Below are 57,123 nucleotides of genomic sequence, written 5' to 3'. Positions count from 1 at the left end.
TCGCGTCGATTCACCCGACATCGCGAGCGGCCCTGGAACAGGGCGCGCTCGCCATGTGCACGGCAGTTTCGATCGGACTTGAACGGAACCGAATTGAATATTGGATGGCGCAACTTCTGCCCTTCGGCAAAAAACTTAAAACAACAAATAACCACCGCCTTCTTCAAAAAACAAATAACGCCCTCCCAATAAAACCTCCCCCCCTGAAACAAAAAAATCACTCCCCCCGCCGTTTTTACTTTTACCACCCTCTTTTACGCCCCTCGACCAAAACCCATAAAACTTGAATAGAATTCGCTAAAAAAGCCATCTCCAGACACTTCCACCACCAATAGCAATGAACTAACCATAACTAACAAGGATTATTCTCGACCATCACAAAGATATTTCTGAAAAGTTTCAAAAAAGTTCTCGACCTCTCTCCCCACGTATATTCCCGCCTTCTTCTTTATTAAGTTACCGACCCTCTCGCAACTTTCCGGACAACTTGATCAGCCATTCAGCACTTATGAACAGATCACTCCGGCCGCACTGTTACAGCAGCGGCCCTATTGCACTTCATAGCCCAAAAACTCCGCTCCCGACCAACAAGCGCCTCGCGCTTCCGGGCAGCCATCGAACGCTTTCACCCCTCGGCGCGCGCCGCTGATCCCTAGCGCACTCGAGGCCATTTCCACCCCTCCGACCACACAGGCACCGCCTTGGAAAAGAAGACCATGACACCTCACAGTTTCAGCCCCTCCAGCACCGCGCTCGCCGTCGCACTGGCATTGAGCTCCTTCGCCCCGGCCGTACTCGCCACCACCAACTGGACCGGAGACGCCCATCACATTGCCTATGACCAGGACGGCAATCCCTATCGCGTCGACGACAGCAACGCCTGGGAAAACAGTGGCAACTGGAGCAACGGCGCTCCCGCCAGCAATGAGGAGGTCAACATCGATCGCCCCCTCGCCGGGCGCAACAACCAGGTCGCGCAACTGGACAGTGCGCGAACGGTCGGCAGCCTGAACGTCGGCACCGTCAACAACGGCCTGGGCCAGTTGAATGTCGGCGGCAGCGGCAAGCTGAACGTCGCTGACGGCTTCACCCTGGGCACCGTACAAGGCGCCACGGGCAAGGCCACCTTCAACAACGGCGCGACCTTGGACACCGGCGGCGACCTGATCGTCGGCAAAGGCGGCTCCGCCGACCTGAACCTCAAAGGCGGCGCCAAGGCCCGCTCCCAGGGCGACACCTTGATCGGTGTGGACCGCGGCGCATCCGGCACCCTCAGTGTCGACAGCAGCTCAACGCTGACCAGCGACAAGCGACTGGTGGTCGGCGGTGCAGGCAATGGCACCCTGCTGGTCAAGAATGGCGGCCAGGTCAACAGCCAGGACAGCCTCATCGCCGCCGACCTCGGTTCCAATGGCAGCGCCAGCCTCGATGGCGCGGACAGCCTGTGGAAAACCCTCGGCGATATGATCGTGGGCCAGGCCGGCAATGGCTCGCTGTCGCTCACCAACGGTGCCAAGGTGCAGACCGCTGGCAACACCGTCCTCGGCGCACAAAAAGGCTCAAGCGGTACGGTCAGCCTCGACAACGGCACCCTGTCCACCGACAAGACCCTGATCGTCGGCGGCGCCGGCAACGGCACCCTGGAGATCAAGAACGGCGGTCAGGTGGAGAGTCAGGACGGCATCATCGGTGCCAAGCAGGGCGCCAGTGGCAGCGCCAGCCTCGATGGCGCGGGCAGCCTCTGGGAAACCCTCGGCGACATGACCCTGGGCCAGGGCGGCAACGCCAGCCTGGCACTCGCCAACCAGGGCGCGGCCAAAGTCGGCGGTGGCACCTTGCGGATCGCCGCCGACAGCAGCTCCAACGCGGCACTTTATGTGGGAGCCACCAGCGACAAGGCCGCCGACGCCAAGGGCGCGGGCCGGCTGGAAGCCAAACGCGTGGTCTTCGGCGAAGGCCAGGGCCTGGTCCAGTTCAACCACAGCGACCGCAATTACCAGTTCGATGCCGGTTTCGAAGGTCAGGGCCGCATCAATCACATCGCCGGGCAGACCCTGTTCAACGGTGACTCCAGCGGCTTCACCGGTCAGTTGAACGTCAAGGGCGGCGAACTGCTGCTGAACAACCGCATGGCCGGGCAAGTGCAGGTCGACCAGAACGCCAGCCTGCACATCGGTGCCTTCAACGGCAGCCAAGGCGAAGTGCTCAGCGATATCGGCAACGATGGCCAGGTGGTGTTCGATCGCAACAACCAGTACCAGTACGACCACGTCATCCACGGCAGCGGCTCGGTCGAGCAGCGCGGCACAGGCACGACCCTGCTCAGCGGCGAAAACACCTACAAGGGCGGCACGCTGGTCAGCAACGGCACCCTGCAACTGGGTGCCGGCGCGAACGGCGGCAACAGCGGCTCGATCCTCGGCGACGTGCAGATCGACGCACCCGGCAGCCTGGTGTTCAACCGTGCCAACGACTACCGCTTCGGCGGCGCCCTCTCCGGTACCGGTACCCTCTATAAGCGCGGCGCCGGGCGCACCGAGCTGAGCGGCGACAGTTCCGCTTTCCACGGCCGCAGTCATGTCGATTCGGGCATCCTCGCCGTCAACGGCAAGCTCGGCGGCTCGACCGAGGTGCATGACGGCGCAACCCTGGCCGGCAACGGCCAGGTCGGCAACGTCACCCTGCACAAAGGCGCGACCATCGCCCCTGGTAACTCCATCGGCACCCTGAGCCTGACCGGCGATCTCGACCAGCGCAGCGGTTCGACTTTCCATGCCGAACTGCTGAGCACCGGGGCCAACGACCGGCTGCTGGTGAACGGCGCGGCGCGACTCGAAGACGGCAGCATCATCAACGCCGACAAACTCGACAGCACACGCTACGAGCTGGACCGTCGCTACCTGGCGCTCGCCACCCAGCAGGGCCTGAGCGGTCGTTACCAGTTGACGGGCGATACCTGGGTATCGACCTTCTATGACCTGGTGGACAACTACGACAGCCACAACGCCTACCTGGATGTGCAGCAGACGCGCCTGTTCCAGGAAGCCGCCCTCACCCGTAACCAGCGGGCCACTGCCACCGCGGCACAAAGCCTGAAAGGTTCCGCCGTGCCGGCGCTGACGCCACCGGTGCACAACAAACTGTTCGAGGCCATCGCCTATCTGCCCGATGACCACCAGGCACGCGACGCCTTCGATCAACTGTCCGGCGAGTTCCACAACTCCAGCCGTTCGGCGCTGATCCAGGACAGCCGCCTGGTGCGCGACGCGGCGAACAGCCGCCTGCGCTCGGCGACTGTCGCCCAGGCCCGTGACACCGCGAGCGACGCGCACTCCGGCCTGACGCCGTGGATCACCACGCTGGGCAACTGGGGCGAGGTCAAGGGCGACAGCAATACCGCCACCCTGCGCAGCGACACCAAGGGCTTGCTCACCGGTGTCGATACCGCGGTCGGTGACAGCGGCCATATCGGCGCGCTGACCGGCTACAGCCGTACCGAGCTCAAGAGTTCGTCACGCGACTCGTCGAGCGACAACGACAATATCCACCTGGGTGTCTATGGCGGGGCACAGGTCGGCGGCTTCGACCTGCGTGGCGGCATGGCCTACACCTGGAGCCGGATCGACGCCAAGCGTTCGGTGAACTTCGCCGGCTACAGCGACCACCTGAAGTCCAAGCATGACGCCAATACCCTGCAAGCCTTCGGCGAACTGGGCCGGCGCTTCGACCTCAGCCCTTCGGTACAGCTGGAACCTTTCGCCAACCTGGCCTATGTGCAGGTCAAGAGCGAAGGCTTCAAGGAGCGCGGCGGCCCGGCGGCCCTGCGCGCCAAGCACGCGTCGGACGAGCAGACATTCTCCACCCTGGGCCTGCGCGCCAGCGCCGACAAGCAGCTGGAGAATGGCAAGCTGCTCACTGTGTTCGGTAGCGCCGGCTGGAAACACGCCCTGGGCAGCAACACGCCGTCCAACACCTACCGTTTCGACGGCAGCGATGCGTTCCGCACCGAAGGCGCGGCTTACTCGCGCAATAGCGCGGTCGTCGAAGCTGGGGTGGAAACCCGGGTGACTCCCGAGCTGAGCCTGGGCGCTGCCTACAGCGGGCAACTGGGCAACGGTGCCAGCGAACACGGCCTGCGCCTGAACGCCAGCTACCGCTTCTGACCCCACCCTGATCACGTAGCGGCGGCCCCGCTGCTGCGTGTTGTGGATTGACCGGCAAGGTGCACTTGCCGGTCTTTTTTTTGCCCTTGGCCAGGGCATGCCTCCAGCAGCAACGGATGCATCCGTGACTGCCATTCAATACCCGGCGCTCTGGCGCCGGGCATTGGCCTATACCTGGGTCATGGCGACGTCAGGGTAATCAGGTAGGTCCCCGAGTTCACCGGTTTGCCCGCTCCATCGACCAGCGCATATTGCTGATCGTAGTAGCGCCCTTCCTTGCCACTGTCCGTCACCAGCTTGACGTTGACCGGCGACTGGCCGACGGCCGTCACCGTGCTCGACGGACCGACACCCTGCACCCGGATGTCGTTGCCCCGCGACAGTTGCGGGCACTGGCGCAGGCTCAATACGGCCCCGCCATGGGCAGTCGAGCTTGGCGTGCAAGGCTCCTCGACGATGCTGCCGTGAAAATAGATCGTTCCCTGAATGCTTTGAGGGGCTGCGGAACAGATTCCACTCAAGCCTAGAAACATGCCGACACCTGCCAAAACCAGCTTGGTACTCATTCTGACTTTCTCCATTGGGCCTGAAGAGTATGTCGTCAGTGTAGAAGCAATCTTTAATTTTTAAGGTTTTTCCTATTCCCAAAGACGCAATAAATAGGGTAAAAGCGAATGCATTTTAGTGGCCATGAGCCATCACTATTATCGGCCAGTCCCAGCCAATCTGAAGGGTCCGCCCCAGGCAAAAAAAAGCGCAGCCCTCGCTCAAGCCGAAAGCTGCGCCCAACACCCATCAATCAGCTGTTTTTGCGGAACACGAACACCAGCCCGACGATGATCAACAGCATGCCGAGCACGCTCAGCAGCGCCAGCCGGTTACCGAAGAACAGGTAGTCCATCACGGCCGTCACCGCCGGCACCAGGTAGAACAGGCTGGTGACATTCACCAGATTGCCGCGAGCGATCAGCCGGTACAGCAGCAAGGTCGCCAGCACCGAGACCACCAGCCCCATCCACAGCGCCGGGACGATAAAGCCGACGCCGTGTTCGAAACGAAACGGCTGGAACGGCACGAACAGCGCGCACAACAACAGCCCGGCCAGGTATTGCACCGGCAGGGTACCCAGCGGGTTGTCGCTGATGCGCTTCTGCATGATCGAACCCAGGGTCATGCTGACCAGGGCCAGCAGGCCGAAGAGCATCCCGGCCAGCGACATGCCGGCCAGGCCGATGCCCTGATAGACCACCATGATCAACCCGGCCAGGCCCAGCGCCAGGCCGAACATCCGGCTCCAGGAACGCTGACGCTCCATGATCACCACGGTGAGGATGGGTTGCACCCCCATGATGGTGGCCATCACCCCGGGGGTGACCTTCAGGTCCAGGGCCAGCAGGTAGAAGATCTGGTAGGCCCCCAGCAACACCAGCCCGGTGGCCACCGCGTACAGCATCGGCTTGCGCCCGCGGGGCAACCGCAGCTTGAGCAAGGGAATCAACAGCAGCAGCCCGCACAGGGCGATGGCGAAGCGGAACAACAGGAAGGCAAAGGGCGAGGCATGGGCCAGGCCCCATTTGGAGAAGATCGCGCCACTGCTCCAGAGCAGGACGAACAGGCTCGTGGAAGCCGCCGCAAGCGCGGACTTTTTTGTCATGAGCAACATGAATACCACCTGTAATCAGGCAAATAGCCAACTCAGCCGAGGCTGAAATTCAGTAGTTTTTTCTGGCGGGCACGGGCAACAGCAGAGGTTGCTGATCAGCCCCGTGCGACAACGCCCGGCGGTGATACGACGGCGCACACCGGCGTGCTACTGACAGGTGGGGGGTAATGACTGATCTGCACAGGCTGCTGGTTCCCGCACGGCACGACGCCAGCGTTGACCGCTGAATCGACTACCGCGTTGATGAGGGAATGAGGCATGTGCTGATCTTTCTGAAGAGGAAGGTGAATCTTCTGATACACCGGGCGCCGACTATAACCAGCGCCCGATATTCATTGCAACGGCTTAGCCGAACAGCCAGTAACCCAGGGCGGTCAGGACCACCACCGCCAGCACCGGGCGCATGACGCGGTAGAGCTTCGGATTGCGGCGCTTCCATTGCTTGACCACGCCGCTGATCCGGTCGCTGAAACGCTTGCTCCAGGCATAGGCCTGGTTGATCCCGCCGACGCGCTCGTCGTCGAGGTTCTGCGGCGCGGTGGCACGCCCCAGCCAACCGCTGATCCAGCGGTTGACGCGGGTCATCAGCGAGTTGCTCAGCGGACGCTCGATGTCACAGAACAGGATGACCCGGGTCTTGTCGGTTTCGTTTTTCACCCAGTGCACGTAGGTCTCGTCGAACATCACGTCTTCGCCATCGCGCCAGGCGTAGACCTGGCCGTCGACGAAAATCCGGCAATCGTCGGAGTTCGGCGTGGACAGGCCCAGGTGATAACGCAGGGAACCGGCGAACGGATCGCGGTGCGGGTTCAGGTGGCTGCCACCGGGCAGCAGGGCGAACATCGCGCCCTTGACGTTGGGAATGCGGCTGACCAGTTCAACGGTCTTCGGGCACAGCAACTCGGCCGATGGTAGGGGTTTGTCGTACCACTTGAGGTAGAAACGCTTCCAGCCCTTCTTGAAGAACGAACCGAAACCGGCGTCGTTGTTCTTCTCGGCGGCGCGGATGTAACCCTCGTCGAACAGGTGCATGGCTTCGTCGCGGATCACTTCCCAGTTGTCCTTGAGCACATCCAGCTCGGGGAACTTGCTGCGGTCCAGGTAAGGCTTGGAAGGCACGCCGGAAAACAGGTACATCAAGGCGTTATAAGGAGCGAACAGCGCCGAATGGTTGACGAACTGACGCAGCACCGGCAGTCGAGCCTTGCCGCGTAAATGCACGTAGAGAGTGCTGCCGATGAATAGCAGCAACACCGCGGACTTGGCGGCAAACGAAAGGCTCATGCAATATCTCCTTGAAAAAATTACCAGCGGGGCAGCATTCATCCGGCATGGCAGCCGGCCATCATAAACACTCCTGGCCCCTGGAAAAACCCGCACAAACCGACAAACAGTGTTAACAGTCGTGCAACAAAACGCTAATTAACATAAGTCACCTGAACGCCAGCTGATGCATGTCAGCACAATTTCACCGTGCCCTGCACGCAACAGCCGCCGCACCTTCGATCGCCGGCAAGCCGGCTCCGGCGATCCCCTTTCCCTGGGTCTTACTGCTGGTTCTCCTGCTCGGTGAACAGGTCGCTGAACAGCATGCTCGACAGATAACGCTCACCCGAATCCGGCAGCACCACCACTATGGTCTTGCCCTGCATCTCGGGGGTTTCCGCCAGGCGCACCGCCACCGCCATCGCCGCGCCGCAGGAGATGCCACACAGAATCCCCTCCTCCTGCATCAGGCGCAGGGCCATGGCCTTGGACTCCTCGTCGCTCACCAGCTCGACCCGGTCGACCATCGACAGGTCGAGGTTGCTCGGCACAAAACCGGCACCGATGCCCTGGATCTTGTGCGGGCTGGGCTTGATCTCCTCGCCGGCCAGTTTCTGGGTGATCACCGGCGAGACGCTCGGTTCCACCGCCACCGACAGGATAGGTTTGCCCTGGGTTTTCTTGATGTAGCGGGAAACCCCGGTGATGGTGCCGCCGGTGCCGACGCCGGCCACCAGCACGTCCACGGCGCCATCGGTGTCATTCCAGATTTCCGGGCCAGTGGTTTTCTCGTGGATCGCCGGGTTGGCCGGGTTATCGAACTGCTGCGGCATGAAATATTTTTCAGGGTCGCTGGCAAGAATTTCCGCAGCCTTCTCGATCGCCCCTTTCATGCCCTTGGCCGGCTCGGTCAGCACCAGCTCGGCCCCCAGGGCCTTGAGCACCTTGCGCCGCTCGATGCTCATCGATGCCGGCATGGTCAGGACCAGCTTGTAACCACGGGCCGCAGCGACGAACGCCAGGCCGATGCCGGTGTTGCCCGAGGTCGGCTCGATGATGCTCATGCCCGGCTTGAGTTTGCCGCTGCTTTCCGCGTCCCAGATCATGTTCGCGCCGATCCGGCACTTCACCGAATAACCCGGGTTGCGCCCTTCGATCTTGGCCAGGATGGTGACGCCGCGGGGCGCGATGCGGTTGATCTGCACCAGCGGCGTATTGCCAATGGAATGGGCGTTGTCGACGAAAATGCGGCTCATGGCTGGGTCCTTGTACAGCGTGAAAGGAAGTCTCCAAGGGTATGCCTCGCACCCATGAGCGTCCAGTCGGGACGAACGACTGCGCTGCCGGGGAGTCAATCGCTATAAGGCATACGGCTGGAGATTCATGCCCATGAAACGTCGCTACAGTTGGCCCCTGTGGACCCTCGCCGGGGTGCTGGTGCTGCTGGCCGCCCTGCACATCGCCCTGCCCTATCTGGTGCGTGATTACCTCAATGACCGGCTGGCCAACATGGGCGACTACCGCGGCCAGATCACCGACGTCGACCTGGCCCTGTGGCGCGGTGCCTACCGGATCAACGGCCTGAAGATCGTCAAGGTCGACGGCAAGGTGCCAGTACCCTTCGTCAATGCACCGCTGGTCGATCTGTCGGTGAGCTGGCATTCCCTGTGGTACGACCACGCAGTGGTGGCCGAGGTGCAGTTCGTCGGGCCGCAGGTCAACTTCGTCGACGGCGGCGCCAACAAACAGAACTCGCAAACCGGCGAAGGCACCGACTGGCGGGTCCAGCTGAACAAACTGCTGCCCATCACCCTCAACGAAGTACAGGTCAGCGACGGCAAGATCAGCTTCCGCAACTTCAATTCCAAACCGCCGGTGAACATCAGCGCCACCCAGGTCAACGCCAGCGCCTACAACCTGACCAACGTGGTCGATACCCAGGGCAAACGCGACGCCCGCCTCGAAGGCAAGGCCCTGCTGGCGGGCCATGCGCCCCTGGAAACCAACGCCACCTTCGACCCGCTGAGCGACTTCCAGGACTTCGCGTTCCGCCTGCGCGTGCAGGATATCGAACTCAAGCGCTTGAACGACTTCGCCGCCGCCTATGGCAAATTCGACTTCAACGCCGGCCACGGCGACCTGGTGATCGAAGCCGAGGCCAAGAAGGGCCAGCTCACCGGCTACATCAAGCCGCTGCTGCGCGATGTCGATGTGTTCAACTGGCAGCAGGATGTCGAGAACAAGGACAAGGGGATCTTCCGCTCGATCTGGGAAGCCCTGGTGGGGGGCAGCGAAACCGTTCTGAAAAACCAGGGGAAAAACCAGTTCGCCACCCGGGTCGAACTCAAAGGCAGCGTACATCAGCGTGATGTCAGCGCATTCCAGGCTTTTTTGCAGATTTTGCGTAACGGTTTCATCGAAGCCTTCAACGCCCAGTATGAGCGCCCCAAGCCATCCGCTGACTGAGTCACCATGTGACGCCCCATTCAGAGACTGAATGGGGCGTCTGCGTTCACAGTCGACCGGGCGGCGCGCTATAGTCGGCCATCGTGTTTTATTCTTCCGACCTGCTCGATGCACGTCGGCGTTACCGTTCGAGGAATTGCAGATGAAGTTCGAAGGCACCAGCGCGTACGTCGCCACCGATGACCTGAAGCTGGCAGTCAATGCCGCCATCACCCTGGAGCGGCCGCTGCTGGTCAAGGGCGAACCGGGCACCGGCAAGACCATGCTCGCCGAGCAACTGGCCGAGTCCTTCGGTGCCAAGCTGATCACCTGGCACATCAAGTCCACCACCAAGGCCCACCAGGGCCTGTACGAGTACGACGCGGTGAGCCGCCTGCGCGATTCGCAACTGGGCGTGGACAAGGTGCATGACATCCGCAACTACCTGAAAAAGGGCAAGCTGTGGGAGGCCTTCGAATCCGAGGAGCGGGTGATCCTGCTGATCGACGAAATCGACAAGGCCGACATCGAGTTCCCCAACGACCTGTTGCAGGAACTCGACAAGATGGAGTTCTACGTCTACGAAATCGACGAGACCATCAAGGCCAAGCAGCGCCCGATCATCATCATTACCTCCAACAACGAGAAAGAGCTGCCGGACGCCTTCCTGCGCCGCTGCTTCTTCCATTACATCGCCTTCCCCGACCGCACCACCCTGCAGAAGATCGTCGACGTGCACTACCCGGACATCAAGAAGGACCTGGTCAGCGAAGCGCTGGACGTGTTCTTCGACGTGCGCAAAGTGCCGGGCCTGAAGAAGAAGCCTTCGACCTCCGAGCTGGTGGACTGGCTCAAGCTGCTGATGGCCGACAACATCGGCGAAGCGGTGCTGCGCGAACGCGATCCGACCAAGGCCATCCCGCCGTTGGCCGGTGCCCTGGTGAAGAACGAGCAAGATGTGCAGTTGTTGGAACGTCTGGCGTTCATGAGCCGTCGCGGCACCCGCTGAGAGGGCATTGTCATGCTGCTCAACCTGTTCAATGAAATGCGCGCCGCCAAGGTTCCGGTGTCGGTGCGCGAGCTGCTCGACCTGATCAACGCGCTCAAGCAGCGCGTGACCTTCGCCGACATGGACGAGTTCTATTACCTGTCCCGGGCGATCCTGGTGAAGGACGAGCGGCACTTCGACAAGTTCGACCGCGCCTTCGGCGCCTACTTCAACGGCCTGGAAAAACTCGACGACCACCTGCAGGCGCTGATCCCCGAGGATTGGCTGCGCAAGGAGTTCGAACGCTCGCTGACCGATGAGGAACGGGCGCAGATCCAGTCCCTCGGCGGCCTGGACAAGCTGATCGAAGAGTTCAAGAAACGCCTGGAAGAACAGAAGGAACGCCACGCCGGCGGCAACAAGTGGATCGGCACCGGTGGCACCAGCCCCTTCGGCTCCGGCGGCTTCAACCCGGAAGGCATCCGCGTCGGCGACGCCGGCAAGCGCCAGGGCAAGGCGGTCAAGGTCTGGGACCAGCGCGAGTACAAGAACCTCGACGACTCGGTGGAACTGGGCACGCGCAACATCAAGGTGGCCCTGCGCCGCCTGCGCAAGTTCGCCCGCCAGGGCGCGGCGGACGAGCTGGACATCGATGGCACCATCGACCACACCGCCCGCGACGCCGGCCTGCTGAACATCCAGATGCGCCCGGAACGGCGCAACAGCATCAAGCTGCTGTTGCTGTTCGATATCGGCGGCTCGATGGATGCCCACGTGAAGATCTGCGAGGAGCTGTTCTCGGCCTGCAAGACCGAGTTCAAGCACCTGGAGTACTACTACTTCCACAACTTCATCTATGAGTCGGTGTGGAAGAACAACCTGCGCCGCGGCTCGGAACGCACCTCGACCCAGGACGTGCTGCACAAGTACGGTGCCGACTACAAAGTGATCTTCGTCGGCGACGCCGCCATGGCGCCTTACGAAATCACCCAGGCCGGCGGCAGCGTCGAGCACTGGAACGAAGAAGCCGGTTATGTGTGGATGCAGCGCTTCATGGAAAAGTACAAGAAGCTCATCTGGATCAACCCCTACCCGAAAGACACCTGGGGCTACACCGCCTCGACCAACATCGTGCGCGAGCTGATCGAAGACCAGATGTACCCGCTGACCTTGCGTGGGCTGGAAGAGGGGATGCGGTTTCTCTCCAAATGATGGGCGCTGGCCGATCTGACGCTATCGCGGGCAAGCCTCGCTCCTACAGACTCAGGTTGTTCGCCCATCTCGCGAANCCCGCGATGCTTTTTCTGCCCTACACGAACCGCTGCAAAAACTCGATCTGCTGCCGATACGCCGTCTCCTGCACCACCGGCGTCAGGCGTATCTCGCTGCCCGGCAGGCATTGCGCCAGCCGCGCCAGCGCCAGGGGCGTCAAGGCTCCCAGCCGCGGATACCCACCGATGGTCTGCCGGTCGTTGAGCAGCACGATCGGCTGGCCGTCCGGCGGCACCTGGATCGCGCCCAGGGGAATGCCCTCGGAGATCATCGGCGCCCCTTGATAGCGCAATTGCGGCCCCAGCAGGCGCATGCCCATGCGGTCGGCGCGGCTGTCCAGGGTCCAAGCGCTGTTGAAGGCATCGAACAGGCTCTGCCCGCTGAACTGGCCGATCTGCGCCCCGAGAATCACCTCCAGCGGCGCCTTCGATTGCAGGTCCGGCAGTTGCTTGCCCGACAGTTCCCTGAGGTTCATCCCTGCCCCGGAATACTCCAGCCGCGCGCCTTCGGCCAGCGGCCGGCCGAAACCGTCGAGCCCGCCCAGTTCCTCGCGGACCACACTGGCGCAACTGCCCAACACCTTCGGTGCGTTGAAGCCACCGGGCGCCGCCAGATAGGCCCGCGCCCCCAGGTACGGCTGGGTGAAACGCAGCCGCTGGCCTTTTTGCAGGATAAAGCTGCGCCCCGGGCTGAGCGGACGCTCGTCGATACAGGCCCCCAGGTCGGCGCCCGCCAGCGCCAGCAGGCACAGCTCCTCGGCGACCACGCTGAAACCGCCCAGGGTGATCTCGATCACCGGCGCATCCAGGGCATTGCCCAGCAGCCAATTGGCCCAGGACATCGACACCCAGTCCAGCGCACCGCCCTGGGTCACGCCCAGGTGCCGCACGCCAAAGCGACCGGCGTCCTGCAACAGGCACAAAGGCGTGCTGGCTTCGATCGTCAGGCGGCTCATGCCGGCACCTCCAATGGCGTGTCGTCGCCGCCGAGGCGGATGAACTCGGCGTGGTCCACCGCGGCAAAACGCACGCTGTCGCCCGGTTGCATCAGGCTGTAGCCGTCGCGCTCGCGATCGAACAGGCGGCTCGGCGTACGCCCGATCAGGTTCCAGCCCCCCGGCGACACCACCGGATAAGCCGCGGTCTGCCGCTCGGCAATACCGACGCTACCGGCCGCCACGCGTTTGCGCGGCGTATCCAGGCGCGGCGCGGCCAGCACTTCGTCCACCAGCCCCATAAAGGCGAAACCCGGGGCGAAGCCGAGGGCGAACACCTGGTACTCGCGCTCGCTGTGGCAACGGATCACCTCGTTCACCGTCAGGCCGCTGCGCCGCGACAACAGGCTCAGCTCCGGGCCGACGCTGAGGTCGTACCAGACCGGCAGCACATGGCGCTGGCCGCCGGTGCGCGAGTCCGGAGTCAGCTCGGTCAGCGCCATATCGATCAGTTCCCGGGCCTGGGACGGGCTCAGGGCCCGCAGGTCGTAGTGCACCATCAGCGTGGTGTAGGACGGCACCAGGTCGATCAACTGCCCGCCGAAGGCCGCCCGCAGGCGCTCGCTGGCAGCGAGCATCCACGGCATGTTGGCCTCGGCGATCGCGTCGAACAAGCGCACCATCAGGCAGTCGATGGCCACCACTTCCACCCGCGGCTTCATGCCGGGAACTGCTGGTTCAAGGCCTCTCGGATACGCTGCACGGCGGCCACCGAACTGGCGTTGTCACCGTGCACACACAGGGTATTGGCCTGCAGGTGCAGGGCGCTGCCATCGCTGGCCTGCAACACGTCGCCACGGGCGATGGTCAGGGCCTGGGCAATGATTTTTTCCGGGTCGTGATGCACGGCCCCCGGCAGTTGTCGCGAAACCAGATGACCGGCGCTGTCGTAGGCGCGGTCGGCGAAGGCTTCGAACCACAGGGTCACGCCGAACTCGTCGCCCAGGGCCTGGGCCGCGCTGTTGTCACGGGTGGCCATCAGCATCAGCGGCAGCTGCCGGTCGTAGGCGGCCACCGCCTGGATCACCGCGCGCAGCTGCGCCGGGTTGGCCATCATGTCGTTGTACATGGCGCCATGGGGTTTGACGTAGCTCACCCGGCTGCCCTGGGCCCGGCAGATGCCGTCGAGGGCGCCGATCTGGTAGTGCAGCAGGTCCTGCAGTTCCTGGGCGCCGTAGGCCATGGAGCGGCGGCCGAAACCGGCCAGGTCCTGGTACGCCGGATGCGCGCCGATGCGCACGCCATTGGCCAGGGCCAGGCTGACGGTTTTGCGCATGATGCTCGGGTCGCCGGCGTGGAAACCGCAGGCGATGTTGGCGCAATCGATGAACGGCATCACCTCGGCATCCAGGCCCATGGTCCAGTTGCCAAAGCTTTCGCCGATGTCGCAATTCAATAACAGGCGGCTCACGGTCGGTGCTCCTGTAGCGTTTGTCGTTTTGGCTGTGGGGATCCGGTGGGATGCCCACAGATTATCAGTTAGCGGGCTTCGAGTTGCTTGCCACGGGTTTCCGGCAGGCTCAGGGCGGCCAGGACCACGATGCCGTAGGACACCGCGGCGAAGGTGCCGATGGCCGCGCCCAGTGGGATGTGCTGGCTGAGCAGGCCGATCAGCAGCGGGAACAGGGCCGCCAGGGCCCGGCCGCTGTTGTAGCAGAAGCCCTGGCCCGAACCGCGGATCCGCGTGGGGAACAGCTCGGTCAGGAAGGCGCCCATGCCGCTGAAGATCCCCGAGGCGAAGAAGCCCAGGGGGAAGCCCAGCCACAGCATCACCGCGTTGCTCACCGGCATTTGCGTGTACAGCAGGACGATGGTGAAGGAGCCGGCGGCGAACAGGACGAAGTTCTTCTTGCGCCCGAGAATATCGGTCAGATAGGCGCTGATCACATAGCCCACATAGGAGCCGAAGATCACCATGGCCAGGTAGCCGCCGGTGCTCAGCACGCTCAAGCCCCGCTCGGTCTTGAGAAAGGTCGGCAGCCAGAACGTGATGGCGTAGTAGCCGCCCTGGGCGCCGGCCGCGAGCAGCGATGCACGCAGGGTGGTGCTGAGAATTCCGGGGGCGAAAATCTCGTAGAAGCGCGAGGGGTTGTCAGGCACTTCCCGGGCCCGGGTTTCCCGGTAGACCTCCGGGTCCTTGACCAGGCGGCGGACGAAAATCACGAAGATCGCCGGCAGGATGCCCAACAGGAACAAGGCGCGCCAAGCGTCCTCCGGCGGCATCAGGGAATACATCAGCGCATACAGCAGTGCCGTGATGCCCCAGCCCAAGGCCCAGCCGGACTGCACCATGCCCACCGCCTTGCCGCGGTTTTCCGCGCGGATCACTTCGCCGATCAGCACCGCGCCAGCGGTCCACTCGCCGCCGAAACCGAAGCCCATCAGGGTCCGGGCGATCAGCAGTTGCTCGTAGTTCTGCGCCAGGCCACAGAGGAAGGTGAAGAAGGCGAACCAGAGCACGGTGAGTTGCAGGGTGCGCACCCGGCCGATGCGATCGGACAGGATGCCGGCGATCCAGCCGCCCAGGGCGGAGGCCAGCAAGGTGCTGGTGTGGATCAGCCCGGCCTCGGCGGAGCTGATGCCCCACAGGGCAATCAGGGTCGGGATGACGAAGCTGAGCATCTGGGTGTCCATGCCATCCAGGCCGTAACCGGCCTTACAGCTCCAGAACGTGCGGCGTTCCTGCTGGTTGATGTCGCGGTACCAGTCGAAAGGGCCGGCGCGGCCTTTGGCCTTGCTGGCGGCGAGCGTGTCGGGAGCACTCATGGCAAATCTCCACCTTGGTCTTATTGGTATTGTTCTGGGCCCCGACGACGCATATCGTGAGACGCAGCGATTCTTGGCGCCCGCGCCCTGCCCCGTCCAACTAATAAAAACCGCCTCCAGACATAAGAAAAGTTGATCGCATGAACCTCAAGTTTCTCGAAACCTTCGTCTGGGTGGCGCGCCTGAAAAGCTTTCGCCTGACCGCCGACAAACTCTTCACCACCCAGGCGTCGATCTCCAGCCGCATCGCCGTGCTCGAGGGCGAACTCGGGGTGAAGTTGTTCCTGCGCGATTCCCGCGGCGTGACCCTGACCCCGGAAGGCCTCAAGGTGCTCGACTATGCCGAGCAGATGATGGACACCATGCAGGCGCTCAAGCAGTCGATCGAGACCCGTTCGAGCAAGGTCGGGCGGATTCGCATCGGCGTCATGGACACCGTGATCCACACCTGGCTCAGCCCCCTGGTGGCACGGATGATGGACAGCTATCCCCAGGTGGAAATCGAGCTGGTGGCCGACACCTCGCTGAACCTCTGCGACCAGTTGCAGAAAGGCTTTCTCGACCTGGTGCTGCAAACCGACCTGCTGCGCCAGGAATCCATTCGCAGCCTGGAGCTGGCCAGCCACCCGATGGGCTGGATAGTCGCCAGCAATTCGATCTACAACCGCGAGTACGCCAACCTGGCCGAGCTGGCGCGGGAACGCATCATCACCTACTCGAAGAACTCCCTGCCGCACCAGGAAGTGCTGAGCCTGATGCAGGCCAACGGCGTGAGCGCGCCACGGCTCAACTGCGTGAACTCGGTGTCGGCCATCACTCGCCTGTTGCGCGACGGTTTCGGCATCGGCGCCTTGCCGCCGGTGCTGGTCAGCGAAGAACTGGCGCGCGGCGAACTGACCCTGCTGACCATCGACCAGCGCCCGCCGAACCTGCAGGTGGTGGTGTCATGGCGGGTGGGTGTCGAGCTGGTGGAAGAGGTGGTGGTGCTGTGTCAGCAGGTACTGGAGTGTTATGCGCGCAAGGTGGGGCCGGACTATATCGTGCTGGCGAGCTGATTCACCGCGAAGGTCTTTGTAGCCGCTGCCGAGCCTGCGAGGCTGCGAACGGCAACGCAGTTGCCGCAAAACCTGCATCCGCGATCTGCCTGGAAAAATGCGTCGTCTGGTTTACGACGGCTACGCCGTCGATCGCAGCCTGCGGCAGCAGCTACAGGGATCGCGGCGTCCGTGTAGCCGCTGCCGAGCCTGCGAGGCTGCGAACGGCAACGCAGTTGCCGCACAACCTGCATCCGCGATCAGCCTGGAAAAACGCGTCGTCTGGTTTACGACGGCTACGCCGTCGATCGCAGCCTGCGGCAGCGGCTACAGGGATCGCGGCGTCCGTGTAGCCGCTGCCGAGCCTGCGAGGCTGCGAACGGCAACGCAGTTGCCGCACAACCTGCATCCGCGATCTGCCTGGAAAAACGCGTCGGCTGGTTTACGACGGCTACGCCGTCGATCGCAGCCTGCGGCAGCGGCTACGGTCACAACCCCTTCAAGTCACGCTCTTCGATCGGCCGGCTCTGGCGCAGGCGCTTGCCGCCGAGCACCACCCAGTCGATCAGGCGATACAGGCATTCCAGGCCGAACGACAGCAGCAAGGCGCCGCTCATGGCCCAGATCATCGCCTCCGGGGTCAGCAGGATCTGGTAGCTGTAGCCGTTCCAGGTTTCCTTGCGGATATCCGGGTCGGCGGCCAGCACCACTTGCAGCAGGCGGATGTACCAGGGGCCCTGCATGGCCTGGAACTGCTTGTCCAAGGCACGCTGGCGAACGAGCAGGTTGCCCAGGCTGTCGGCGTCGCTGCGGAACACCGGATCGTCACTGGCCCGATAGTGGGCGACCAGCGCCTGCAGATCGCCCTTGAAGAACTGGTTGGCGGTGCCCTGGAACCCTTGAAGGCCGACCTGGGCCTCGATCAGGTGAGCCTCGACGCGCTTGGCGTAATCGCTGATGAAACCCGGCACCTGGACGCCGACCAACAGGCCCGCCGCAAACAACACCAGCCGCAGATAACTGAGCAACATAGGGGATGTCCTTATTCGGTCTGGCCGTGCAGCACGCATTCACCGCGCCGCCACAGGCTCCATTGGCCCGGCTCGTAGCGAGTCCAGGTTTCGTTTTCGGTCAGGGGTTCGGTGGCGATCACCGTCACCACGTCGTTGGGCGTGGTTTCCGCCTGGAAGTCGACGATCACATCGACGTCCTTCAGGCGAGCCGGGCCAAAGGGCGCGCGGCGGGTGATCTGCGCCAGCTTGGTCGAGCAGTAGCAGAACAGCCAGTCGCCGTCGCTGAGCAGGCAGTTGAACACGCCCTTGCTGCGATATTCGGCGCAGGCGGCCACCAGCGACGGCAGCAGCTCCTCGACTTCCACCGGCTCGGGAAAGGCTGCGCGCACCCGGTTGAGCAGATCGCAGAAGGCCGCTTCGCTGTCGGTATCGCCCACCGGACGATAGAAGCTGATGGCCGGCTGGAAGTTCGCCAGCTGGCCGTTGTGGGCGAAACACCAGTTGCGCCCCCACAGCTCGCGCACGAACGGATGGGTATTGGACAGGCAGACCTTGCCGACGTTGGCCTGGCGAATGTGGCCGATCACCACTTCGCTCTTGATCGGGTAGCGCTGCACCAGGTTGGCCACTTCCGACTCGCTGCTCGCCGCCGGGTCCTGGAACAGGCGCAGGCCACGGCCCTCGTAGAACGCGATGCCCCAGCCGTCGCGATGCGGGCCGGTACGCCCGCCGCGCTGCATCAGCCCGGTAAAGCTGAACACGATATCGGTCGGTACATTGGCGCTCATGCCCAATAACTCACACATGCTCGGACTCTCGCTTCAATGCGGGTTACAGACGCGGCTCGATCCGCGAACGCTGGGGGTTGCTGGGCACTGGCGGGCGGCCATAACGATCGTCGCCGGCGCCGCCGAAAGGCTGGTCGTCCGGCTCTTCGGCACGGGCCGCGGCCTTGGCGGCCTCGGCCTGTTCCTTGCGGGCCTTGGAAGCGCGTTCGATCGGCCAGCGGATCAGGACGAACACCAGGTAGATGCCGAAGGCGATCACGCCGTACATGAACAGGTCGGAGACCGCGCGCCAGGCGTTGTTGCCGACCTTGAACAGCATGTCCAGGGCGGTGATGGCCACGGCCGGGGCGAACATCTCCTTGACCGGGTCGACCACGGTCGGGCTGAACAGCAGCACCGCCACCAGTATCCGCAGCGGCTCGCGCAGCCAGCGCCACATCCAGCGGGTCAGGCGCATCCACACCAGCAGGCAGCCCAAGGCGGCGAAGGCGTAAAGCCCCCAAGCGATCAGATAGTCGTTCTCGGTCATGGTGTCCATGGCAAGGCAGGCAAAGAGGCGCTTATGATAACGGCTTTTCGCATGTCAGGCTGCACCGCCGTCTGCCGCGCCCTTAATTGTCACCGCCCCGAGAGCCCTTCATGCCCGTATCCGCCCCCGTCACCAGTGCCCCGATCGCCCACAAGGCCGAAGGCCCGGACCCGTACGCCTGGCTCCAGGAGCGCGACACCGACGCCGTGTTCGATTACCTGAAGGCCGAAAACAGCTACCAGGAAGCCGCCCTCGCCGACCAGGCCGAGCTGCGCGAAACCCTGTTCCAGGAAATCAAGGGACGGATCCTGGAGACCGACCTGTCCCTGCCCTCGCCCTGGGGCCCGTACCTGTATTACACCCGCACCACCGCCGGCGACGAATACGCCCGGCACTACCGTTGCCCGCGTCCGGCCGATGATAGTCTGACTGTCGACGAAAGCCAGGAACAGCTGCTGCTGGACCCGAACGAGCTGGCCAACGGCGGCTTCTTCTCCCTCGGTGCCTTCAGCATCAGCCCCGACCACCAGCGCCTGGCCTACAGCCTCGACACCAGCGGCGAAGAGGTCTACAGCCTGTTCGTCAAGGAACTGTCCAGCGGCAAGGTCAGCGAGCTGGAGTTCGCCGATTGCGACGGCAGCATGACCTGGGCCAACGACAGCCTGACCCTGTTCTTCGGTGTGCTGGACGACACCCATCGCCCGCACAAACTGTTCCGATATCGCCTGGACGGCACCGCCGCCGAGGAAGTGTTCCATGAGCCGGACGGACGGTTCTTCCTCCATTGCTATCGCTCAAGCTCGGAGAAACAGCTGCTGCTGTCCCTGGGCAGCAAGACCACCAGCGAGGTCTGGGTACTCGACGCGACGCAGCCGCAACACGCCTTCACCTGCCTGGCGCCGCGGGTCGAGCACCATGAGTACGACGTCGACCACGGCCTGCTCGACGGCCAGTGGACCTGGTTTATCCGCAGCAACCGCGACGGCATCAACTTCGCCCTCTACCAGGCGCCGGACCAGGGCACGGTGCCAGGTGAAGCCGACTGGCAGAACCTGATCCCCCACAGCGACAGCGTGATGCTCGAAGGCCTGAGCCTGAACGACTCGGCCATGACCCTGAGCCTGCGCGAAGGCGGCCTGCCGATCATCGAGGTGCATCCCGAAGGCCTGCCGGCCTATCGCGTGCAACTGCCGGATGCGGCCTACAGCCTGCATGTGCAGAACAGCCTGGAGTTCGTCAGCCCGCTTATCCGCCTGCGCTACGAGGCGCTGAACCGCCCGGCGCAGATCCGCCAGCTGGAACTGGCCGACGGCGAACAGAAAGTGCTCAAGGAAACCCCGGTACTGGGCGTCTTCGACCCGGATGCCTATGTCAGCCAGCGCCTGTGGGCGACCGCCGCCGATGGCACCCAGGTGCCGATCAGCCTGGTGATCAAGCGCGAAGCCCTGGGCCGGCCGGCACCGCTGTACCTCTACGGCTACGGTGCCTACGGCGAAAGCCTCGACCCCTGGTTCTCCCATGCCCGCCTGAGCCTGCTGGAGCGTGGCGTAGCCTTCGCCATTGCCCATGTGCGGGGCGGCGGCGAGCTGGGCGAAGCCTGGTACCGCGCCGGCAAGCAGGAACACAAGCAGAACACCTTCAGCGACTTCATCGCCTGCGCCGAACACCTGATCGCCCAGGGCCTGACCACTTCCGGACAACTGGCCATCAGCGGCGGCAGCGCCGGCGGCCTGTTGATCGGCGCGGTGCTCAACCAGCGCCCGGAACTGTTCAAGGCAGCGATCGCCGAGGTGCCGTTCGTCGATGTGCTCAACACCATGCTCGACCCCGAGCTGCCGCTGACCGTCACCGAGTACGACGAATGGGGCAACCCCGAGGAGCCCGAGGTCTACGCGCGGATCAAGGCCTACGCGCCCTACGAGAATGTCGAGGCCAAGGCCTATCCGGCGACCCTGGTGATCGCCGGCTACAACGACAGCCGCGTGCAGTACTGGGAAGCGGCCAAGTGGGTGGCCCGGCTGCGCGCCACCAAGACCGACGACAACCTGCTGCTGCTCAAGACCGAGCTGGGCGCCGGACACGGCGGCATGAGCGGGCGTTACCAGGGATTGCGTGACGTAGCGCTCGAATATGCATTTGTTTTCAAGATTCTGGGCATCGCCTGAGGAACTCCGGCCGGCGCTCCTGTCTTAACACGGGACCGCCGATTCCAGGCCATACTGCAAACGCCCGGGACCGCAACAGACACAAGAAAAAGACCGTGACGACATGCCAGAACCTACCTTGTTGAACAACGAAATCCGCGATTGGCTGATGGACTGCGGATTGTTCGATCAACTCTTGCCGGCCGACTTCAACGCCGCCGCCGGTTACTTCAGCATCAGCAGCATCGCCCAGGGCCAGGAAATCTTCCGCGAAGGCGATGCCGGCAGCTTCATGTGCATCATCCATTCCGGCCAGGTGGCGGTGCAGAAGACCAACAGCGAAGGCGTGCGCGTAACCATCGCCACCCTGCGCAGCGGTCGGGCCTTTGGCGAGATGGCGGTGCTCGATGGCGAGCGGCGTTCGGCCAGTTGCGTGGCCGCCAGCGATTGCCGGCTGCTCAACCTGGGCAAGGACTCGCTGGAGAAAATGCTCAACGACGCACCGAAGATCGCCGCCAAGATCATCCGCGCCCTCGCCGTTTCACTGTCCAAGCGCCTGCGCATGGCCGACGGGCAGTTGCTGTCGCAACAGGTCTAGCCACCCGGCGTCTTGGTTTTCGTCTGGTTCTGCTCCAACCCTGGCAGGGGCTGGTCCTTCGGCGGCTTGGGCATGTCGATCGGCGGCAGCAATGGCGCGCCGCCATGGGCCGAGGCCTTGGGGGTGCTGGGCGGCGTGACCTGGGGATAAGGGGTCGGGGTCGCGGTGCCGGGCGAGCCGGCGGCGGGGACCGGCGTCACGGGCACGGCCTGCAGTTCCTCGGCGTGCACGGCGCTCATCGCGAGCGCCGCACTTAGCAAGAGCGCTGTGCGGGCAATGACCGTTAGAATAGTGCGCTTCATCAATGGCTCCATCGCTATTGTCAGCCCTCAGGCTACTCCCAACCGGGCCGGTTTGCCTTCCTCATTGAGACCCTCATGAAACGTTTCGTTCTGCTGGACACCACCCCGATTCCCGAAAATGGCGGTGCCTTGTGCCTGTTCGAATACGGCGAGGATTTTGTCATCAAGATCCAGGGCGGCGACGGCGGGCAACTGATGAACACGCGCATGCACGGTTCCGAAGACGCCCTGGCCGAGATCCCCTGCCGCAAAGTGGCCGGGCGCCCGAATTCGCGGGTACTGATCGGCGGCCTGGGCATGGGCTTCACCCTCGCCTCGGCCCTCAAGCACCTGGGCAAGGGCGCCGAAGTGGTGGTCGCCGAGTTGGTGCCGGGGGTGGTGGAATGGAACCGCGGGCCGCTGGGGGAGAAATCCGGCCGGCCGTTGCTCGACCCGCGCACGGTGATCCGCATGGAAGACGTGGCCAAGGTACTGCAGGCCGAGCCCCAGGGGTTCGACGCGATCATGCTCGACGTCGACAACGGCCCCGAAGGCCTGACCCAGAAGGCCAACAGCTGGCTGTACTCCGCCGCCGGGCTGGCGGCCTGCGCCCGGGCCCTGCGGCCCAAGGGCGTGCTGGCCGTGTGGTCGGCCAGCGCCGACAAGCAGTATTCCGACAAGCTGCGTAAAGCCGGCTTCAAGGCCGAGCAAGTGCAGGTCTTCGCCCACGGCAACAAGGGCACCCGCCACACCATCTGGATTGCCGAGAAGCTCAAGGCCTGAGCTAAACTTGGCTCATTACCGTCATTAGTCTTTGCATAAAGGTGAACCCATGAGTTCGACCAACACCTCCAAGCTCGACCGCATCCTCGCCGACGCCCAGCGCGACCGCGAGATGGGCTACCGCGACAAGGCCCTGAAGATGTACCCGCACGTCTGTGGGCGCTGCGCCCGCGAGTTCTCCGGCAAGCGCCTGAGCGAGCTGACCGTGCACCACCGCGACCACAACCACGACAACAACCCGCAGGACGGTTCCAACTGGGAACTGCTGTGCCTGTACTGCCACGACAACGAACACTCGCGCTACACCGACCAGCAGTACTTCGGCGACGGCTCCCTGAGCACGCCGAAAGTCGCCAAGGCCACCCACAACCCCTTCGCCGCATTGGCGGGGTTGATGAAGAAAGACGACGAGTAACCATCGCTCTCTCCGGTTCGACAGGACCGGCCTCTCGCGGGCAAGCCTCGCTCCTACAGANCCCGCGATGCGTTTGCCGGATCCAACCGCCGGCCGACAATCCCCGTATAATCGCGGTTTTTCTCGAAGGCACCCCGCTCGTGGCAAACAAAAGGTACAGCTGCATTGGTTTGTATAACCCCAAGTCACCGGAGAACGTTGGTTCGGTGATGCGCGCCGCCGGCTGCTATGGCGTCGCGTCGGTGTTCTACACCGGCAAGCGCTATGAACGGGCCCGCGACTTCGTCACCGACACCAAGAAGGTCCACCAGGACATTCCGCTGATCGGCATCGACGACCTGAAGAAGATCCTGCCCCTGGGCTGCGTGCCGGTGGCGGTGGAGCTGGTGGAGGGCGCCCGCTCGCTGCCGGAGTACACCCACCCGGATCGCGCGCTGTACATCTTCGGCCCGGAAGACGGCTCCCTGGACAAGGACATCCGCGACTGGTGCGAAGACGTGGTCTACATCCCGACCACCGGCTGCATGAACCTCGCCGCTACCGTCAATGTGGTGCTCTACGACCGCCTGGCCAAGGGCAACAACACCCGCTCCGGTCCCAAGTTTTAAGCGCTGTTCCGAGTTCGCAGCCCATCCGATGGAACAAGCGACGCGCCAGCGCAGTCAGCTTTATATCCATCCCCTCTGGAGACAGATCATGAGCGACAGCAAACAACTGGAAGCTATTGCAAGCACTCCCTTGCAGAGCCCGCCGGAGCAGAACGTACAGGGCTGGGAGCGCATCGGCTCGCTGGCCGGCGGCGTGGCGATGGTCGGCAAGGGCCTGCGCCGTGGCGGGGTGTTCGGCCTGATCCAGGTGGCCATCGGCGGGGTCGCCCTGGCCCGCGGCATCACCGGCCACAGCTCGGCGAAAAGCCTGCTGGAGAAAAGCCGCCAGGACATGCAGAACGTGCGGGCGAAGATCGAGCGCGCCGGCGCGGAACTCAAGACCCTCAAGGCCAATGCCGAGGCGGCGAAGCGTACTGCGACAGGCAAGGATTCGCTGCAATCGCCCAAGACCGGGGGTTGATAGTCGGACGCGAAACTCGCGTTGAATGACGGGACGCTATCGCGAGCAAGCTTCGCTCCTACAAAANTGTAGGAGCGAAGCTTGCTCGCGATGACCGCAAAGCGGTCGATTGCGCTAGCGCAACAAATCGCTGTCGAGCACCTTCGACGAGCCGTCCAGCACCGTCTCGCTGAGCTGGACGAACTCCTTGGTGCTGACCCGCTCCAGACGCATCACCGCCCGGGTCACGTCATCCAGCGAACGCTTGTTGCGGGTCTTCAGGCGGATCTCCCGATCCAGTTCCTGCAACAGCAGCACGGCCCTGGCCACCACCGGCGCGTCCACCTGCTCGCCGCGCAGGCTGCCGACGCCCTGGCCGCTCTTGGCCAACCGAGCCTCCAGGGCCTGATAACGCTCGTCGCTCATGCCGCCGGCGCGGCGCATCAATTCGATGGCGTAGTACTCCGCCAGCCCCTCGCCGATCCAGTCGCTGCGCTCGCTGTCGTTGATCCGGGCAAAGGCCTGGATCACCTCGCGCAGCAGCGGGCTGGTGCCGCTCTCGCTGACCAGCGGCAGGCGGCTGTGCAGGAACAGCGAATCGTGCCCGGCCAGGCTGCCGCGCCACATCGGGTCGGCCGCGCCGACGATCAGCAACTTGTTGGGATGACGAGGAAAGGTCGCCTGGATCTGCGGCCAGACGAAGGTCAGCAGGGTCAGCACATCCATGCGCCGCATGCCCTGCCCTTGCGGCGAGGCCACCGTGACTTCGGTTTCCCCCAGCCGGGTGCGGCGACTGCCCAGGGCGCCGGCCAGCATCCAGCCGGTGGGGCGGTCGAACAGGCGCGCGGGGTTATCGATACGGAAGCGGTTCTTGCCGATCCGCGGCCAGGCGGTTTCCACGCTTTTCCAACCCGCAGGCAACTCGAACTCCAGGCGCGACACCAGCTCGATGCCGTCCTGCTGGTCGAGCTTCGCCGCCGGTACCAGCGCATCGCCACGCAACAAGGCCCAGTGCGGGGTCATGCGGCTGTCGAAGCTGTCTTTCTTCAGGCTGTGGCTGATCCGCACCCGGTAGCTCAGGCTGGCCTTGCCGCTGGCCGGACGCCATACGCCACGCTGTACCGCGGGGGCCTTGGCTGCGCCGGGCTGCCATTGGCCATCGGCCTTGAAGTCGCTGTAGTCGCCATGGGTGCCCAGGTCGAAATCCAGGCTGCGCACCGCCGCGCCGTCCGCCAGGGTCAGGCGCACTTCCGCCTGGTCGCTCTGCGGCAACAGACGCACGTGGTAATCCAGATCGACTTTTTTCGCCGCCCACCCCGGCGCACTGAGCACCAGCAGCCAACCAGCCAGCGCCAGCCTTGCCCCCACAGCCATACACACTCCTTCGTGAAACAACCTTGAACGCGAGCGCGGCGTAGCTTCAGCCGGCGCGGAAAATCAGATGATCTTCCCAGTCCTCTTCGGCCACGCTGCCTTCGGCGAGCATGCGTCCGGATTGGGAAATACGCTCGTGGTGCACCGCATCGCGGTCACCGCACACCAGATGGTGCCAGAGCGGCAGGTCCTTGCCCTCGCTGACCAGGCGATAACCGCAGGTCGGCGGCAGCCATTTGAACTCATCGGCCTTGCCCGGGGTGAGCTGGATGCAGTCCGGCACCGAGGCGCGGCGGTTGGCGTAGTCGCTGCACTGGCAGGTCTTCAGGTCCAGCAGTTTGCAGGCGATGCGGGTGTAGTAGACGCTGTTGTCGTCTTCATCCTCGAGCTTCTGCAGGCAGCACAGGCCACAACCATCGCACAACGACTCCCACTCCTCCTGATCGAGTTGTTCGAGGGTTTTGCGGATCCAGAAGGGTTCAACTTTGGCGGCCATGGCTCAGGTAATCGGTATCGGACAGGGAAAAGGCCGCCAGTCTAGTGCCAGCAGCCCCTTGGGCCAAGCGCCGGCGACTGTCGGTAAGGCACTACTTGTCAGGCCGCATGCGGCGCAGTAGCTTTGCCTGTCGCAAAGCCCTATGTCCGCGTGCCATTAGCGCTCGACCGCGTCGCACCGGTGAACCGCCCCAGGGTCAGGAAAAAACCCCATTGCCCAGTTCAACTGCGCTCGCCGGTTTATCCACATCTCATTCTCAAACCTAGCCAGGAATCTCTGTCATGAGCGCCAATCCCCGCGTTGCCGAGTACGCCATTCACCCGCAGTTCACCGATCGCTGGTCGCCGCGCGCCTTCACCGGCGAAGCCATCCCCGAGGAAACCCTGCTGAGCTTCTTCGAAGCCGCGCGCTGGGCACCGTCGGCCTATAACTCGCAGCCGTGGCGCTTCCTCTATGCGCGCCGCGACACGCCGAACTGGGAACGTTTCCTCGGCCTGCTCAACGAGTTCAACCGTGGCTGGGCGCAGCACGCCTCGGCGCTGGTGATAGTGATCTCGAAAACCACCTTCGCCGCGCCTGGCGCCAGCGAAGAAACCCCGGCCCTGTGGCACACCTTCGACACCGGTTCGGCCTGGGGCCACCTGGCGCTGCAAGCCAGCATCAGCGGCTGGCACACCCACGGCATGGCCGGGTTCGACCAGGAACTGACCCGCAAGGAGCTGAAGATTCCAGAAGGTTATGCCCTGCATGCCGCCGTGGCCGTCGGCAAGCTGGGCGACAAGGCGAGCCTCGCCGAATACCTGCAGGCCCGTGAAGAGCCAAGCCCGCGTCGCCCGCTGAGCGAAACCGTGGCCGAAGGCGACTTCAGCCTGTAAGCCTGATGCAATCCCTGTAGCCGCTGCCGCAGGCTGCGATAAGTCCGAAGGACTTCAGCGATCTTCAGATCCTGCGCCCACGTTGTGGGCGATCGCAGCCTTCGGCAGCGGCTACAGAGTTCGTGATCCCCCTCAGTAACCCCGCGAGAAATCCACTTCGCCACGCAACGCCGCGTCGGCCTGATAGGCCCGCAGGTTGTCGATGAACAACTGCGCCATCAGGGTCGGCGAAGTCGGCGCCGAGCTGTGGCCGGTCAGCAGCAGGCCCCAGGCGGTCCAGAACGGATGGCGCTGCGGCAGCGGCTCCTGACGGCAGACGTCGATCACCGCCCCCGCCAGATGCCCTTCCTTCAAGGCCTCCACCAGATCCGCATCGACCACCGCGACCCCGCGGCCGGTGTTGATGAACAGGCCGGTCGGCTTGAACTGCTTGAACAGCGCCGCGTTGTACAGATCATGAGTGTGCGGCGTGTTGGGCAGCAGGTTGACCACATAATCCACCTCGCCCACCAGGCGCCCGAGCTCCGACAACGCCGCCACTTCGATAAACGGCGCCTGCTCCCGGGCTTCGCTGGCGATGCCGTACAGCTCGACGCCGAATGGCAGCAGGAACTGCGCCACGCTCTGGCCGATATCGCCCGCGCCGACGATCAGCACCTTGCGTCCGGCCAGGCTCTGGCCCGTGCGGTTATCCCACTTGCGCTCGACCTGGCTGACCAGGCGCGCCAGGACTTCGCGCTCGTGGCCGAGCATATAGGTGAGCACGTATTCGGCCATGACCTGGCCAAAGATCCCCACGGCGCGGGTCAGCCGGTAATGCCGTGGCAGGCCGTCGGCGAGCAGCGGCGTGATGCCGGCCCAGGTCGATTGCAGCCACTGTGGCTGGTGGCCCTGGCGCAACAGGGTGGCCAGCAGGTCCGGCTGGCCGAGCCAGACCGCGCAGTCCGCGGCCAGCTTCGACAATTCGGCGGAGTCGCCGCTGGTGAGCACTTCCAGGTCAGGTGCCAGCTGACGCAACAAACGGGCATAAATAGCGTGATCGTGTTCGGCAATCAGAACGCGCATGGTTCAAACCTTACAAAACGGTGCAGGCGGCCGCCGACGGAGTATCGCTCCATCGATCGCGGCAGCCGCCAGATATAGTCAGTTCCATTTTCAAGGATGCCCCGGACAGGGCATCTACAGGTGTCCGTCAGACCGGATCATTACGGCGCAACAGCTCTTCGGGCAAGTGCTCGATGTACTCGTCCTCGGCCGGTGGCATCTGCAGGTGGTAACCCTGCTTGTCGAGGTTCTCCAGCACCTGGTGAATGTCCTCGCGCGACAGCTTGCGCTCCGGGGTCAGCACCAGGTCGAAGGCGTGCTGCGGCTTGCCGAACGCCAGCAGCAGGTTTTCCGGCACGCGCTCCAGGGCATCGCTCTTGAGCACGTAGAGGTACATCTCGTTCTTGCGCGGGCTTTTGTAGATGGAGCAGATACGTTTCATGGCTGTTCTCCGGCGGTGGCCAGGCTGTCGAGCAGCGCCTGGCCCATCAATTCGCGGCGCCAGCCACGCAGCGAATCGGGCAATTGGTAGGGTCCGTTGGGAAAGCCGCTCTTGAGCAGGCTTTCCAGGGTTTTCTTGCGCAGCATCAGTTCCGGGGCGATGCCCAGGCGCTCGGCTTCGGCCTGGCCGACGGCGCGCAGGCGCTTGAGCAGGGCCGAGGCTTCCATCGGCAACGGCTCGGGGACGGCCGGCGGCCACTGGTCGGGGCCAACGCTGGCGGCACGCTTGATCAGGCCCAGCAGGAACTCGCCGTCCTGACGCACGGTGCGCGGGTGCATGTCTTCGATTTTCGCCAGGGCGCCGAGGCTGTCCGGCTGGCTCTTGGCCAACGGCCACAGCGAGTGTTCGCGCACGATCCGGTTGCGCGGCAGGTCCCGTGCCCGTGCCTCGCTCTCGCGCCAGGCGCAGAGTTCACGCAAGACCGCCAGCTGCGCGCGGGACAGTTTCCAGGCCAGCTTGGCCTCGCGGTAGACCTCGTAGGGATCGACTTCGCGACGCAGGTTGGCCACCAGCTCGGCGCCGTCTTCCAGCACCCAGTTGTATTTGTCCTCGGACAGTTTCGGCCGCAGCTGGGTGAAAACCTCGGCCAGGTGCACGGCGTCTTCGGCGGCGTAGCTGACCTGGGTTTCCGACAGCGGACGCTGCAGCCAGTCGGAGCGGGTCTCGCCCTTGGGCAGCTCGATGCCCAGCACTTCCTGGACCAGTCGCGAGTAGCCCATGGAAAAACCCAGGTTCAGGTAGGCGGCCGCCAGTTGCGTGTCGAACAACGGCGCCGGCAGGCTGCCGGTCAGGCGCAGCAGGACTTCGAGGTCCTCGCTGCAGGCGTGCACCACCTTGACCACCGCGCTGTTCTCCAGCAAGGCCGCCAGCGGCTGCCAGTCGTCGATGGTCAAGGGGTCGATGAGGTAAGCGCGCTGGCCATCGCCGACCTGCAACAGGCCGGCGATCGGATAGAAGGTGTCGACCCGCATGAATTCGGTGTCGAGGGCGACGAATGGCAGCTTCTGCCACTCGGTGCAGAATTGACCGAGGCTATCGTTGTCGCGAATCCAGTGAATATCGATGGCCACACGGCTCTCCCTTGAAGAATGGCGCGCAGTATATATCGCCCTCGGCGATTTCTGAGCATTCACTCGACAAGAGCCTGCGCGAAATCGGCGCCTGGCCACAAGAATAGTCCGCACCCCGTCGGCTAACCCTGTTTGCGCAGTACATAAACCCGCCAGGCGGCACAGCCGGGAATGAAATCCTGATGGCTGAGCACTTCGAACCCCGCGCCCTTGAATTCGGCCTCGACCCGCGCCCGGCTGGTCTGCCCCCATGGCTCAGGCTGCAGCTGCTGGCTGCGGCTGCCCAGCAGCCGGTCCTGCAGCCCCTTGAGGCGACTGTCGATGCGCACCGCGAGGATCACCGCGTCACGACTGACCCGGTGAAACTCGTCCAGCAATGCCAGACGCGCCTCGCTGCTGGCGACATGGGGGAACAGTTGCAGGCAGACGATGCAGTCCACCGCGTTGGCCGACAGGCCGATGCTGAACGACGAACTCTGGAAGGTCCTGACCCGCCTGAGCAGGCTGGCCGGATGGTGGGTCTGGGCGTGGTTGAGCATGTCCTGGGACGGGTCCGCCGCCAGGATCACCCTATTACTGTGTTCGCCCAGCACCGGCCAGAAGCGCCCCGCGCCACAGGCCAGGTCGAGAATCAGCCCCGGCTCGCCCGCCACCTTCAGCGCGCGGCGAACCAGCCACTCGTCGCGCCACAGCGACAGGCGCCGCCCCAGCCCGAGCGGACGCTCGTCGCCACAGACGCGCGCATGCGCCTGGTCATAGCGCCTGGCGAACTCAAGCTCGAGGGGGGATGGAGGGTGCGCGGACATGGATCTGCTGGCTCTTGTAAGTCTTGGATGAAAAACAGGTTACCGCCCCGATCGTGAAAAAAAGGTCGAACGCCGATCAAGGCTTCATTGCCGCGCCAGCACGCCGTCGACCACGCTGCCCCGGCAACCGGCGAACAGGTCCAGGTCGGGCTTGTAGACCTGGCTGTCAACCTCCAGCAGACCGAGCATCGAGTGGAACAGGTTGTCCTGGCTCAGCGGCTTTTCCCGGCTCAGTTGCAGGCAATGGGTGTCCACCGAGAACGCCTTCTGATAGCTGTCCGAGAACCAGGCCAGCATCGCCACGTGTTTCTGCTGCGACGGCGCGAGCATGTAGGGCGTGCCATGCAGGAACAGGTTGTATTCGCCCAGGGACTCGCCGTGGTCCGACAGATAGAGCATGGCGGTATCGACCTTGTCCTGGTTGCTGCGCAGCAGGTCGATCAGGGTCGACAGCACGTGGTCGGTGTACAGCAGGGTATTGTCGTAGCCGTTGACGATGCTCTCGCGGCTGCAATTGTTCAGGGCGTTGCTCTGGCATACCGGGGTGAAGCGCTCGTATTCCTTGGGGTAGCGCTTGAAGTATTCCGGCCCGTGGCTGCCCATCTGGTGCAGGACCAATACGGTGTCCTTGTCCAGGGTATCGATGAAATGCTGCAGGCCCTGGAGCAGGATTTCGTCGCGGCATTCGCTGTTGGCACAGAGCGCCGGATCCTTGAGGTTGCTGACGTCGTCGAGGGTCACCCGGTCGCAGGTGCCCTTGCAGCCGGACTGGTTGTCCCGCCAGATCACCTCGAGCCCGGCGCGCTTGAGCACGTCCAGCAGCCCTTCCTCGTTCTTCGCCTTGCTGGCGTCGTAGTTCTTGCGCCCCATGTTGGAGAACATGCAGGGCACCGAGACCGCGGTCTCGGTGCCACAGGACGACACGTCGGTGAAAGCGATCAGGCCGTTTTCCTGGCTGAGTTTCGGCGTGGTGTCACGCTCGTAGCCCAGCACGCCGAAGTTCTCGGCCCGGGCACTTTCGCCGACCACCAGCACCGTCAGCGACTTGCGCGCATGACCCTGCCAGGTCGGGTTGCGCTGGGCGTCCTCGCCGATCTTGACGAAGGGCTGGCGCGCCGAGACCACTTGCTCGCGCAGGTAACCGATGGAAGCGCCCACGTAGTTGCTCGGCACTAGCATCAGGCGCAATTCATGGTGATTGCGAAACAGCGAGGCCAGCCCCTGATAGTTGGCCAGGGCGACCCCGCCGATGGCCGCCGCACAAATAACGGAAACCAGCAACTTGCTCAATAACTCGCGGTGCCAGCGACGGTAATTAATCGGGGTCTTGAACAATAACCAGGAAGGCAATACACCCAGGAGCAGAATATAACCAAGCAACTTCAGCGAGAGTAAGTCACGCACTTCCGTTGCATTGGTTTCGGCGAAGTTGCGAAACATTCCGGCATCTATCAACACTCCGTACTGGCTCATGAAATAGGCCACGCCGGCACTGACCATAAACAATAGAACCAGCACCGGCTTGAGTACCCGGCGGAACGCCAGCAAGGTCAGGATTATGTTGAAGGCACAGAAGATCATCACCCCGAAGGCCACGCGCATGGCGATGCCGCGGCCGTCCGAGGCGGTAATGCTAAACAGGTGCTGCCAGAGCACAAAGTTGCAGCCCAGTAATAAAAAGGCGCTGGCAATCAGCGTCACCCATTCGGGACGCAGGGGTTTAATGTTCAGCATGACGATCGGCTTGTTCCTTGAAAGAAGTGCGTCGCCGACAAGCCCGTTATTCAATGACTGCCCACGACAGCACGAACTTTAGGTAGCCGACCATCAAGGTTTCGTGAAAAAGAAGCCAACAAATAGTTGGCATGGCCCTTTGCCAAAACTTTTTCGGCGAAAACACTGCGCAACGCACTGGCAGGCGATGCGCCTTGCCCCATTCGAGCCCGGCGCAAATAATGGGCCGCCCTCGGCCACTCCCCTCGTCATCAAGGATCGACCGCATGAAAGCACGCCTTCTGCTCTGCTCGCTGCTGACCCTCAGCGCCCCGGCATTTGCCGCAACAAACGCCTCGCACCTGGATCAGGTCATCGAACGCGGCCACCTGAACGTCTGCACCACCGGCGACTACAAGCCCTACACCTACCTGCGCGCGGACGGTGCCTACGAAGGCATCGACATTTCGATGGCGCAATCCCTGGCGCAAAGCCTGGGGGTCGAGGTGAAGTGGGTGAAGACCACCTGGAAAACCCTGATGCCAGACTTCCTGGCGAACCAGTGCGACATCGCCGTGGGCGGTATTTCCGTGTCCCTGGAGCGGCAGAAGAAAGCCTTCTTCAGCGACACCCTGGGCGTCGACGGGAAAATCCCCCTGGTGCGTTGCGCCGACAAACAGCGCTACCAGACCGTCGAACAGATCAACCAGCCTTCGGTGCGCCTGATCGAGCCGCCGGGAGGCACCAACGAAGTCTTCGCCCGGGCCCACCTGCCCAAGGCCAACCTGACCCTGTTTCCCGACAACGTGACCATCTTCGAGCAACTGCTACAGAACAAGGCCGACGTGATGATCACCGACGCTTCCGAAGCGCGCTTCCAGCAAAAGCTCAAGCCGGGACTGTGCGCGGTGAACCCCGAGCAGTACCTGCAATACAGTGAAAAAGCCTTCCTGCTGCCACGGGACGACATCGCCTGGAAAAGCTACGTCGACCAGTGGCTGCACCTGAGCAAGGCCACCGGCTTCTACACCGGCGTGGTCAATCAGTGGCTGGCGGCGCCCACGCCCTGAGTCGTCAGCAGTTCGCGAAAAGCCTGGCACGCGGCGCTGCGATAGGCGCCCTTGCGCCCCNCACGCTGCGGGGCGCCAGGGCCGGTTGCAGGATCACCGGGCGCAGGCCCGGCTGCTCCTGGGTAATGGCCAGCGGCAGGATGGTCGCCAGTTGCCCACGGCGAACGATCTCGACAATGGCGCCGATGGAGTTGGCTTCGATGGCGATGCGCGGCGTTATGCCCTGCTCGCGACAATAACGATCGATATGCTGGCGGGTGGCGAAATCGCCGCTGAGCAGCACCAGCGGCTGCCGCTCCAGCTCGGCCGCCGACAACTCCCGCGGTAACTCCGGCTGCTGCTCGCGGCTGACCATCAGGCTCAGGCTCTCCTCGAACAACAGCTGGCTGTCGATGTCCGGCAGGTGCTGCCCGGCAAAGGCGATGCCCAGGTCCAGGCGGTCTTCGGCCAGGGCCGCTTCCAGCCGGTCCTGGGTCATTTCTTCGAGGCTCAGGGCGATCCCCGGATAACGCTGGTTGAAACGGGTCAGCAGCGGCCCCGCCAGGTACGTGATGAAGGTTGGGGTCATGCCCAGGCGCAACGAGCCGCGCCGCAGATCCTGCACGTCATGCATGGCCCGCTTGGCCGCCTCCAGGTCCTGCAGGGCCAGCCGCGCATAACGCACATAGGCCTCGCCGGCATCGGTCAGGCGCACGGTGCGCCCCGAGCGGTCGAACAGCGGCGCGCCGAGGCTGTCCTCCAGTTGCTTGATCTGTTGCGACAGCGTCGGCTGGGACACATGCAAGGCTTCGGCGGCGCGGGTGAAGTTGCCGTGCTCGGCGACAGCCAGCAGGTAACGGATATGGCGTAGCAGCATGCTGGGCTTCCAACTATAGGTAGTACTTATGGGAAGCATAACAAGCCAGTCTTGGACGCTATAGCTGAAATTTCCCATCCTTGCGCCATCAGCGATGCAAGGAGAACCACCATGCAGCACATCATCGACGGCTTTCTCAAGTTCCAGCGCGAAGCCTTTCCAAAACGCAGCGAGCTGTTCAAGCAGCTGGCCACCACCCAGAACCCCGGCACCCTGTTCGTCACCTGCTCCGACAGCCGAGTGGTACCGGAACTGCTGACCCAGCAGGAACCGGGTGATCTGTTCGTGATCCGCAACGCCGGCAATATCGTGCCCTCCTACGGGCCGGAACCGGGCGGCGTGTCGGCCACGGTGGAATACGCGGTGGCCGTGCTCGGGGTCAGCGACATCGTGATCTGCGGACATTCGGACTGCGGCGCCATGACCGCCATTTCCACCTGCAAATGCCTGGACCACCTGCCGGCCGTGGCCAACTGGCTGCGCCATGCCGAGTCGGCCAAGGTGGTCAATGCCGCCCGCAGCCACGCCTCGGACGAAGCCCGCCTGAATGCCCTGGTACGGGAAAACGTGATCGCCCAGTTGGCTAACCTGAAGACGCATCCCGCGGTCGCCCTGGCCCTGGAACAGGGCCGGCTGAACCTGCACGGCTGGGTCTATGACATCGCCAGCGGCGACATTGCCGCGCTGGACGGCCCGAGCCAGGGCTTCGTGTCCCTGGCCGAACACCCCGACACCTGCGCCTTGGTCGGCAAACCGCGAGACGCGGCTTAAGCATTGCCTTTTTTAACACCGTTTTTTCAACAACCGTTTCACCATCCCCAAGAGGAACTCGACATGCTGCAATCCCAATTCGCCCAAGCCCCACGCCTGGCCCTGGCCGACACCATCATCGATGCCAAGGCGCGCAAGAACCTGTCGTGGCAACAACTCACCGACGGCACCGGCCTGAGCCTGGCCTTCGTCACCGCCGCCCTGCTCGGCCAGCACGCCTTGCCGGCCGCGGCCGCCGACCTGGTCTGCAGCAAGCTCGACCTGGACCAGGACGCCAGCCGCCTGCTGCAAAGCATCCCATCGCGCGGCAGCATCCCCGGCGGCATCCCCACCGACCCGACGGTGTACCGCTTCTATGAAATGCTCCAGGTCTACGGTTCGACCCTCAAGGCGCTGGTCCACGAGCAGTTCGGCGACGGCATCATCAGCGCCATCAACTTCAAGCTCGACATCAAGAAAGTCGAAGACCCGGAAGGCGGTTCCCGCGCGGTGATCACCCTGGATGGCAAGTACCTGCCGACCAAGCCGTTCTGATCCCCCTGTAGCCGCTGCCGCAGGCTGCGATCCAGGCCGCAGGACTGGCGAACCGGCAACGCGGTACTTCAGACAGACCGCTTGCGCAGGTTTGGGGGCCGCTTCGCAGCCCAGCGCAGCCTGCGGCAGCGGCTACAGGTGTTATTTAATTTTTAGATAGTCCTGCAAACTTTCTGATTTGCCCCGACCACGCCCCTCCCCGCCTAATCAGCGCCTGAATTCTTCAAGGCCTGATCATGGAAAACGTTCGCGCAACAACCCGCCCCGCCTTCTGGCTGATGCTCAGCGTGATTCTGGTGGCCTTGAACCTGCGGCCGTCGATGGCCGCCGTCGGCCCCTTGCTGTCCGGCATCCGTGGCGATATCGCCCTGAGCTTCAGCGGCGCCGCGCTGCTGACCATGCTGCCAGTCATGGCCATGGGCCTGGCGATGTTCTTCGGCGTGCGCATCGCCCAGCGCCTGGGCGAGCACCGCAGCGTGGTGGTTTCGCTGCTGGTCATTGGCCTGGCCACCCTGTCGCGGCTGTTCCTCGATTCGGCCGCCGAGCTGATCCTCAGCGCCGTGCTCGCCGGCCTCGGCATCGCCCTGATCCAGGCGCTGATGCCGGCGCTGATCAAGTCGCGCTTTGCCGACAATGTCGCGCTGTTCATGGGCCTGTACGTCACCTCGATCATGGGCGGCGCGGCGGTCGCGGCGTCCTTCGCCCCGCTGGTGATGAGCCGCACCGGCAGCTGGCGCCTGGGCCTGGCGATCTGGGCGGCGCTGGCGGTTGTGGCGCTGCTGTTCTGGTACGCGCAACGGGCGGCCATGCCGAAACTGCCGGGCGTCGCAACCCGCCACGAAGCCTTTGCCGGCAACCGCCGCGCCTGGCTGCTGGCGGTCTTCTTCGGCCTGGGCACGGCGTCCTACACCTGTGTCCTGGCGTGGCTGGCCCCCTATTACGTGGAGCAGGGCTGGAGCGAACAGAACGCCGGCCTGCTGCTGGGGTTTCTCACCGCCATGGAGGTGGTCTCGGGCCTGGTGACGCCGGCCATCGCCAACCGCAGCCAGGACCGCCGCCTGGTGCTGGTGGCGTTGCTGGTGCTGATCATCGCCGGCTTCTGCGGGCTGATCCTCAGCCCGCAGCACCTGAGCCTGCTCTGGCCGTGCCTGCTCGGCCTAGGCATCGGCGGGTTGTTCCCCATGAGCCTGATCGTGTCCCTCGACCACCTGGACCATCCGCGCCGCGCCGGAGGCCTGACGGCCTTCGTGCAAGGCATCGGCTACCTGATCGCCGGCCTGTCGCCGCTGCTCGCCGGGATCATCCGCGACCGCCTGGGCAGTTTCGAGTGGGCCTGGTGGTCGCTGACCGCGGTCATGGCGCTGATGATCCTGATGGTCCTGCGCTTCGATCCGCGGCATTACCACCGGCACTTCCAATGACCCTGGGAACACGTCCATGAAACCTGCCAGTTTTCTCAACGCCCATCTCGGCATGCTGCTGTGGGCGGTGCTGATCGCCGCCTCGTTCTTCGCCGCGGCCCAGGTCAGCCAGGTCGTCGACCCACTCCTGCTGACCGGCCTGCGCCTGCTGTTGTCGGCCCTGATGTTCGTGCCGTCGCTGTGGCTCAACGGCGCATTCCGGATCACCCGCGCCGGGCTGCGGGCGCATGCAGTGCTGGGCCTGTTGCTGGCGGTGTACTTCGCTTCGCTGTTCGAGGCGCTGCGGCATACCTCGGCGGTCAACACCGGCATCCTGTTTGCCCTGGTGCCGCTGCTGACCCTGCTGTTCGAAGGCGTTCTGCTAAGCGGCAACAACGCGAAAAACCGCCTGTTGCCGATGCTGCTGGCGGCCGCCGGAGCCATGCTGCTGACCTTCAAGGGCGGCGGCGCCGAGGGCATGCCGTCGCTCTACGCGCTCGGCGTGTATGGCGTCGGTTGCCTGGCCATGGCCTGTTATTCGCCATTGAGCCAACGGCTGAAAGCCACCAGCCTGAAAGACCGCAGCCCGGCCGCCATGACCTTCTGGAACATGCTGTTCGGCGCGCTGTTCCTGTTCGCCTTCTGCCTGCCCGGCGGTGGTTGGCGCAGCGCCGTCCTGCTCACTTTCCACGACGGCCTGTGGCTGCTGTACCTGGCCTTGTTCGCCACCCTGGCGACCTTCTGGTTGCTGCACCGGGCCATCGGGGTGATCGCGCCGGCCACAGTCATTTCCTACATCTACCTGAGCACCCTGTTCATCACCCTCTTCCATTGGTTCGGGCTAGGCCGGCAACCCTTGCCGAGCGAGCTGCTCGGCGCGCTGCTGGTGGGCCTGGGCATGCTCGCGCTGATCCTCGGCAGCCGCCGGCCGGTCCCCGTGCCCGGCTGAAGCACCAGGCACAGGGACAAGCCGCCAAGCGCTGCGCCACACTGCGCAGGTCGTGTTATCGGAATTAATTGTCCCCTCGTTATCCGTGAAACCCCGGGGCAAGGATTCAATTAGGACGATCGTTCCGTTAGCATCAGGCGAGTTTGCGCACGACCGCGCGAGGTGCTTAACGAGACGGAACTGATGCTGAACAGTAACTTGCTTAGAAAGCTCGACATGCAGGACCTGATGGTGTTCGTCGCCGTGTACGAGCAAAGCAGCGTGACCGGGGTTTCGGAAACCCTGTGCGTCAGTCAGTCGACCGTCAGTTACTGCCTGAAAAAACTGCGCACCGGCTTCGAGGACGAGCTGTTCATCAACACCCGCACCGGCATGCGTCCGACCTACAAAGCCACCACCATGTACAGCCACGTGCTGAAGGTTCTGGAGAGCATCAACCTGTGCCACTCCGGGGTCCAGGCCTTCGACCCGACCCGCCAGGCCGTCACCTTCAACGTCTGCGCGCCGGAATATTTCGAACTGCTGATCCTGCCCCGCCTGCTCAAGGGCTTCGACTTCGCCGACCTGCCGGTGTCGGTCAATGTGCACAAGCTGGAAACCGATATCCCCGCCGATGAACTGCGCGACGGCAGCCTGGACCTGGTGATCTGCTTCGGCCCGAACTTTCACCACAACCACCCGGACCTCAAGTCGCAGATGCTGCTCGAGGATGACCTGGTGTGTGTCTTCGACAAACGCGCGACGCCGCCGCTGGAGCCGCGTTTCAGCCTGCAGTCGTTCGTCGAGCGCCGGCATGTCTACCCCACGCCCTGGACCTCGACCACCAACATGGTCGACGGCTGGCTGGCCCGCCAGGCCCACCGGCGGCAGATCGTCGCGCGCTCCAACAGCTACAGCGCGGCGCTGAAGATGATCACCGGCACCGACTTCATCCTGACCCTGCCACGGCGCATCCAGGCGCTGCTGACCAACGACGCGGTGTTCAGCCATTGCGAAGCGCCCAACGGCCTGCCGGGTTTTACCCTGGACATGCAATGGAGCGCACACACCGACCAGGACAGCGCCAACACCTGGTTCCGCGAGCAGGTGGTCAAGGTCTGCGCGCAGCAGGGCCTATTGTAGGTTCAGGCCCTGCCGCATTCCGGCTCAGTGACCGATGCTGAGCTTGCCGTAGGACTCACGGTCGATATCCAGGATCTCCACCGCCAGTTGCAACTCGACGCCGGCCGGCCATTCGCAGAGTTCCTGCAGCACCGCCAGCAGGCTTTGCGAAAGCTGCTTCTTGATTTCCGGCGAACGCCCGCTGAGCAGCGACAGCTTCACATGCACGAACCCCCGCTCGCCGAGACCGGTGCCGACGCGAAACGTCTCGACCTTGCGCGCGCGGCTCTTGATGTCGAATTCAGCGAACTGCCCGGACGCCACCAACGCGTGGTTGAACCGCAGCAAGGCCTTGTCGGCATCCAGTTGCGGCAGGTTGGCGGTGTATTCCATATGCAGATGAGGCATGGCAGAGCTCCCTGAAAGGTGAGGAAAAAGGCGCTCCATACTACACGCCCCGCAACCGCCTGCCTGAATCCTCTACCAAGGGCTAAGAAGCTCAATGGGCCTTGGGCGGCGCCACGTCGCGGTCGCTCATGAAGGCCTCCAGCCGCGAACGCAGCCAGCGCTCGGCCGGGTCGGTATCGACATGGCTGAGCCAGACCATGGACAGGTCCAGGGTCGGGGTCTTGAACGGGAACGGTTCCTGGAACAACTGCCCCGACGCGGCCATGGCCGCCGCCGCGTAGTCCGGCAGGCTGGCGATCATGTCGGTCCCCGCCAGCAACGCCGGCAGCGCACTGTACTGCGGCACCGACAACACCACCTGGCGCTGCCGGCCGATCTCGGCCAGCCACTCATCGGCAAAGCCGCTGACATTGGCCGTGTGCGACACCAGCACATGCGGACGGGAACAGTATTCGTCGAGGGTCAGCGGCGTATCGCTGGCATCGGCGCGCAGCACGCTGGGCTGGATATGCCGCAGCAGCTTGCGCTTGGCGTTGGCCGGCAGCCCACGGGTCTGGCTGATGCCCACGGTGATGTCGCCGGCGGCCAGCAGGTCCGGGATCCGCCAGTAGTCGGCGTGCTGCACTACGAACACCACCTTCGGCGCTTCCTGGCGCAAGGTCCGCAACAGTGGCGGCAACAGGCCGAACTCGACGTCGTCGGACAGGCCGATGCGAAAGGTCATGGTGCTGCTGGCCGGATCGAAGTCGTGGGTCAGGCTCAAGGCCGAGGACAAGGCATCCAGCGCCGGCGACAGGTGCTGGATCAGCTCCTCGGCGCGGGCGGTCGGCTCCATCCGGTGGCCCACGCGAATGAACAGCGGATCGTTGAAGATCGCGCGCAGGCGATTGAGCGCCGAGCTGATGGTCGGCTGGCCGAGAAACAGCTTCTCCGCCGCCCGGGTCACATTGCGCTCGAGCATCAGGGTTTCGAACACCACCATCAGGTTGATATCGGCCTTGCGCAGTTCGTTGCGATTCATCCGCGTGCTCCATCCCCAGGTCGGAGCCCAGTGTAGAAAGGCCCCGCAACGGCGTCTATCGCCATCGAAGGGGCCTGGTTCAAGCCTGAATGACTCAAGGGAAGGTAAAGGTGAACTCCGCCGCGCCATCGGCATCGCCGACCTTGAGCTCGGCATCGCTGCCGGTGCGGATGTAGCCGGCACGCAGGGGAATGATCGCGCTGTCGCCCACCCGTTGCATGTCGTAGGGGGTGTCGTCGTACTTGATCCGCTGCTGGTTCAGGTCGTTGATCATGACGATGCCGAAGCCCTTGGCGCTGTTGGGCGAAGCGCTCAGGTTGAGCACCGAGGGGTCGGTGTGGCCGGCGACCTTGTCGGTGAAGGTGATTTGCGGCTTGGCGTTCAATGCGCATTGGCTCAGCTCGATGCGGAACGACACCGGCGACGAGGTGGAGCCCACCTTGGGAAAGTCCGCCAGGGAGAAACGCCCGAGCTTCACCGGGATGGTCTTGTAGGACTCCACCACACAGGTCTTGGGGATGGTGATCCCGCCTCCGCCCATATTGATGATGGCAGGCCCCATCAAGGCATAGGGTGCGCGGCAGATGCCGCGGGGGATGTCGTCGGTCGGGATGGTGACTTCTCCTCCCAGGCTCACGACGCCTTTGAGCAAGTCGACCGCATAGAGCATCAGGCTGGAGCTGCCATCGATGCGATCGACGATCAGTTCGCCACTGGGCAACTGGCTGGGGGGAACCGTCAGGATCAGCGACTGGATATAGTTGGTCACCATAGTCGAGCGCTGACTCTGACCCGCGCTGGAATCAAACTCGACAGAGTCTTTTTCCAGGGCAATGGGTTTGGTGGTCTGGCCGATCTCCCGGGTGGTGCCGTCCGAAGAGCTCGCGGATATCTTGAAACCGATGCCGCTGATATTGGTCGGTGCTATGCCATCGGACAGCGGTGTGCCCTTGGTCCAGTACCCGGCGGATACCAGCTCATGAGCGACGTTTCCGGAAGAGCCGCCATACCGGTAGTTGGTGATCAAAGAGACTGGCCGTTGATGCAGGACCGAGCCGACCGGCGTGGCGCTGGTCAAAGGCGTTATCTCTTTCCACGGCCTGCCGGCACCGTTGCTGAATGTGCACTCGATAGCCTGGCTCTGCACCAGCGCCGCCTGCGCCGTGCCAGCGACCAGGCCAGGAAGCAGCCAGGCCGCTGCCCGCAGGCCAGGGTAAAACCTGCGCCTGAGGCCCGCGGGCCTGAATGCCATTGGAAAGAGCATGGGCCATTCTCCGTGTTCTGGGTTGCCCGGACGTCCGCTGCCGTGCAGTTGGCTGGCACGACCCGGGCCTGGGATGCAACGATGACCCGCCACGCGAATCATCCTGAAAAAGGGGGGGGAGAACCCCGGAAAAACCGCTATGCCATGCATTGGCATGGCGTAGCGGCCATCCGCGACAGCGGATTATCGATGGGTTCTAGTGATCTCCCCGTAGTTGAGACCGGCCAGAGGCACCTGGGCCGCCTCGCCCAAGACCGCGTTATTGTCCATGGTCCCGTAGTTGACGCCGACCAGGCCACCATAGGTCTGCAGCCCATTGTTCGAGAAGTTGATCTTGCCGGAGGCCCTCGATTGATCGACCTGGCCCATGTTCAACCCCACCAGGCCACCCAGCTTCGTGTAGTAGTAGCTACCGCTCAGGGCCCCCAGGGACAAGGCGTTGGAGACCTGTCCATAGTTCTGCCCGATCAGCCCGCCGATGACGCTGTGCTGGTCGCCATAGACAGAGCCCTTGGCCGTCGCGGTTTCGATAACGGAGATCAGGTTGCGACCGTTGGTGCCCACCAGGCCACCCACGAAGCTGTAGGTACCGCCCCGGACATCGCCACTGGCTTCCACCGATGTCAGGTCGCCGTCGTTGTAACCAACCAGCCCGCCGACATGGCTGTTGTTACCGGCCATGACCTTGCCACGGGCCACGGCATGGCTGACATAACCGCCGTAGTTGCTGCCGATCAGCCCACCGGTATTGCTGTTGGCGCCCGCGGTGACATTGGCCTGGACCTCAGCGGTGTCCATTGTGCCGTAGCGGTTCTGACCGACCAGGCCACCCACATGAGTGCCCGAGCCGTCGTAGACCGTACCGCTGGTGTTGACCTCTTTCAGCGTGCTGCTCTGGTTGTAACCGATCAACCCGCCTGCCGATGCACTGCCGAAACCCTTGACCGTACCGCTGAAGCTGGAGTCCCTGACCGTACTGTTGATGTTGAACCCGATCAGGCCGCCAATATTGCTGGCGCCCTTACCCTGCACCGTTGCCGAGGAGCTCGACCGCTCGACCGTACCGGCCTGGTTGTAACCGATCAACCCGCCCATATTCGTGCCGACATAACTGCACGAGTTGCCGCCGACTGAACCGCTGCTGGAGGAGTTCGCGATATAACCGTCCCTGTTGGTCCCGACCAGGCCGCCCGCACCACCTCCAAGGGTGCGCGCCAGATACCCGCCGATGGCGACATTCGCCAGACTGTTGGTAATGCGTGCGAAGCCGCTCACACCCGAAACGTTTTCACCGACCAGGCCACCCAGCGATGTGCTGTAGCTGTTGCCATTCACGGAGGAGTTGCCCCCCACCGACGCACGATCGATGGCACCGCCCGCATTGAACCCGACCAGCCCACCCACGACGTTGGTGTTCGAGGCGTTGGCGTAGACGCGCAAGCCTGTGGCGCTGACGTTGGTCAGAGTGCCGGTGTTTCGCCCCACCAGGCCGCCGATATGGCTGAAACCAGTTCCAGAAGTGGTGCCATTCACCGTCATGTTGGCCAGTTTCAGGTTGCTGATACTGCCCGAGTTACCGGCGAACAGGCCAACCATAGGCCCGGTATTGGTCACGGTGAAACCGCTGATGGTATTGCCCAGGCCATCGAAGACGCCGGCGAAAGCGCCATTGCCGCCAATGGACTTGAAGTTGCCGCTACCCTTGATGTCGGTCCCCAGGACATACAGGCCATTGAGGTTGTTACTGACCGCCTGCAGCCGGGCGGTGTTTTGAATGACATCGTAGAGCGCGCCGTTCGAATCGAACGAAGCCCCGGTACCGGACAGGGTGACCTTCGCGTTCTGCCCCAGGGCATAGCCACTGCCATGGTTCATCCCGAGGCTGGAATTGGCACCACTGAGGGTCAGGTTGCCGTTGAGCTGGATGGCTTTTTCAGCATTCATCTCGACCCGGGCCTTGATGCCGCTGCTGGCCAGCCCGCCATCGACCTTGATATCGCCCTTGGAAGACAGCTTCAGCTGATTGCCGCTGTTCCAGGTGACGGGACCGCCCACCGCCACATCGCCGACACTGCTGGCCAGCTCGATATGGGTAGTCGCCAGGTTGTTCGACAGGGTATCGGCGTAGGCCGTGTCGCTGCCCGATGCCGCCGTCGGATTGACCTTGATCTCGCTCGAGGTGATCTTCCAGCTGCCGGTCTGGCCGTTGCTGGCCTGGGTATTGACCCGGGTCGCCAGTTGCACCTCGGTATTCGCGCCTTTGGTCTCGATCGCACCGCCGTTGCCCACAGTGCCGATGGCGCTGGCGGTCATCGCCCCGCCCACCAGGACCTTGCCCATATCGCCGCCATCGAGGGTGATCTTGCCGGCTGTGCCACGCAGGGTGTTGGCCTCGATGGTGCCCTGGTTGTTGACCACGGTCTGCAACATGGCGCCGGCACTCTTGGCAGTCATCAGCACCTGGCCACCGTCGGCCTTGAGCAGGCCGCCGTTTTTTACCAGGGCATCCACTGCGGCACCCTCGACTTGCAGGTTGAGCAGGTTGTTGCCGTCGAAATTCAGGGTGAACTTGTCCCCCGCGCCCAGCGCCACCCGGCCCATTTGCGCCTGGATCACCCCATTGTTGCGCACGCTGGTCCCCAGCAGCGCCACGTTGCCGCCCTCGTCGGCAATGATGCTGCCGCTGTTGATGATCTCCGCCGGTGAGCTGCCCGAGAAATTGTATTTGCCAGCCTCGAAGTCTTTATTGGCAATGTCCCGGGTCGAAGCCACCAGACCACCCACATTGACCTGGGCGCCCTGGCCGAACACGACGCCATTGGGGTTGACCAGAAACACCTGGCCATTGGCATCGATCCGGCCCTGGATGTTACTGGCATTGGTACCGACGACGCGGTTCAGTGCAACCGAGCTTTTAGTGGGCTGGTGGAAGGAGACCTTCTCGCCCTTTGCGACACTGAAGTCGTTCCAGTTGGTGATCAGCTTGTCACTTTTCTGGTTGATCGACATTTCCTTGCCATCGTTGAAGGTCAGGATATTGGCTTCCCCGGAGACATGGGTGTTTCCCGTCGGCAAAGCGAATGCCGACGACATGGCGCCCACCCCCAGCAGGCTGACAGCCGCCACGACCATGCCCTTGCGCGCACCCGACTTGCGCCGGCGCCGCGCGCCCTCATGAGCCACATTCCAGCATGCCAGGGCCTGGTTCCAAACCAGTGCATACATTTTGTTCACGGTAACGCCCTCTTCACTAAAGAACGCTCTGCAAACCATTTGCAGAGCGACACCACTCCTGCTACGAGCAGGTACTAGAAATATTGCGTCGCGTTCATCCAAACCCGGGGGCGGCGCTCTGGCTTTTCCGGGTTGTTGCCGTTGTCATTCAGAGGCCAGGCGAGCGTCAGGTTGATTTGCTGCGAAGGCCCCGCCCAACTGGCGCCGATACCGGTCGCCGTGATCCGGCGGGTATTGCTCTCTGAGGTCCAGGGTTGGCGGTTGACCTTGACGGTGCCGTTGTCGGCGAAGGCGCTGAGCTGCCAGCGCGGGGCCAGGGCGTAGCGCAGCTCGGCGCTGGCCTGCCAGCCCTGGTCGCCGCTGCCGGCACCCAACGGATAGCCGCGCACACCGTAGGGACCGCCAAGGCCGAGTTTTTCCGAGCTGTCCAGGTTGCTGTTGGCCCATTGCGCACTCAGGCGGGTATAGAGTTGGAAGCGATCGCTCAGGCGTTGCAGGCGCGCGGCATTGAGGTTGAGCTTGGCGAACTCGCCCGAGGTGCCCGCGGTACGACCGTCGCGGACCTCTTCCTCGCGGTCGCCGAAACGCAACCGGCCGCTGCCGTAGGACAGATCGAAGAAGTTCTGCCCCCCCCGGAAAAAACGGTCCTGGCTGTTGCCGTTGAGGCTCAGGGTCCACAGGCCGATCCGTTTACGGCTGCTGATTTCGTGGAGGTCGATATCGTCGCGCAGCCGTTTGTCTTCGTATTGCAATTGCGCGGTGAGGTCGAAGGTGCGGCTGCGCACCAGCGGCTGGGCGACGAAGAGGCTGCGAAAGCTGGCGACGCCGTGGTAGTCGAGGACCTCGAAGTTCCTGCCCACGCGGTAGCTCATTTCCGAGTACGCCGCGCCGATGCGGGTCGACCAGGGACCGACCGGCAACTGGTAGGCCGCGCGGTAGTAGCGCTGCGACTCGTCGCTGCGCATCGCCCGCAGGCTGAGCTGATCCCCCAGGCGCAAGGGGTTGTTGAGGTTGAGGCTGCCGCCCAGGCGGTATTCGCCGGTGTAGTAACCGCCGAAGTTGTCCGCCTCCAGGGTGCCGTTCAACAGCGGCCCGGGCTCGGTATCGATCACCAGGTCGGTGGTTCCGTACTCCTGACCAGGGCGCAAGGTGCCTCGAGCCTGGACCCCGGGCAGGTCGCTCAACAGCAGGAGGCTGCGTTCCAGGTCCGCGTCGTATACCGCCTCGCCACTGTTCAGCGACGACAGCGGCGCCTGGATCACCGGGTCCAGGGCGCGCGAACGGTTCTGCACTTCGATACGCCCGTAACGCCCCTCGACCACGGCGATCCGCACCAGGCCGTTTTCAATGTCCTGGGGCGGCAGGAAAGCCCGGGCCAGTACATAACCCTGTTTCTGGTAGTAGGAGGTAATCCGCTGCGCTGCTGCACGCAAACCGGCCAGGTCCAGCTCTTGCCCCTGCAGGTCGGCCAGCAACCCCTGCAAACGCTCGGTGCTGAAAACCTGGTTGCCCTCGACGGCAAACGTCTCGACCCGCACCCGGATCCCGGAGGTGTCCGGGGCAACCGGCGCGGCAGGTGTCTCGGCCTTGGGCAGCTCCAGCTCCAGTTCCGAAGGGGTTGGCTGGGCCGGCTGGACCGACTCGATGTCACGCATCGCCTGGCCGGCGTTAGGCACCTGCAAGGCCAGGGCGGTATTGGGCACTGCCAATGGCAGCAACGCCACCAAGGCAAAACACCAACCACGCAGGCTCGCGCCCTCGGACGATCGACCACCGCCACGCTGCTGGGCCATTGCCCCGGACCGGCTCATCGCAAAACTACTGTTGTAACCGCGCACTTCCACTCAGCGTCTCCCCGCTGTCTATCGCCACCTGGTAACGAACGACCGTCGCGCTGGCGACGGCTGCCTTTTTTGTTGCGGGCAGGGCGATACGCGTCGTGCCAAAAGGCTCGAGCGTGATTCCCTGCCAACTGATCGATTGAGCCCCGCTGCCCAGCTCCAGCTGCGGGAGGGACACGTAGTAAGGCGCCCGGCTGGTGGCCAGCAGCGCCATCTGCCCGTCCGCTCCGGGGGCCTGGTCGAGGCTCCAGCGCACTTGCCCGATGGCCTCGTCCGCCTTGCCGGCAAGGCCTGAAGGGCGGTACAGCAGCTTCATGCGCATGCGGTAGGCCAGGCGCAGCAGATTGCTGTCGGTGGTCGTGACCTGTGGCACTTCGAGGAAGTTGATCCAGAACACCGACTCGCGATCGGTGGGCAAGGGTTCGCCGGTGTAACGCACCACCAGGGCGCTGCGCTGTTGCGGGTCCAGCCGGGAAATGGGTGGCGACAGTACGAACGGCACCGTCAGACGGCTCGGGTCGGCGCGGGTATCCCCCCGGTCCAGCCAGGATTGCAGGAGGATCGGCGCATCGCCGGTATTGCCGACCCTGACCGTCAACGCCGGGGCATTCGCCGGGTAAATGAAGCGCGTGCCGGTAATGGCCAGCGCCGCCTGGGCGTCGGCGCACAGCAACAGCAGCCAGGCCGACATCAGTCCGCCACAGATCCGCCGAGCCATGGCCGAGGGGCAGCACAAGCCGCATGCCTGCTGCATCAGCCGTTCCTCGCCGGAGCGGGTGCCCCGGCAGTGTCGGGCGGTACCGGGCGGCATGGCAGGTCGAACACCTCATACCCCTTGGCCTCAGCCGCCTTGGCAGAGGCTGCATCGCGCTCGGGCAGGCGGTAATCGATCAGGCACTGCTGCCCGGGCTCATCGCCCCATTCGACACGGATCGAGCCCTGGTCCTTTTCACTGCGCAGCACTAGGCGACTGCCCTGGCCGACCGCGCCCATTTCCACTCCGCTCTCGGCGTCGGTGGCGATCGCGGCAAACGGCAAGAGCGCGCCATTGGGTTGCCGGCTGTTGATCAGGAAAGAGCGGGCCTTGCGGGTCGGGTAGGACAGCATCACCACGGCCCCCGCCACCGGCGCGGTATTGCGCGAACTCGCCTGCAGCTCAACATCGTCGGGCATGCCCTGCGGGTCGATATCCACGGTGTTGAGCTGGAACGGCGTCAGGCTGGGCACTACGGCGTAGCCGCTGCCGTTCACCCGCGCCCCGCTGTAGCCGACCCCCGCGCCCTGGGCATGCGGCGCGTAGACCAGGCCGATGGTTTCGCTCAGGGTCTGGGCGAACGTCAGGCCGCCGGGGTGCAGGATCAGGCCACCGGAAGCGCCGATGGAACCCTGGCGGTAATCGCTGCCCTGGGAAAAACTGGAACTCAAGGCCACCTGGGGCAAGGCATAGTTGAGACTGGCGTTGTGGCTGGTTTCCCGTTGCCGGTCATCGCGGGAAACGGACACGGCATAGGAGGCTTTGCCCGCATCGTCCACTGTCCCGGAAACACCGCTGGTCAGATGAGTTCCCGTACTCTGGTCGTGACTGGCGTAGTTATTGAGCAGCGTTGCGCCCCGGGTCTCGCGGCCCAGCGGGATGGTAAGGGTCAAACTCAAGGTCGTATTGCTACTGACTGCCCGACGCCCTGAATACCGGTTCTGTCCCAACGTGCGCTGTACCGCGAAGGAATAGCTGTTGCCCCGCCACTGATTGCTGTAACCCGTGGAAAAGCTCAGGGCCTTGCCTTGTCTATTCCAGTAATTGAGCGCCGAACCACTGGCATAGAAATGCCCGCCAGTAGCCTTCAGTTGCTGACTGACGTTCACATCCAGCCTGTCACGCATGCGGGAGAAGGCTTCCGCCCGTCCGCCACCCTCGACGAAGTCCTGCAACGCGACCGCGTCATGCAGCCCCAGATAGCCGCTGGTCGAGTAGCGATAAGCCAGCAGCGAGAAGTTGGTACCGCTATTGGGCAGGTTCTTGCTATAGGAAAGACGCAGGCTCGTCCCCTTCAGACGGCCCCTTCTGGGCACGTTGGTTTTGGCCTGGGTCACATCGAAGGCAAAGCCCCCCACATCGGTATTGAGCGCGCTCCCCATCAGTACCGACATGTAACTGCCCGTGACAGCGCTGCCGATGTATCCGGTAATGTCGTTATCCAGACCGTGCTGGGCTGTCCCTTGCAGCACATACTGGTTACTGCCGCGCAGCCCGGGATCGATGATCTGGCCGGCGGTGACGCCATACCGGGAGTTTCCAGGGCGCAGTAACTGCACAGTCGTGGCGAATGGCACGGTGAAGCTGCTGCTCTTCCCGTTGGCCTCGGTCACGGTAACGCTCAGGTCGCCACCGAAGCTGGCGGCCTGCAGATCGCTGATCTCGAACGGCCCAGGCGCCACCGAGGTTTCGGAGATCAGATAACCGCGCTGATAAATCGACACCTTGGCGTTCGAGCTGGCCGTACCGCGCACCACCGGCGCGTAAAAGCGTTCGGTGTCGGGCAGCATCCGGTCGTCGCTGGACAGCTGTACCCCGCGAAACGATACCGAGTCGAACAGATCGGCATCGGTGGCGCTCTCCCCCACCAGCAGTTGCGAGCGCCAGGACGGCAGCTCGGTCTGGGCATAAATTTGCCCGCGCTGATAATGGCCGCCCGATTGCGGCGACCAGGTCAGGGTGCCGTTATGCCGCAAGCGCACCGAGCCGGCATTGAGCCCCATGTTCAGCCCGGCATAACCATTGGTCATGGTGCGGCCGCTGTTTTGCACGCTGAACAGGTTGGTGTTGTAGTTGAGCAGCCCCGCGGAAACGCCATGATCCCAGTTGGCCGGATCGACGTAGGTTTTCGACAGGTTCTTCTGCAGGAAATACTGCGGGACCGAAAGATCGATCGTCAGCTCCTTGAGATCGATCTTCGTGGTGAGGCCAGGAATGTAGCGAGCCAGGTCGGCGCAATAGATGCCCTCCGGCATGCTTTCGGCGGAAGGTTGCGCCGAAACCGCCTTGTCCAGATCGATACCGGCGCGCAGCAGCAACGAACGCTCATAACAAGGCCGGCCCCCTTGCGGCCCGTGAGTGTCGCGAAACTCGATGTTCTGCGTGACACGCCACTGACCATTGACCAACAGGTCGATGCGGTAATTGCCCGGAATGAGAAAGCCCTGGCGCTCGAAGCGGCTGGTATCGATGGGTGCGCCTTCGGTCTGAAACAACATCTGCGAGTCGAACACCACGCCCTGCCCCACAGGCTCGGCAGTGGCAGTTCCAGCCCATGTTTCAGTCGTCATGACAATAGCCGCCGTAGAAAAAAGACATAGAAAGAACCGACCTGGACTCAAACCGTACGAAACTAACGCACAAGCAAAAACAACCAGATAACTACGCTGGACGTTCAACATATTCGATACCGGCATGCAGCCAAGTCATGGAGATGACAAAAAACTGCAGGGTGAGAAAAGTTACAGAGATAACGGTTTTTCAAGTACGCGCCGCCCACCGAAGTCGTTAATGACTTCGTAATGAACAGAGGCTTTGCGATAAGTCTGAGGAGCACGTTCAGGCAATGGAAAAAACCCACTACTGAAAGGCGCGATCATTTCATCTTTAACTGCAACCCGCCGCCCATCCAGAGCAACTTCGATCTTGCCGAAAGAAACGTAATACGCCGTCGGATTGCTTACCTGAACTCCCAGGCGACTCTCCACATTGCCTTTTTCATCCGGATGACTGGCTTGTTTGAATTGCCAATCGAGTTTGTTCGCCACCAAGTCCACATCCGACTTCAGGTTCTTGGGTCGGAAGAACACTTTGATTCGGGTTCTGAAGGTAAACTGCAAGACATTTTCATCGACTTCCTTGCGCGGAGGTGTTTCCAGCACATTGAGCCAGAACAAGGACTCCCGATCTTCTGCAAGCTTTTCACCCGTATAGGAAACACGCAGTGAAGCCGAACTCTCCGGATCCAGACGAATGACCGCAGGGGACAGCAGAAATGGAACCTTTATTTCCTCAGGGCCTTTAGTTGAATCGCCCTCATCAATCCAACTTTGAGCCAACGAAGCAGTTGCACCGGTATTGTTCATTTTTATTGTAACTTCACGAGCATCCGACGGATAAACCAGCCGAGTGCCCTGAATGACTACCGACGCCTGTAGGGTTCCAGAACATACGCCCAAGAACATGACGCCAAGAACGAAAGAAGAAAAAATACGCGCTTTCGGCGTCATGAATCACTCCTCGGGCGCTGGCCTTTACTTATACGACAGGGTGTATCGAACGAAGGAGTTACCCGAACCCGCGCCAACGCTAGCCGCGGTCGCAATGTAGTTCGCCTTGAACTTGAGAGTTGCAGTGTTGCCTGCAACGGTGGCGACCTGTGGCGTGGCTTCCGACTGACCGAGTGGGATTTTCGTGCCAGCAGCAACATCGTCGTTGAACACCTGGATCTGCACGCCGGTGGCAGGCGCCGCGCCGATCAGCTTGAGGTTCCCGGTCACCGAGTCGACGTTGCCCACCTGGTCAAAATCAACGACAACCTTGGTTCCATCGGCACATTGCGCGCCGGAGAGCACCAGTTGGAAGCCTTTGAACGGAGAAGCATCGCCAATGGCCTTGAAGATCGTCGGAGAAATGCGCCCCAGTTCCACGTTGGTGATGTTGTCTTCACCCGGTGCCTTGCCGTTGATGTTGCAAGTCACGTCGGTGATGCTGCCAGAGAAGTTAACCACACCATCAGTGGCATGAGATAACGAAGGAACAAGTGCGGCAAGCATCAAGCTGGAAGTTGCCAGGGATAGTAAAGATGTGCGTTTCATATAGTTTCCTTGTTCACGTTGATCGGCAAAAGAAGTGCAATTCATTTGATCGCCCTCCCGGTCCAGCCATGACCAAAGCATGCCAGCCATGGCAGTCCAAGCCTCTCTCATTCAAAGTCTAAGTCGATTGGTCGACAACAATAGCAAGCGCCTTGGGCACCCTATAAAGGACACCCAAGGGAAGCCGTAGCTTACCGATCAAGCTTCGAATTTGAATTGAGAGACGGCCGAAGTACCCATCAGAAAAATCTTAATAAAACGCCCATTGATTTCGTCTTTACTTATGAGACAAGACTGTGTACTTCTTCAGCGCGTGCGTTTAGCTGAACTCTGCCAAGAGTTCGCATCGCAGCAACCTGAATCAGGCTAACTAGTTACTCAATAAAAAATGAAAGGAGTCTACTCCGCCGGCCTGCCCTGCGAGCACCAACAAAAGGCCCAACCTCAATGAAAAGAATCGAATACAGAGAGTAAAAATATAAACCCACACATGTAACCAGCACAGAGAGAGCGCACTATGGGATCCATAGTAATAGTCGACGACCACCCCCTTATCAGGGTTGCCTTGAAAGTCATACTTGAACGTAACGGACACCATATCGCCGCCGAGGCAGATAATGGTGTCGACGCCATTCAAGTTGTTCGCACACATAAACCGGATCTGGTGATACTTGACCTCGACCTGCCGCAACTGGATGGACTATCCGTACTCACTCACTTCAAGGCCAATAACTTCCTGGTAAAAACGCTGATATTGACGTCCAGCGACTCGAAGAACTTTGCCGTACGCTGTTTGCATGGGGGCGCTGCAGGCTTCATCTGCAAGGATGAAGCGCTGGATGAGGTGGGAGACGCAGTAAAGGCATTATTATCAGGGCATACCTATTTCCCTGAGAGCTCTCTGCTGCTGTTGCAGGAAAGCATTCACACCAATCAGATGCAAAGTATTGCCGCCTCTCAGTTGACCAACAGGGAAATCACCACATTAAGATTATTGGCACAGGGTCTTAACAATAGGGAGATTGCAGCGACCCTGCTTATCAGCCACAAAACGGTCAGTACTTACAAAGTAAGACTCTTGAAGAAATTCAACACCACCAACCTTCTGGCCCTGATTGAAATAGCCAGGCAAAAAGGAATCATATAGGCCTCTTGCGAAACCCAGCAGCGCATGGACATCTGTCCGTTCCAGAATCGGCGCCTTATCGGTTTTGCGGCGGGACATCGAGCACGACTCCCTTAGAGCAGCAGAGGAATCAGCGCTCACGAGGCAGTTCTCTCAGATTGATTGGCCCATCATCCTGTATGGCTACAAGACAGATGTCCTTGAGGTTGAGCAACGCCTGCTCGACCAGCTGCGCCCTTTCCAACAGCACCGGCCAGGCCCCTGCGATACTGACTTCCCTCAGCCGCTGGCAGCTGGAGATCAGCGGCTGGTACTTCAACACACAAGCTGCCCCCGCCATCTTGTGGCACAGCCTGGCAATGGCTTGCCGATCGTTTTGTTCGCAGTACGCCCGCAACAGCTCAAGGTCTTTGATCTGGTAAGTCCTTACATCCTCGATGAGCCGTCGTGCGATTTGCTCATTGTCGCCAGCAAGGTCCATGAGCCTGCCAAGCACCTCCAGCAACGACACCGCAGAACCGCCCCGGATAGCCTGAAGCACCTCGTCACCCGCACTTACGCCTGCGTTGAAGCCTGCCGCCTCCGGCGTTGCACCGGCCTGTACACCCTGCCTATTCATATCCGCCTCCCTGCCTCAGCTGAATATGCCGCGGCCCGCTCGCTGAATAGGGGTCAGGCTAGGCAAAACGCCTTGAAGCGAATATCAGACATTTCTCAAAGCGCTGGGCAGGCAACTTTGTTCAGGGACGCCGCTCCTCAGGGATTGAAATCCGGACAGCATGAAAAAAGCCCGCCAGAAAAATATTCTGCCGGGCTTTTTAACAACTGACGCTGCAGTTTGCGGCTGTCCAGCACTGGCATGACGCAGCCAGGCCATGCCGCATAAGGGTTTCAGCTCATTGAGCCGCACCAGTGTTGGGTGCTTGCGAGCATTTCGCCAAAAACACATCGACATAATATTGACGAATAAATGCCCGCCCGTCGGAATATTGGCACTTCGTACTGTTACTCCCGCTTAACACCTTTACAAGGCCTGACCCCACAACTAAACAACTATCAAACTGATATCAGGAAAGGCCGTATCCCTGAATCAGAACGACCCCAAGACACGGCTTCATCCAGCCATTAATCCAGGAGTCCCTTTCATATGGGTGCTCTCAGGCTATTGCGCACCATGCGCAGCGCAGCCCCAGGCTTGGGCCCATGTTCGCCCGACCGCTCCTGCGATTCGCTTTTCAAGTACGGCGAACTTCTTCACCTGCACGCCACTTGCGTCCCTCTTCCCGCAGGCCCGGACGGCCGACGATGTCCGGGATCAGCTCGCACCGCTCCTTGACACCCTGAGCGGTACAAGCATGGGACTTCGTCCTGTCAGCAGGACCTGGCGATTCTAAAAAAAGCATTCTCGGGAGAAAGACATGGCTACCACCACAACGACCAGCGGCGGCACCACCACTTCGTTTTCCAATACACCGCAGGCGAAGGACGACATTTTCACTACAGGTGTCATTGGCACGAGCAGTGCGGCCATCACTGAAGACCTGCTGGGGGTCGTGTACCTGGACGTCATGTCCAATGACCTGGGTGGCAACGCCAAGACACTCTGGTCACTGGATAACGCGACCAGTCTTTCTACTGCCACCAAGGTTTATGCTCCGGCCGATCTCCTGGTCCAGGACACAAGCAGGGTTGAGGCGACGAGTTCTGACACCAGCTTCAACGGTGCAAAAATCTGGATTACGTCGGATGGAAAAGTTGGCTACGACGCCGCGACCTTATCGACTGCCTTCAAGGCGCAACTTCAGGCGCTTGCTGCCGGAGCGTCCCTGACAGACAGCTTTACGTATGCGATTCGCCTCGGCAATGGCACGCTCAGCTGGGCCACCGCGCAGGTGCAATTTGCCGGTGCGAACGACAGTGTGACGATGAGCCTCGGCGCACAGGCCGGTAGCGTAACCGAAGATGCGCTCACGACTCAGAGCCCGACCGACTCACACAGCGCGACGGGCACGATTGCCTTTAGCGATGTCGATCTGAGCGACACGCATACCGCCTCTTTCGTAGCGGCGGGAGGCAATGCCACAGCGCTGGGCAACTTCGCCCTGGCCTCTGTGGTTGAAGCCGCCAATGCGGCCAACGGCACCGTCAACTGGACTTACACCCTGAATAATGCGGCAGCCCAGTCCCTGGCCCAGGGTCAGACGGTTAGCGAAACTTATGTGGTCACCATCAGTGACGGGCATGGCTCGTCGACCACGCAGAATGTGACCATCACCATCACGGGCACCAACGACCAGGTGCAGATCACCAGTGGCGTGCAGACTGGAGATGCCAAGGAAGACAGCGGCGACTACGCGGCCAGCGGCAACATCACCTTTACCGACGCCGACCTGATCGACACCCACAGCGTTACCGTCACCCCGGGCGCTTCCGGCTACCTGGGCAGCTTCACTACGGCCCCATTGAACGACAGCACCGGCACGGGCAGCGGCTCGCTGGCCTGGCACTTCGCGGTAGACAACGCCGCCCTGCAGTTCCTGGGCGAAGGCCAGACCCTCACCCAGACCTATGACGTGGCAATCGGCGACGGTGCGGTGCAGACCGTGAGCATTACCCTCACCGGCAGCAACGACCGGCCGACGCTGACGATTGCCGACACTACCGGCACGATGAGCGAAGGCAACGGCGCGGCCACCCTGAGCGACAGCAGCGCCCTGAGCTTTGTCGACCTGGACAACATCGACCTGGTGACCGTATCGCACACCGCCAACGGCAACATCGCCTGGAGCGGTGGCACGCTCGATGCCGGCGTGGCTTCGGCCCTGGTCGCCGGCTTCTCGGTCGATCAGAACAGCTGGGACTACAGCAGCAGCCAGAACCTCGACTTCCTCGGCGCCGGTGAAACCATCACCTTCTCGTACACAGTGGTCGCCACCGACAACAGCGACGCGGTAAACGCGGCTTCGGCGACGCAGACTGTCACCATCACCATTACCGGCAGCAACGACGCGCCCGTACTCAGCTTCGCAACGGACAATGATCTCGGAGCCGTGCAGGAAGACACCACCCTTAGCGTCAGCGGCCAGTTCAGCTCGACCGATATCGATCACGATGCCACGGCCACCTGGAGCATCGTCGGGGCAAACACCGGCGCCTTCGGTTCGATCGCCGTGGACGGCACCGGCCAGTGGACCTACACCCTGGCCAACGGCAGCGATGGTGTCGCCAGTGCGGTGCAATCGCTCAAGGCGGGCGAAAGTCACGACGAAGTGTTCAGCGTGCAGGTCAGCGACGGTCTGGGCGGCGTGGATACCCAATTGGTGACCGTGACCGTCACCGGCAGCAACGATGCGCCAGTGCTCAGCTTTACGACGGGCAACGATGCCGGTGCCGTGCAAGAGGACACCACCCTTAGCGTCAGCGGCCAGTTCAGCTCGGCCGACATCGATCACGATGCCACCGCCACCTGGAGCATCACCGGTTCAAATACGGGTGCCTTCGGTTCGATCGCCGTCGACAGCACCGGCCAGTGGACCTACACCCTGGCCAACGGCACCGATGGTGTCGCCAGTGCGGTGCAGTCGTTGAAGGCGGGGGAGAGTCATGATGAAGTGTTCAGCGTTCAGGTCAGCGACGGTCTGGGCGGCGTGGATACCCAGCTGGTGACCGTGACCGTCACCGGCAGCAATGACGCGCCCGTACTCAGCTTCGCCATCGGCAACGATGCCGGTGCCGTGCAAGAGGACACCACCCTTAGCGTCAGCGGCCAATTCAGCTCGGCCGACATCGATCACGATGCCACCGCCACCTGGAGCATCACCGGTTCAAATACGGGCGCCTTCGGTTCGATCGCCGTCGACAGCACCGGCCAATGGACTTACACCCTGGCCAACGGCACCGATGGCGTTGCCAGTGCCGTGCAGTCGTTGAAGGCGGGCGAAAGTCATGATGAGGTGTTCAGCGTGCAGGTCAGTGACGGCCTCGGTGGTGTGGACACTCAACTGGTGACTGTCACTGTCACCGGCACCAATGACCAGCCAACCCTGACGATTGCCGATACCACCGGCGCGATGAACGAAGGTGATGGCACTGCCACTCTGAGCGACAGCGGCGCCCTGAGCTTTGCCGATGTAGACAATACCGACACGGTGATCGTGTCGCAGACCGCCAACGGCGACATCGCCTGGAGTGGCGGCACGCTCAATGCGGGCGTGGCTTCGGCACTGGTCGCCGGCTTCTCGGTCGATCAGGACAGCTGGGACTACAGCAGCAGCCAGAACCTCGACTTCCTCGGCGCCGATGAAACCATCACCTTCTCGTACACGGTGGTTGCCACCGATGACAGTGGCACAGCTAACGCTGCCTCGGCGACACAGACCGTGACCATTACCCTCACCGGCACCAACGATCAACCAACCCTGACGATTGCCGACACCACCGGCGCGATGAACGAAGGTAACGCTGCGGCCACATTGAGCGACAGCGGCGCCCTAAGCTTTGCCGATCTGGACAGCACCGACATGGTGACCGTATCGCACACCGCCAACAGCGACATCGCCTGGAGTGGCGGCACGCTCAATGCGGGCGTGGCTTCGGCACTGGTCGCCGGCTTCTCGGTCGATCAGGAC

49 protein-coding genes and 1 pseudogene are annotated in these 57,123 nt (G+C 62.8%); 20 read left to right on the top strand and 30 right to left on the bottom strand.

The features are described 5' to 3' along the window. Window positions 1-716 precede the first annotated feature (716 nt). Window positions 717-4,163 carry an autotransporter domain-containing protein gene (locus tag ACTJKT_RS21935; protein WP_440788559.1) on the top strand — a complete coding sequence of 1,149 codons (3,447 nt, stop codon included), beginning with the start codon at window positions 717-719 and terminating at the stop codon, window positions 4,161-4,163. Window positions 4,164-4,342: 179 nt separating this feature from the next. Here the strand turns inward: ACTJKT_RS21935 and ACTJKT_RS21930 are convergent, their stop codons facing one another. From ACTJKT_RS21930 to cysK, 4 genes are all read right to left on the bottom strand, one after another. Beyond that, window positions 4,343-4,729 carry a type 1 fimbrial protein gene (locus tag ACTJKT_RS21930; RefSeq protein ID WP_124310558.1) on the bottom strand — a complete coding sequence of 129 codons (387 nt, stop codon included), beginning with the start codon at window positions 4,727-4,729 and terminating at the stop codon, window positions 4,343-4,345. A 233-nt stretch (window positions 4,730-4,962) separates the two neighbouring features. Then, window positions 4,963-5,826 carry a DMT family transporter gene (locus ACTJKT_RS21925; protein ID WP_440788558.1) on the bottom strand — a complete coding sequence of 288 codons (864 nt, stop codon included), beginning with the start codon at window positions 5,824-5,826 and terminating at the stop codon, window positions 4,963-4,965. A 345-nt stretch (window positions 5,827-6,171) separates the two neighbouring features. Continuing rightward, on the bottom strand, window positions 6,172-7,110 hold the full coding sequence (locus ACTJKT_RS21920; protein ID WP_025805076.1) for an aspartyl/asparaginyl beta-hydroxylase domain-containing protein: 939 nt from the start codon (window positions 7,108-7,110) through the stop codon (window positions 6,172-6,174). Between the two features lie 263 nt (window positions 7,111-7,373). Then, window positions 7,374-8,348 carry a cysteine synthase A gene (gene cysK, locus ACTJKT_RS21915; protein ID WP_440788557.1) on the bottom strand — a complete coding sequence of 325 codons (975 nt, stop codon included), beginning with the start codon at window positions 8,346-8,348 and terminating at the stop codon, window positions 7,374-7,376. A 133-nt stretch (window positions 8,349-8,481) separates the two neighbouring features. Here cysK and ACTJKT_RS21910 point away from each other — a divergent pair, with 133 nt between their 5' ends. From ACTJKT_RS21910 to ACTJKT_RS21900, 3 genes are all read left to right on the top strand, one after another. Next, window positions 8,482-9,558, top strand: coding sequence for a DUF748 domain-containing protein (locus tag ACTJKT_RS21910; RefSeq protein WP_440788556.1), 1,077 nt, complete (start codon window positions 8,482-8,484; stop codon window positions 9,556-9,558). Between the two features lie 142 nt (window positions 9,559-9,700). Beyond that, window positions 9,701-10,546, top strand: coding sequence for an AAA family ATPase (locus ACTJKT_RS21905; RefSeq protein WP_016705272.1), 846 nt, complete (start codon window positions 9,701-9,703; stop codon window positions 10,544-10,546). 12 nt (window positions 10,547-10,558) lie between these two features. Further along, window positions 10,559-11,737 carry a vWA domain-containing protein gene (locus ACTJKT_RS21900; RefSeq protein WP_009042629.1) on the top strand — a complete coding sequence of 393 codons (1,179 nt, stop codon included), beginning with the start codon at window positions 10,559-10,561 and terminating at the stop codon, window positions 11,735-11,737. A gap of 97 nt (window positions 11,738-11,834) precedes the next feature. On the opposite strand, the gene ACTJKT_RS21895 is transcribed toward ACTJKT_RS21900, so the two are convergent. From ACTJKT_RS21895 to ACTJKT_RS21880, 4 genes are all read right to left on the bottom strand, one after another. Beyond that, window positions 11,835-12,752 (bottom strand): biotin-dependent carboxyltransferase family protein, encoded by a 918-nt coding sequence (locus ACTJKT_RS21895; protein WP_440788555.1) that lies wholly within the window; start codon window positions 12,750-12,752, stop codon window positions 11,835-11,837. Continuing rightward, entirely contained in the window at window positions 12,749-13,453 is a 705-nt protein-coding gene (pxpB, locus tag ACTJKT_RS21890; protein ID WP_440788554.1) for a 5-oxoprolinase subunit PxpB, read from the bottom strand. The genes ACTJKT_RS21895 and pxpB overlap by 4 nt, the downstream gene beginning before the upstream one ends. Continuing rightward, complete coding sequence (locus ACTJKT_RS21885) at window positions 13,450-14,202, bottom strand: 5-oxoprolinase subunit PxpA (RefSeq protein WP_440788553.1); 753 nt, start codon at window positions 14,200-14,202, stop codon at window positions 13,450-13,452. Before ACTJKT_RS21885 ends, pxpB begins: the two co-directional genes overlap by 4 nt. 68 nt (window positions 14,203-14,270) lie before the next feature. Next, on the bottom strand, window positions 14,271-15,557 hold the full coding sequence (locus tag ACTJKT_RS21880; protein WP_440788552.1) for an MFS transporter: 1,287 nt from the start codon (window positions 15,555-15,557) through the stop codon (window positions 14,271-14,273). A 140-nt stretch (window positions 15,558-15,697) separates the two neighbouring features. Here ACTJKT_RS21880 and ACTJKT_RS21875 point away from each other — a divergent pair, with 140 nt between their 5' ends. Beyond that, window positions 15,698-16,612 (top strand): LysR family transcriptional regulator, encoded by a 915-nt coding sequence (locus tag ACTJKT_RS21875; protein ID WP_440788551.1) that lies wholly within the window; start codon window positions 15,698-15,700, stop codon window positions 16,610-16,612. A gap of 467 nt (window positions 16,613-17,079) precedes the next feature. Here the strand turns inward: ACTJKT_RS21875 and ACTJKT_RS21870 are convergent, their stop codons facing one another. From ACTJKT_RS21870 to ACTJKT_RS21860, 3 genes are read right to left on the bottom strand one after another with little or no spacing between them, the layout of a single operon-like run. Then, window positions 17,080-17,622 (bottom strand): DUF2937 family protein, encoded by a 543-nt coding sequence (locus ACTJKT_RS21870; protein ID WP_440788550.1) that lies wholly within the window; start codon window positions 17,620-17,622, stop codon window positions 17,080-17,082. An 11-nt stretch (window positions 17,623-17,633) separates the two neighbouring features. Then, window positions 17,634-18,410, bottom strand: a complete 777-nt coding sequence (locus tag ACTJKT_RS21865) for a class II glutamine amidotransferase (protein ID WP_440788549.1) — start codon at window positions 18,408-18,410, stop codon at window positions 17,634-17,636. A gap of 25 nt (window positions 18,411-18,435) precedes the next feature. Beyond that, the gene (locus ACTJKT_RS21860) at window positions 18,436-18,930 is read right to left on the bottom strand and encodes an MFS transporter (protein WP_307950259.1); all 495 of its coding nucleotides are present in this window, start codon (window positions 18,928-18,930) and stop codon (window positions 18,436-18,438) included. Window positions 18,931-19,031: 101 nt separating this feature from the next. Here ACTJKT_RS21860 and ACTJKT_RS21855 point away from each other — a divergent pair, with 101 nt between their 5' ends. Beyond that, window positions 19,032-21,086, top strand: a complete 2,055-nt coding sequence (locus ACTJKT_RS21855) for a S9 family peptidase (protein ID WP_440788548.1) — start codon at window positions 19,032-19,034, stop codon at window positions 21,084-21,086. Window positions 21,087-21,189: 103 nt separating this feature from the next. Continuing rightward, window positions 21,190-21,663 (top strand): cyclic nucleotide-binding domain-containing protein, encoded by a 474-nt coding sequence (locus ACTJKT_RS21850; protein WP_009042620.1) that lies wholly within the window; start codon window positions 21,190-21,192, stop codon window positions 21,661-21,663. On the opposite strand, the gene ACTJKT_RS21845 is transcribed toward ACTJKT_RS21850, so the two are convergent. Beyond that, the gene (locus ACTJKT_RS21845) at window positions 21,660-21,965 is read right to left on the bottom strand and encodes a hypothetical protein (protein WP_097302391.1); all 306 of its coding nucleotides are present in this window, start codon (window positions 21,963-21,965) and stop codon (window positions 21,660-21,662) included. The two genes, ACTJKT_RS21850 and ACTJKT_RS21845, sit on opposite strands and share 4 nt — an antisense overlap. A 75-nt stretch (window positions 21,966-22,040) precedes the next feature. On the opposite strand from ACTJKT_RS21845, the gene ACTJKT_RS21840 reads away from it, so the two are divergent. From ACTJKT_RS21840 to ACTJKT_RS21825, 4 genes are all read left to right on the top strand, one after another. Next, entirely contained in the window at window positions 22,041-22,727 is a 687-nt protein-coding gene (locus ACTJKT_RS21840; protein ID WP_009047571.1) for a hypothetical protein, read from the top strand. 49 nt (window positions 22,728-22,776) lie between these two features. Then, window positions 22,777-23,142: a YajD family HNH nuclease gene (locus tag ACTJKT_RS21835; RefSeq protein ID WP_440788547.1), complete on the top strand. Its 366-nt coding sequence runs from the start codon at window positions 22,777-22,779 to the stop codon at window positions 23,140-23,142. Between the two features lie 140 nt (window positions 23,143-23,282). After that, complete coding sequence (locus tag ACTJKT_RS21830) at window positions 23,283-23,750, top strand: RNA methyltransferase (RefSeq protein ID WP_007926908.1); 468 nt, start codon at window positions 23,283-23,285, stop codon at window positions 23,748-23,750. Window positions 23,751-23,838: 88 nt separating this feature from the next. Continuing rightward, window positions 23,839-24,210: a YgaP family membrane protein gene (locus ACTJKT_RS21825; protein WP_440788546.1), complete on the top strand. Its 372-nt coding sequence runs from the start codon at window positions 23,839-23,841 to the stop codon at window positions 24,208-24,210. Window positions 24,211-24,324: 114 nt separating this feature from the next. On the opposite strand, the gene ACTJKT_RS21820 is transcribed toward ACTJKT_RS21825, so the two are convergent. Next, a complete protein-coding gene (locus tag ACTJKT_RS21820; RefSeq protein ID WP_440788545.1) occupies window positions 24,325-25,563 on the bottom strand; it encodes a hypothetical protein in 1,239 nt (412 codons plus the stop codon). A 46-nt stretch (window positions 25,564-25,609) separates the two neighbouring features. Next, on the bottom strand, window positions 25,610-26,059 hold the full coding sequence (locus ACTJKT_RS21815; protein ID WP_440788544.1) for a YcgN family cysteine cluster protein: 450 nt from the start codon (window positions 26,057-26,059) through the stop codon (window positions 25,610-25,612). A gap of 281 nt (window positions 26,060-26,340) precedes the next feature. Here ACTJKT_RS21815 and ACTJKT_RS21810 point away from each other — a divergent pair, with 281 nt between their 5' ends. Further along, a complete protein-coding gene (locus ACTJKT_RS21810) occupies window positions 26,341-26,934 on the top strand; it encodes a nitroreductase family protein (RefSeq protein ID WP_440788543.1) in 594 nt (197 codons plus the stop codon). Between the two features lie 132 nt (window positions 26,935-27,066). Here the strand turns inward: ACTJKT_RS21810 and ACTJKT_RS21805 are convergent, their stop codons facing one another. From ACTJKT_RS21805 to ACTJKT_RS21785, 5 genes are all read right to left on the bottom strand, one after another. Beyond that, the gene (locus tag ACTJKT_RS21805; RefSeq protein ID WP_440788542.1) at window positions 27,067-27,999 is read right to left on the bottom strand and encodes a D-2-hydroxyacid dehydrogenase; all 933 of its coding nucleotides are present in this window, start codon (window positions 27,997-27,999) and stop codon (window positions 27,067-27,069) included. 127 nt (window positions 28,000-28,126) lie between these two features. Continuing rightward, window positions 28,127-28,420: a YcgL domain-containing protein gene (locus tag ACTJKT_RS21800; RefSeq protein ID WP_053277841.1), complete on the bottom strand. Its 294-nt coding sequence runs from the start codon at window positions 28,418-28,420 to the stop codon at window positions 28,127-28,129. Beyond that, the gene (gene rnd, locus ACTJKT_RS21795) at window positions 28,417-29,550 is read right to left on the bottom strand and encodes a ribonuclease D (RefSeq protein WP_440788541.1); all 1,134 of its coding nucleotides are present in this window, start codon (window positions 29,548-29,550) and stop codon (window positions 28,417-28,419) included. Before rnd ends, ACTJKT_RS21800 begins: the two co-directional genes overlap by 4 nt. Window positions 29,551-29,672: 122 nt before the next feature. Beyond that, entirely contained in the window at window positions 29,673-30,356 is a 684-nt protein-coding gene (locus ACTJKT_RS21790; RefSeq protein ID WP_440788540.1) for a class I SAM-dependent methyltransferase, read from the bottom strand. 84 nt (window positions 30,357-30,440) lie between these two features. Beyond that, window positions 30,441-32,090, bottom strand: coding sequence for a phosphoethanolamine transferase (locus ACTJKT_RS21785; RefSeq protein ID WP_440788539.1), 1,650 nt, complete (start codon window positions 32,088-32,090; stop codon window positions 30,441-30,443). Window positions 32,091-32,356: 266 nt separating this feature from the next. On the opposite strand from ACTJKT_RS21785, the gene ACTJKT_RS21780 reads away from it, so the two are divergent. Further along, on the top strand, window positions 32,357-33,139 hold the full coding sequence (locus ACTJKT_RS21780; protein WP_440788537.1) for a transporter substrate-binding domain-containing protein: 783 nt from the start codon (window positions 32,357-32,359) through the stop codon (window positions 33,137-33,139). On the opposite strand, the pseudogene cynR reads toward ACTJKT_RS21780, so the two are convergent. Beyond that, window positions 33,112-33,995, bottom strand: a pseudogene (gene cynR, locus ACTJKT_RS21775) (transcriptional regulator CynR). The gene ACTJKT_RS21780 and the pseudogene cynR overlap by 28 nt on opposite strands. 111 nt (window positions 33,996-34,106) lie before the next feature. Between cynR and ACTJKT_RS21770 the strand changes: the two are divergent. The 5 genes from ACTJKT_RS21770 (at window position 34,107) to ACTJKT_RS21750 (ending at window position 38,771) form a co-directional block, all read left to right on the top strand. Continuing rightward, window positions 34,107-34,766 carry a carbonic anhydrase gene (locus ACTJKT_RS21770; RefSeq protein ID WP_440788536.1) on the top strand — a complete coding sequence of 220 codons (660 nt, stop codon included), beginning with the start codon at window positions 34,107-34,109 and terminating at the stop codon, window positions 34,764-34,766. 63 nt (window positions 34,767-34,829) lie between these two features. After that, the gene (gene cynS, locus ACTJKT_RS21765) at window positions 34,830-35,300 is read left to right on the top strand and encodes a cyanase (protein WP_009042607.1); all 471 of its coding nucleotides are present in this window, start codon (window positions 34,830-34,832) and stop codon (window positions 35,298-35,300) included. A gap of 236 nt (window positions 35,301-35,536) precedes the next feature. Then, a complete protein-coding gene (locus tag ACTJKT_RS21760; protein WP_440788534.1) occupies window positions 35,537-36,721 on the top strand; it encodes a cyanate transporter in 1,185 nt (394 codons plus the stop codon). A 16-nt stretch (window positions 36,722-36,737) separates the two neighbouring features. Beyond that, the gene (locus ACTJKT_RS21755; RefSeq protein WP_440788532.1) at window positions 36,738-37,649 is read left to right on the top strand and encodes a DMT family transporter; all 912 of its coding nucleotides are present in this window, start codon (window positions 36,738-36,740) and stop codon (window positions 37,647-37,649) included. Window positions 37,650-37,832: 183 nt separating this feature from the next. After that, complete coding sequence (locus tag ACTJKT_RS21750; RefSeq protein ID WP_025805042.1) at window positions 37,833-38,771, top strand: LysR family transcriptional regulator; 939 nt, start codon at window positions 37,833-37,835, stop codon at window positions 38,769-38,771. A gap of 24 nt (window positions 38,772-38,795) precedes the next feature. Here the strand turns inward: ACTJKT_RS21750 and ACTJKT_RS21745 are convergent, their stop codons facing one another. The 9 genes from ACTJKT_RS21745 to ACTJKT_RS21705 form a co-directional block, all read right to left on the bottom strand. Then, on the bottom strand, window positions 38,796-39,158 hold the full coding sequence (locus tag ACTJKT_RS21745) for a 5-carboxymethyl-2-hydroxymuconate Delta-isomerase (protein WP_440788530.1): 363 nt from the start codon (window positions 39,156-39,158) through the stop codon (window positions 38,796-38,798). Between the two features lie 91 nt (window positions 39,159-39,249). Beyond that, window positions 39,250-40,179: a LysR substrate-binding domain-containing protein gene (locus tag ACTJKT_RS21740; protein ID WP_025805040.1), complete on the bottom strand. Its 930-nt coding sequence runs from the start codon at window positions 40,177-40,179 to the stop codon at window positions 39,250-39,252. Window positions 40,180-40,273: 94 nt separating this feature from the next. Continuing rightward, the gene (locus ACTJKT_RS21735; protein WP_440788529.1) at window positions 40,274-41,257 is read right to left on the bottom strand and encodes a fimbrial protein; all 984 of its coding nucleotides are present in this window, start codon (window positions 41,255-41,257) and stop codon (window positions 40,274-40,276) included. Window positions 41,258-41,626: 369 nt separating this feature from the next. After that, a complete protein-coding gene (locus ACTJKT_RS21730) occupies window positions 41,627-44,677 on the bottom strand; it encodes a two-partner secretion domain-containing protein (RefSeq protein ID WP_440788527.1) in 3,051 nt (1,016 codons plus the stop codon). 74 nt (window positions 44,678-44,751) lie between these two features. Next, window positions 44,752-46,470: a ShlB/FhaC/HecB family hemolysin secretion/activation protein gene (locus ACTJKT_RS21725; protein WP_440788612.1), complete on the bottom strand. Its 1,719-nt coding sequence runs from the start codon at window positions 46,468-46,470 to the stop codon at window positions 44,752-44,754. 25 nt (window positions 46,471-46,495) lie between these two features. Next, a complete protein-coding gene (locus ACTJKT_RS21720; RefSeq protein ID WP_440788525.1) occupies window positions 46,496-47,272 on the bottom strand; it encodes a fimbrial biogenesis chaperone in 777 nt (258 codons plus the stop codon). Continuing rightward, window positions 47,272-49,842, bottom strand: a complete 2,571-nt coding sequence (locus tag ACTJKT_RS21715; RefSeq protein ID WP_440788523.1) for a fimbria/pilus outer membrane usher protein — start codon at window positions 49,840-49,842, stop codon at window positions 47,272-47,274. The genes ACTJKT_RS21720 and ACTJKT_RS21715 overlap by 1 nt, the downstream gene beginning before the upstream one ends. Before the next feature lie 171 nt (window positions 49,843-50,013). Beyond that, on the bottom strand, window positions 50,014-50,781 hold the full coding sequence (locus ACTJKT_RS21710) for a fimbrial biogenesis chaperone (protein WP_440788521.1): 768 nt from the start codon (window positions 50,779-50,781) through the stop codon (window positions 50,014-50,016). A 24-nt stretch (window positions 50,782-50,805) separates the two neighbouring features. Next, window positions 50,806-51,369 carry a fimbrial protein gene (locus ACTJKT_RS21705; protein WP_440788611.1) on the bottom strand — a complete coding sequence of 188 codons (564 nt, stop codon included), beginning with the start codon at window positions 51,367-51,369 and terminating at the stop codon, window positions 50,806-50,808. Window positions 51,370-51,886: 517 nt separating this feature from the next. Between ACTJKT_RS21705 and ACTJKT_RS21700 the strand changes: the two genes are divergently transcribed. Further along, a complete protein-coding gene (locus tag ACTJKT_RS21700; protein ID WP_440788520.1) occupies window positions 51,887-52,516 on the top strand; it encodes a response regulator in 630 nt (209 codons plus the stop codon). A 109-nt stretch (window positions 52,517-52,625) separates the two neighbouring features. On the opposite strand, the gene ACTJKT_RS21695 is transcribed toward ACTJKT_RS21700, so the two are convergent. Next, window positions 52,626-53,114 carry an Hpt domain-containing protein gene (locus ACTJKT_RS21695; RefSeq protein WP_440788518.1) on the bottom strand — a complete coding sequence of 163 codons (489 nt, stop codon included), beginning with the start codon at window positions 53,112-53,114 and terminating at the stop codon, window positions 52,626-52,628. 799 nt (window positions 53,115-53,913) lie between these two features. Here ACTJKT_RS21695 and ACTJKT_RS21690 point away from each other — a divergent pair. Then, on the top strand, window positions 53,914-57,123 hold a 3,210-nt coding region (locus ACTJKT_RS21690), incomplete at its 3' end, for a beta strand repeat-containing protein (RefSeq protein ID WP_440788516.1).

Origin of the sequence: Pseudomonas sp. 22526, from assembly GCF_052044735.1 — a bacterium.
GTDB classification, from domain to species: domain Bacteria; phylum Pseudomonadota; class Gammaproteobacteria; order Pseudomonadales; family Pseudomonadaceae; genus Aquipseudomonas; species Aquipseudomonas piscium.
Note: the sequence above shows the minus strand (reverse complement) of the source record. Positions and strands in the feature narration are given on the sequence as shown.

What these genes read in the sequence shown, in the direction of transcription:
- ACTJKT_RS21835 (WP_440788547.1), top strand. Translation starts at nt 22,777, where the DNA reads ATGAGTTCGACCAACACCTCCAAGCTCGACCGCATCCTCGCCGACGCC.
- ACTJKT_RS21935 (WP_440788559.1), top strand. Translation starts at nt 717, where the DNA reads ATGACACCTCACAGTTTCAGCCCCTCCAGCACCGCGCTCGCCGTCGCA.
- pxpB (WP_440788554.1), bottom strand. Translation starts at nt 13,453, where the DNA reads ATGAAGCCGCGGGTGGAAGTGGTGGCCATCGACTGCCTGATGGTGCGC.
- ACTJKT_RS21810 (WP_440788543.1), top strand. Translation starts at nt 26,341, where the DNA reads ATGAGCGCCAATCCCCGCGTTGCCGAGTACGCCATTCACCCGCAGTTC.
- ACTJKT_RS21745 (WP_440788530.1), bottom strand. Translation starts at nt 39,158, where the DNA reads ATGCCTCATCTGCATATGGAATACACCGCCAACCTGCCGCAACTGGAT.
- ACTJKT_RS21720 (WP_440788525.1), bottom strand. Translation starts at nt 47,272, where the DNA reads ATGCAGCAGGCATGCGGCTTGTGCTGCCCCTCGGCCATGGCTCGGCGG.
- ACTJKT_RS21805 (WP_440788542.1), bottom strand. Translation starts at nt 27,999, where the DNA reads ATGCGCGTTCTGATTGCCGAACACGATCACGCTATTTATGCCCGTTTG.
- ACTJKT_RS21760 (WP_440788534.1), top strand. Translation starts at nt 35,537, where the DNA reads ATGGAAAACGTTCGCGCAACAACCCGCCCCGCCTTCTGGCTGATGCTC.
- ACTJKT_RS21865 (WP_440788549.1), bottom strand. Translation starts at nt 18,410, where the DNA reads ATGTGTGAGTTATTGGGCATGAGCGCCAATGTACCGACCGATATCGTG.
- ACTJKT_RS21905 (WP_016705272.1), top strand. Translation starts at nt 9,701, where the DNA reads ATGAAGTTCGAAGGCACCAGCGCGTACGTCGCCACCGATGACCTGAAG.
- ACTJKT_RS21715 (WP_440788523.1), bottom strand. Translation starts at nt 49,842, where the DNA reads ATGACGACTGAAACATGGGCTGGAACTGCCACTGCCGAGCCTGTGGGG.
- ACTJKT_RS21875 (WP_440788551.1), top strand. Translation starts at nt 15,698, where the DNA reads ATGAACCTCAAGTTTCTCGAAACCTTCGTCTGGGTGGCGCGCCTGAAA.
- ACTJKT_RS21785 (WP_440788539.1), bottom strand. Translation starts at nt 32,090, where the DNA reads ATGCTGAACATTAAACCCCTGCGTCCCGAATGGGTGACGCTGATTGCC.
- ACTJKT_RS21840 (WP_009047571.1), top strand. Translation starts at nt 22,041, where the DNA reads ATGAAACGTTTCGTTCTGCTGGACACCACCCCGATTCCCGAAAATGGC.
- ACTJKT_RS21895 (WP_440788555.1), bottom strand. Translation starts at nt 12,752, where the DNA reads ATGAGCCGCCTGACGATCGAAGCCAGCACGCCTTTGTGCCTGTTGCAG.
- ACTJKT_RS21920 (WP_025805076.1), bottom strand. Translation starts at nt 7,110, where the DNA reads ATGAGCCTTTCGTTTGCCGCCAAGTCCGCGGTGTTGCTGCTATTCATC.
- ACTJKT_RS21870 (WP_440788550.1), bottom strand. Translation starts at nt 17,622, where the DNA reads ATGTTGCTCAGTTATCTGCGGCTGGTGTTGTTTGCGGCGGGCCTGTTG.
- ACTJKT_RS21925 (WP_440788558.1), bottom strand. Translation starts at nt 5,826, where the DNA reads ATGTTGCTCATGACAAAAAAGTCCGCGCTTGCGGCGGCTTCCACGAGC.
- ACTJKT_RS21700 (WP_440788520.1), top strand. Translation starts at nt 51,887, where the DNA reads ATGGGATCCATAGTAATAGTCGACGACCACCCCCTTATCAGGGTTGCC.
- ACTJKT_RS21770 (WP_440788536.1), top strand. Translation starts at nt 34,107, where the DNA reads ATGCAGCACATCATCGACGGCTTTCTCAAGTTCCAGCGCGAAGCCTTT.
- ACTJKT_RS21845 (WP_097302391.1), bottom strand. Translation starts at nt 21,965, where the DNA reads ATGAAGCGCACTATTCTAACGGTCATTGCCCGCACAGCGCTCTTGCTA.
- ACTJKT_RS21725 (WP_440788612.1), bottom strand. Translation starts at nt 46,470, where the DNA reads ATGGCCCAGCAGCGTGGCGGTGGTCGATCGTCCGAGGGCGCGAGCCTG.
- ACTJKT_RS21850 (WP_009042620.1), top strand. Translation starts at nt 21,190, where the DNA reads ATGCCAGAACCTACCTTGTTGAACAACGAAATCCGCGATTGGCTGATG.
- ACTJKT_RS21780 (WP_440788537.1), top strand. Translation starts at nt 32,357, where the DNA reads ATGAAAGCACGCCTTCTGCTCTGCTCGCTGCTGACCCTCAGCGCCCCG.
- ACTJKT_RS21755 (WP_440788532.1), top strand. Translation starts at nt 36,738, where the DNA reads ATGAAACCTGCCAGTTTTCTCAACGCCCATCTCGGCATGCTGCTGTGG.
- ACTJKT_RS21825 (WP_440788546.1), top strand. Translation starts at nt 23,839, where the DNA reads ATGAGCGACAGCAAACAACTGGAAGCTATTGCAAGCACTCCCTTGCAG.
- ACTJKT_RS21855 (WP_440788548.1), top strand. Translation starts at nt 19,032, where the DNA reads ATGCCCGTATCCGCCCCCGTCACCAGTGCCCCGATCGCCCACAAGGCC.
- ACTJKT_RS21790 (WP_440788540.1), bottom strand. Translation starts at nt 30,356, where the DNA reads ATGTCCGCGCACCCTCCATCCCCCCTCGAGCTTGAGTTCGCCAGGCGC.
- ACTJKT_RS21815 (WP_440788544.1), bottom strand. Translation starts at nt 26,059, where the DNA reads ATGGCCGCCAAAGTTGAACCCTTCTGGATCCGCAAAACCCTCGAACAA.
- ACTJKT_RS21710 (WP_440788521.1), bottom strand. Translation starts at nt 50,781, where the DNA reads ATGACGCCGAAAGCGCGTATTTTTTCTTCTTTCGTTCTTGGCGTCATG.
- cysK (WP_440788557.1), bottom strand. Translation starts at nt 8,348, where the DNA reads ATGAGCCGCATTTTCGTCGACAACGCCCATTCCATTGGCAATACGCCG.
- ACTJKT_RS21860 (WP_307950259.1), bottom strand. Translation starts at nt 18,930, where the DNA reads ATGGACACCATGACCGAGAACGACTATCTGATCGCTTGGGGGCTTTAC.
- ACTJKT_RS21910 (WP_440788556.1), top strand. Translation starts at nt 8,482, where the DNA reads ATGAAACGTCGCTACAGTTGGCCCCTGTGGACCCTCGCCGGGGTGCTG.
- ACTJKT_RS21695 (WP_440788518.1), bottom strand. Translation starts at nt 53,114, where the DNA reads ATGAATAGGCAGGGTGTACAGGCCGGTGCAACGCCGGAGGCGGCAGGC.
- cynS (WP_009042607.1), top strand. Translation starts at nt 34,830, where the DNA reads ATGCTGCAATCCCAATTCGCCCAAGCCCCACGCCTGGCCCTGGCCGAC.
- ACTJKT_RS21930 (WP_124310558.1), bottom strand. Translation starts at nt 4,729, where the DNA reads ATGAGTACCAAGCTGGTTTTGGCAGGTGTCGGCATGTTTCTAGGCTTG.
- ACTJKT_RS21900 (WP_009042629.1), top strand. Translation starts at nt 10,559, where the DNA reads ATGCTGCTCAACCTGTTCAATGAAATGCGCGCCGCCAAGGTTCCGGTG.
- ACTJKT_RS21750 (WP_025805042.1), top strand. Translation starts at nt 37,833, where the DNA reads ATGCTGAACAGTAACTTGCTTAGAAAGCTCGACATGCAGGACCTGATG.
- ACTJKT_RS21880 (WP_440788552.1), bottom strand. Translation starts at nt 15,557, where the DNA reads ATGAGTGCTCCCGACACGCTCGCCGCCAGCAAGGCCAAAGGCCGCGCC.
- ACTJKT_RS21740 (WP_025805040.1), bottom strand. Translation starts at nt 40,179, where the DNA reads ATGAATCGCAACGAACTGCGCAAGGCCGATATCAACCTGATGGTGGTG.
- ACTJKT_RS21820 (WP_440788545.1), bottom strand. Translation starts at nt 25,563, where the DNA reads ATGGCTGTGGGGGCAAGGCTGGCGCTGGCTGGTTGGCTGCTGGTGCTC.
- ACTJKT_RS21705 (WP_440788611.1), bottom strand. Translation starts at nt 51,369, where the DNA reads ATGAAACGCACATCTTTACTATCCCTGGCAACTTCCAGCTTGATGCTT.
- ACTJKT_RS21800 (WP_053277841.1), bottom strand. Translation starts at nt 28,420, where the DNA reads ATGAAACGTATCTGCTCCATCTACAAAAGCCCGCGCAAGAACGAGATG.